Origin of the sequence: Phytohabitans sp. LJ34, assembly GCF_052068095.1 — a bacterium.
Classification (GTDB): Bacteria; Actinomycetota; Actinomycetes; order Mycobacteriales; family Micromonosporaceae; genus Phytohabitans.
This window is the reverse complement of record NZ_JBQHDG010000028.1, coordinates 112401-154627: the sequence shown is the minus strand read 5'-3', so window position 1 is coordinate 154627 and position 42227 is coordinate 112401. Positions and strand designations below refer to the sequence as shown.

Sequence of the window (42227 nt, the reverse complement as noted above, 5' to 3'; positions counted from 1 at the left end):
GCCTTGGTGGTGACCTCACCGGCCACATGCACCTGACCGGTCGTGATCAGCGTCTCGACCGCGACCCGGCTACGCGGGTCCTGGGCGAGCAACGCGTCGAGAATGCCGTCACTGATCTGGTCAGCGATCTTGTCCGGGTGGCCCTCCGTGACCGACTCGGACGTAAACAGACGACGCGCCATCGACCTCTCCCTGGTGAGTTCGGCTCACCACATCGTCGCGGGTCCGGGCGGCGAGCGGGAGTGGACGGTTGAGGACGGTCCGGCGAGTGTCCGCATCGGACCAGCATGTTGACGTGTGGCCGGTGTCATCGGCCGTACGTCAGGCGCCTGAGTAGCCACTCAGCCGGTCCGCGTCGCCGACGCGACTCCATGGCGCTCGCGACCAGCACCGACGTGAACCACACCACGACGGCGGCGGCGAACGCGGTGTACGTGGAGCCGCCGAGGTCGAGGGTGAACGGGACGAAGAGCACGGTCCAGGCCACCGACTGGAACAGGTATCCGCTCAAGGATCGCCGTCCGAGCGTGGCGACCGCGTCGACCGCGGGCCGCCGCCGGCTGTCCGAGAACCGCAGTGCCAGCAGACCGAACAGGGCGACGTAGCCCGGGCCACCGGACATGCCGCTGGCCGTGTGTAGGTAGGTCATGGCATCGAGTGTGGCGGTGTCGACGTGAATGGTGCCGGCGGCGGCCAGCGCGTATGGCAGCCCACCGAGGAACGTGATGGCGAGAGCGCCGACCGCGACGCGGCGCAGCAGGACCCGGTGCGCCGCCGGTTCCTCCAGGATGTGGCGGCGGCCGGCCCACATGCCCAGCCAGACGATCACGATGAACGGCAGCACAGAGGCGGTGTGCGCCGGCCACTCCTGTATCCGGTCCACAATGGAGCTGTCGTAGGAGTTGGCGGCCAAGGACGGGTTAGGGGAGTTGGTGACGATCGCGTCACCGCTTCGGGCGCTGGCGGTCAGCCTGGCGGCGATCACCACGACGGAGGCGAGTTGCAGGCCCCACAGAAACAAAACGATGTGGTGGAACCGGTCGCCGCGGCGCAGCAGCAGGACCGTCGCCACGACCCCGACGATGCCGTACGCGCCGAGGTAGTCGCCGTAGTAGAGCAGTGTGGCGTGGGCGGCGCCGAAGCCGACGAGCAAAGCGTTGCGGCGCAACAGGACCGCGCGCGTGGCGGTGCCGGCGGCATCGCTTCGGCGAGCCAACTGCACCACGCCGTAGCCGAACATGATCGCGAACACCGGGTACGCGCGACTGTCCACAAAGGTTGCCAAGAAGAAGTTGAGGACCCGTTGGAGCCCATGCGGCGTACCGTCGAGACCGGGTTGGCCGGCGAAGGCGAAGTTTGCCGCGTTCGCGAGCGCGATGAACAACAGCATCCCGCCGCGGGCCAGGTCCGGCGCGAGCGCGCGGGCGGCGCGGGGTACCGGCCCCGCCGTCGCCGCCCGTAATGGCGAGGTGACTGTCGATTGTGTCATGGGCCCACGCTAGGCCGTTAGAGGCCCACCGTCGCTTGGGCAGAACATGCCACGTAGGGCACAGGGCTAGCGCAGGCCGGCGAAGAGGTCGTCCTCGCCACCGGATGGGTGGACGTCGCCGTGCTGAAGGATGAAGTATTCCTTCGCGAAAACCAGGTGCTGGATCTCGCGCGGCAGGAACAGGAAGAACATGTTCTCGCCCTGACTTGTGTGCGCCTCGAGTGCCTTGCACTTGCCCTCCGCGTAGGGAGACACGTCCACTCTCGTGCTGACCTCGTCGTCCGGGATGCCGAAGTCCTCCGGCGGCTCGAAGCCGAGCTCGATGCCGGCATCCCGCATGTGCTCGAACAGCTCTCGGAGCGCGCCACGGGGGATGGCGGTGTGGTAGAACTTGCGCGGAATACCGGTCGTTCTTGACGCTTCCACGGCGATGCGGTGGGCCTGGATGTGGTCGGGATGGCCATACCCGCCGTTCTCGTCGTACGTCACGACGACGTCGGGCCGGTACCGCCGCATCAGCGCCGCGAGGGGAGCGGCGGCGTCGGCCACGGGGATGTTGCTGAACGCCTCGGGGTGGTTGTTCGCCTCCCAGCCCGGCATCCCCGAGTCCCGGTAGCCCAGCAGCTCCACATGGTCGATGCCCAGGTGGCCGGCCGACGTCTGGAGCTCCTCCAGCCGAAGCCGGACGACCTCAGCCTCGTCGTGCCCGTCCTGGTCCGGCTTGATGCCGCCGGGGCCGTCGCCCTGCTCACCGTTGGTGCACGTCACCAGCACCGTTCGCACGCCCTCGGCGGCGTAGCGGGCGAGGATCCCTCCTGTGCTGATCACTTCGTCGTCGGGGTGCGCGTGCACCGCCATCAGTGTCAGTCCCATGCTCGCACCCTAGATGGCAATCTCAGCGGACCACAGAGAGCTGAACGAGAGGAGGCCGACAGGTTGGGGACACCGTACGCCCTGGCACGAACAGACCACTTCCGGGACGAGAAGGGGGCGCAAAAGATAGCCAGCGTAGGCGGTTGATGCCCCGTCCTCGGAAGGAGCCGTGCGGATGGCCCTCAATACCTCCACCGAAAAGTCCGGTGTCGGCAGACACGCGAGCGAGGTCCGCAGGCTACTGAGCCCCGTCGAGCGCTGGCTGTGGATCTCGCATCAGATTTCGCCGATGAACGGGTTCGCGTGGGTGCAGGTGCGCGGCCGGCTTGTTCCGGAGCAGCTGGCCTGGGCGGCGGCCGCGGTGGTCGCCGAGCAGCCCCTGTTACGGGTCTCGATCCACGCCAAGCCGGATGGCACCGATCCACGGTTCGAGCCCGCCACCGGCCCGGTCATGCCGATCCGGATCGTGCACGCCGATGCCGACGACGAGCAGGCGGCCGAACGGGAGCTCGACACCCGCGAGATGAGGGAGCCGGTGGACACCACCACCGCCCCGATGGCCCGGCTGGTCGACGTGGTGCGGGGCGCCGGCACCGACGCGGAGACCCACGACCTGATCCTGACGATGTCGCACACCATCGTCGACGCCACCGCCCGGGTCGGCATGCTCGCCCAACTGCTGCGCTACGCCGCGGAGTGGGATCCGAACAGTGACGAGCCACGCCGTGTCGTCTCCCGAGAGCCGGTGCCCCCGATCGGCTACGCGCTGCCGCGCGGCGTCCGCGGTCTCGGCCGCGCCATTGCGACGGTGTTCACCGAGCACATGGCGTCGCTTCGGGCGCACACGAAGCCCATGGCACCGGAGCGACACGTACCACCGGCGGACAAACGCACCCGACTGCTGCTCCGCAAGCTGTCCGGCGACCAGCTCGATGCGTTGCTGTCCACCTGCCGGCGCAGAGGCGTGACCGTCCACGCTGCGCTGTCGACAGCCACCGCCCGAGCGGTCGGCCGCGAGATCGGCATCACGAACGGCAAAGTCACCATCCGCACGCCCGTCCAAGCCCGCGCGGAGCTGTCCCCGCCACTGACAAAGAGCGACGTCGGAAACTACATGTGCGTCACGCAGACGTACGTGAACGTGGACCCGAACGCCGACTTCTGGGCCGTCGCCCGCCAGTTCAACAAGGACCTCAGGAAGCGATTGCGGCTGCGGGCACACCTGTCCTCCATCGCTCTCATGCGCAAGTTCGCGCCGAAGTCCCTCGCGACCAGCACGCGCTTCGTCGACGGGATCGACGACCGGGCGGCCGGGGCCGTGCTGGTCTCCAACCTGGGCCGGGTCGACTTCCCCGACCGAGTCGGGGACTGGGAGCTGTCGGCGGTTCAGTTCTTCTCCACCATGTCGGTCACCGGCCAGATGGCCATCTGCGCGGTGACGAGCAACGGCGTGCTCCACCTCAACACCTGCTATGTCGAGGGGCAGAGCTCGGCCGAGCGCGCGGCCCGTGTCACGGACGACACGCTGGCGATCCTGATGGCCGCGGTCGGTAGGGGATAGCCGATGATCAAGACCGACGCCTGGGTGCTGTACGCGCATCCGGCGCATGCGGAGCGACCGACCTTCGTCGAGGACGTGCTACGCCGGGAAACCTTCTCGTTCCCCGAGCCCGACGAGGACGAGGTGCTTGTCGAACCGCTGTTCGGGTCCTACGAGGCCAACATGGACCACGCGTTGACCCGCGACCCGATCGACGTGTGCCGGCAGCGCGGCGAAGAGTCGACGGTCATCGGCAACCTCGGCATCGTCCGAGTGCTGCGACCCGGATCCCTTGCCCGGACCACGTTGCGCGAGGGCGACGTGTGCATGGTCATGCCGTTCGGCAAACAAGACCGCCACGGCTACGCCGAACTCGTCTACGCCTTCGACATGCCGGGGACCGTCGGCCTGATGGCCAAACGCACCAAGGTGCGGGCCGAAAACCTGCTTCCCGTTCCCCAGGACAGCGCCTACTCACTGCCGCAGTGGGCCGCCTACGCGCGCTACTTCACCGCCTGGGACAACTGGAAAGTCGCCCTCCGCTGCTGGAAGGCGCAGCTGGACAACGTCGACCCGGGCGACCATCTGGTGTTCGGCTGGGGCGGCGGCGTCTCCGTCGCCCAACTGGAGCTGGCCCGGCGTGCCGGCTTTCGGGTGGCGATGACGGCGAGCAGCGACGACCGGCTCGCCTATGTGCGGAGCAAAGGAATCGAGCCGGTCGACCGCAGACTCTTTCCGGATCTGGCGAGAAACGGGCCCAGCGGGCAGTTCGACGCGATCGCGGAACGCCGCTACCGCGCCTCCGAACGGGAGTTCCTGCGGGTGATCTCCGACCTCAGCGACGACGCGGGCGTCGCGATATTCGTCGACTACATCGGCGCACCGGTGTACAAGGCAACGCTGAAGTCGCTGGCCCGGGAGGGCGTGGTGACGACCGCGGGCTGGAAAGGCGGGATGGACCTGCTCAACCGTCGAGCCACCGAATGCATCAAGCGCCACCTGCATGTGCACACGCATGTCTGGCGTTTCCAGGATTCGCCGGTGATGCGGGACTACCAGGAGGAGACCGGCTGGATCGCCGACATCGATCCGGACGCGATCTACGGCTTTGACGAGATCCCCGTGCTCGCCCAGGACTACCGGATGGAAAAGCTGAGCACGTACTTCCCGATGTACCAGGTCAATCCAGTGTAGGAGCGGTATCGATGACCGAGTCCATCCTCGCCAGCGCTGCCGAAGAGCAGTCGCTTGCGTTTCCCATGGCCCGAGGGTGCCCCATGCACCCGCCCGCCGAGTACGCGATGCTGCGCCCGGATCGGCCGGTCGCCAAAGTCACCCTGCCGTCCGGCCTGACCGCCTGGCTGGTCACCCGGCACGAAGAGGTGAAGCAGCTGATGGTCGACCCGCGGCTAAGCTCGGACCGCACCGCACCGGGGTTTCCGCTCATGCTGCCGGTGCCGCCGGGCATGCTCAAGCAGCTGAACCTCTCGCTGATCTCGATGGACCCGCCGGAGCACCCGGCGCACCGGCGCATGCTGATTCCCGAGTTCACGATGAAGCGGATGCAGGTCCTGCGTGCGCGCATCCAGCAGATCGTGGACGAACGCGTCGACGCGCTTCTCGCCGCGGACCGCCCAGCCGACCTGGTCGCCGAGCTAGCGATGCCGGTGCCCTCCCTGGTGATCTCGGAACTGCTCGGCATCCCCTACCCCGATCGTGACTTCTTCCAACCGCTCGCCATGCGGATCGTCAGCCGCGACAACAGCCCGCAGGTCCGGGCCGCGGCGGGCCAGGAGCTCGCCACCTACCTGCACGAGCTGGTCATCGCCAAGGAGAAGGACCCGACCGACGACCTGCTCGGGCGCCTGATCGTGAAGAACCGCGAAGAAGCCGTGATGACTCGTGAGGACATCACGAACCTGGCCCGGCTGATGCTGATCGCCGGACACATCACCACGACGGACATGATCTCGCTCGGCACCATCGTGCTGCTGGAGAACCCCGACCAGCTGGCCCTGATGCGCGAGAACCCCGAACTCGTCGGCAACGCGGTCGAGGAATCCCTGCGCTACTTCGGCATCGCGGACATGTCGCGTGCGGTGCTCGAGGACGTCGAGATCGGCGGTGTCGTGATGCGCAAGGGCGACGGCGTCATCTGCGCCGCCGTGGCGGCCAACTGGGACGACGAGGTCTACGAGCACCCGGAGCGGTTCGACGTCCGGCGCGGCGCCAAGAACCACCTCGGGTTTGGTCACGGCGCACACCAGTGCCTCGGCGGCAATCTCGCCCGGCTGGAGCTGGAGATCGTGTTCAAGACGCTGTTTTCCCGGATACCGACCCTGCGGCTGGCCGCCCCGGTGGAGGAGATGCCGTTCAAGTCCGACGCCACGCTCTACGGGGTCTACAGCGTGCCGGTCACCTGGGACGCGGACGCGAGCTAGGGGAGCCGACCGCGCAGGAGGCATCCCTTGCGTAGCGCGCCGCAGAGTGCCATATCGATATCAGGGCTGGTCAAGAACTTCGGACGCACGCGTGCGCTGGACGGTCTCGACCTTTCCGTGAACACCGGGGAGGTGCACGGGTTTCTCGGGCCGAACGGTGCGGGCAAGTCGACGACGCTTCGCGTCCTGTTGGGTCTGATCCGTCCGGACAGCGGCACGGTACGCGTGCTCGGCGGCGACCCGTGGCGCGACGCCGTCTCACTGCACCGCCGCCTCGCGTACGTTCCCGGCGACGTGACACTCTGGCCGACACTGTCCGGCGGCGAGATCATCGATCTGCTCGGCAGGCTGCGCGGCGGACTGAACCCGGCCCGCCGCGCGAGGCTGATCGACCGCTTCGAGTTCGACCCCCGCAAGCTAGGGCGCGCCTACTCGAAGGGAAACCGGCAAAAGGTGGCGCTGATCGCCGCGCTCGCGTCCGATGTGGAGCTGCTCGTGCTCGACGAGCCGACATCGGGCCTGGACCCGTTGATGGAGGCGGTCTTCCGCGACTGCGTCGCCGAGGAGAAGCAGCGTGGCCGCACCGTCCTGCTGTCCAGCCACATTCTGGCCGAAGTGGAGACGCTGTGCGAACGGGTCAGCATCATCCGCGCCGGCCGCACAGTGGAGACCGGCGCCCTCGCCGAGCTGCGCCACCTGAGCCGTACGTCGATCAGCGCCGAGCTGACCCGGCCTCTGGTCGGATTGGACGAGCTGCCGGGGGTGCACAGCGTGTGGATCGACGGCCGGCGGGTCAGCTGCCAGGTCGAGGCCGAAGCCCTGGACCTGGTGTTGAGCCATCTGGTCGCGGCCGGTGTACGCGGTCTGGTCAGCCGACCGCCCACACTTGAGGAGCTGTTCATGCGCCACTACACCAGGGGCCGGGCGGATCAGGTGGTGGGCACGTGACCGGTCTCGTCGGCACCGGCATGCTGGCCCGGCTGGTGCTGCGACGCGAGCGGGTGGTGACCGCGGTCTGGGTGCCGCTCCTCGCGGTCGTCCTGATCGGCTTCGCGGCTGGAGTGCAGTGGCTGTACCCGACAGCGGCGAGCCGGCAGGAGTTCACCGCGTCCGTGGCGGACAACCCGTCGCTGGTCGCCATGTACGGCCCGGTGTTCAGCTCCTCGATCGGCGGCCTCGCCGCGTGGCGCAGCGTGTTCGTCCTGCTCGGTGCGGCGATCGCCGCCCTGCTCACGGTCGTCCGGCACACCCGCGCTGACGAAGAGGTGGGGCGCCGGGAGCTCCTCGGCTCCACTGCCGTGGGGCGCCACGCGTCCGCCGCCGCGGCGCTGGTCGTCACGTTCGGCAGCACCGCCGCGCTCGCCACCCTCATCGTGCTCGGCCTGATCGGGCGTGGACTGCCGGTCGCGGGATCGGTCGCGGAAGGACTCGCGGTGGCCGCTGTCGGCATGGTGTTCGGCGCGGTGGCCGTCCTCTGCGCCCAGTTGACCGAGAGCGCCCGGTCCGCGCGCGGGATCGCCGCCGCGGTGCTGGGCGGCGCGTTCCTGCTGCGGGTCATCGGCGATCTGAACTCCGACAACGGCCTGTCCTGGCTGTCGTGGACCTCGCCGTTCGGCCTCGTGCAGCGGGTCAGGCCATTCGCCGACGAGCGCTGGTGGCTGTTCGCGCCGATCGCCGCGCTCGTCGCGCTCCTCGTCGGCCTGGCCTTCGCGGTCGAGTCGCGCCGAGACCTCGGTGCCGGCCTGCTGCCGGCGCGGCTCGGCCCGGCCGCCGGCGGGCCGAGACTCAGCAGCCCCTATGCGCTGGCGTGGCGGCTGCACCGCGGCGCCCTGTTCGCCTGGACGGCCGCGTTCGCCGTGGGTGGTCTGGTCGTCGGCGGCGCGGCGCAGGGAGCGGTGCGGATGCTCGACGACAACCCACGGCTGCGGGTGATGTTCGAACGGCTCGGTGGCAGCGGTGCGGCCGCCGACACATTCCTGGCGGTGGTGCTCGTGTACATCGGCACAGTCGCCGCCCTGTACGCGATCCAGGCGGTGCTGCGGCTGCGAGGCGAAGAGCTCGAGCACCGGGCCGAGCCGCTGCTGGCCACACCGGTGTCCCGGCTCGAGTGGACAGTGAGTCACCTGGGTTTCGCCTTCGGCGGGCCGGTACTGCTCATGGCGGCGGCCGGTGCCGGCGCCGGCGTGGTCCGGGGGGCGGCGAACGGCGACGTCGCGCACCACGTCGCCCAGCTGCTCGGTGCGGCGCTGGCGCAGCTACCCGCCGTGTGGGTGCTGCCGGGTCTGGCGATCGCGGCGTTCGGGCTGGTGCCGCGATGGGCGCCGCTCGTCTGGGCCGCCGTGGCGTTCTTCGCGCTGCTGGGAGAGTTCGGCGCGATGCTCGACCTCAACGGCTGGCTGCTGGACGTGTCGCCGTTCCACCACGTGCCGCGGCTGCCCGGTGGCACCTTCGCGGCCACTCCGCTGATCTGGCTGACGGTCATCAGCGGATCGCTCGTGCTCGTCGGCCTGATCGGCGTCCGCCGGCGCGACATCGGCTAGTCCGAGACGAACCAGAAGGGCGGAAGCATGCCGCACGACTCCGATCCGCGCCGGTGGTGGGTGCTGGGCTTTCTCGCGGTGCCGTTGCTCGCGATCGGCCTGGACGGCGCGATTCTCAACGTCGCCCAGCCCACGCTCGCCGCGGACCTGGGCGCCTCGATCACCGAGCTTCAGTGGTTCAACAACGCCTACACCTTGGTGCTCGCCGCAGGCATGCTGCCGGCCGGCCTGCTGGGCGACCGCTTCGGCCAGAAGCGCCTGCTGGTCGCGGCCGTCATGCTCTTCACCCTGGCCTCCGTCGCCTGCGCGTACAGCACCTCGCCTGAGATGCTGATCGCGGCCCGCGTCTTACTCGGCATCGCCGCCGCGTTCATGCTGCCGCTGTCCTTTTCGATACTCACTGTGGTATTCCCGCCCGAGGAACGCCGCAAGGCGCTGTCCATCTGGGCGACCGCCACCGCCGCCGGCATACCGCTCGGCCCCGTGCTCGGCGGCTGGCTGCTCGAGCAGTACTGGTGGGGTTCGGCCTTCCTGATCAACGTGCCGCTGCTGGTCGTGACGGCGATCGCGCTGGTGCTGCTGATCCCGCCCGCGCCCGGCTCCCGCGAGGTGCACATCGACCTGACCGGTATCGCGCTGTCCAGCCTCGGCCTCACCGCGCTGACGTTCGGCATGATCGACGCCGGACGGCACGGCATGCGGTCCGGGGTGGCACCCGCGGCGATGACCCTGGGCCTGGCCCTGCTGGTCGCGTTCGTCATCTGGTCGCGCCGGGCGAAGAGTCCACTGGTCGACCTGGGCCTGTTTCGCAACAGCGACTTCTCCTGGGGCGCGGCGCTGGGCACACTCGCGTCCTTCGGACTGATGGGCGCGCTGTTCATGCTTCCGCTCTACTTCCAGGCCATCGACGGCACCAGCGCACTGGAAACGGGTTTGCGCCTGCTTCCGGTCGTGGCCGGGATGCTCGTCGGAGTCCCGGTCGCCGAGCGGATCCAAGGCAGGTACGGTCCTCGTTCCGTCATCCCGCTCGGCTTCGCCCTCATGACCGCAGGCCTGGTGGTCGGCACCGCGACGCGGGTCGGCAGCGGGTACTGGCTGACCGCCGTGTGGCTGGCGATCCTCGGGCTCGGCCTGGGGTTCGCCCTGCCGATGTCGCTCAACCTCGCCCTCGGATCACTGCCCGTGGCGCGCAGCGGCGTGGGTTCCGGGCTCGTCCAGGTGCTGCGGCAGTTCGGCAGCACGGTCGGCGTGGGCCTCCTCGGCACGGTGCTCAACCTCACGTACCGCGCCGGCGTCGACGTGTCCGGACTGAGTGACGACGAGGCGCGGACCGTGCGGCGCAGCGCGACGGCCGGCGTCGACGAGGCACGCGATCTGGACCTGCCCCACCTGGAGGCGTCGGTGCGTGAGGCGTTCCTCCACGCCATGCACACCACCCTCTGGGTGGCCGCGGCGGCCATGCTCGCCGGGACCGGACTCGCCTACGTGTTCTTGCGCAAGCCAGTGCGGGAGCCGGCCGCGCCGGCCGTGTTACAGGCCGTCGACAAGTAGGCCCGTCCCGAACGCCGCGATGGCGACGGGGCTCGCCGCCGCTCCGGTGCCGCCGGCGAAAGCGACGTCGGTGGCACCTTCGCGGATCAGCCAGGCCCCTCGCCGATGGCATGCGCGCCTGAGGCGCGCGCCGTCGTCACGCTCATATTCGACCGCGCCAACCCAAGCGGATCGCGAGGACCGTGGCCGGCCCGTGCGGCCTGGACCGTCGGTACCGGCCCCGGGTGAGGCTAGACGTCAGCCGCGGTTCGAGAGAGCTGCGACTCGGTTTGCGTCCTTTCCCGGGCGACCTCCTCGGCGCCGTATACCTTTCCGCGCCGGTCGCGCCCGAACAGGCCACGTACGCCGTGGATCGCGCGGCGCACCGCGGTGTCAGCGACGTCGTAACCCAGCGCCCACGCGGTGATGACGAGGAGGAAAACCCCGAACGTCTTGGTAACGGCGGGTGGCCTGGAGCCGACCTTGAGGTCGATGAACGAAGGCTCCTTGATGGCCTTCATGGTCAGGTCCGCGCGCCGCCTGAACCGCAGGAACGGCAGCCGCCACAGCGCCGGCATCGGCGCGTCCGCCCGCATGGCGCCGGTGGTCGCGCGCAGGTTGACGCCGTGGTCCATCCGCCAGATGGCGCGCCGCGCGGCCCGCTCGTGCAGCCGTTCGACAAAACGCGCGACCCGTGCGGGATGCACCGAGCTGAACGGCACCACCGACTGGGACAGGAAAAGCCGTCGGCTCAGGCGCGTCCGTAGCTTGGCCAGGTCGGGCGTCTCGTTGCTGGTGTAGCCGTCGGTCTGGGACAGCCAGCGCGAGATCCCCCACCTGATGCCGGTGGCCGAGCCGAAGACGAGGTAGTCGATCCAGTGATCGAGGATGAAGAACCGGCTGTCCGCGATGGCCCGGCCGTACTTCGACTGGACCATGCTGCGCATGATCCGCCAGTCGGCGAGTACAGCGTCGTTCACCCGCTTGATGTACTTGGTGTCGAGGACACCCTCGCGCAGGTCGCGTTCGACGATGTTGGCGCCGTGCCACGAGGTGGCCAGCGACAGTGAGATGCCCTGGCTGTAGTAGGCGTCGATGATGGACGACGCGTCGCCGACGATGACGTACCGCTCGGGCGAGACGTAGGTGTCGCTGATGTACTGGAGATCGCGGTAGGCCGAGAAGTCCAGGACGTTCTCCGGCTGGAGCCAGTCGAGCATCGGGTAGCGGCGGATGATCTGCCAGAACGCCGTGCGGAGGTTGCGGTCCAGGTCGGTCCGGGTCTTGTGCAGGCTGACGCCCACGCTGATCCGGTCGTCGGTGAGCCGGATGAGCCAGATCCAGTAGCCGTCACCCCACAGGTGGACGGTGTCCAGGTCGCGCCGCACCACGTCGCCGTCGGGAAACTGGAAGTTCCACCGCTCGTCGAAGAACTCGTCGGTGCAGCCGGAGAACTGTCCCCAGACCGATGAGCTGACGAAGTCGTCGTCGAGGGGGACGTCGTGCCCAAAACGCTTGACGAGCAGCCGAGCCCGGCCCGAGCAGTCGACAAGCCAGCGGGCATGGACCGTGCCCTCGGCGCTGTTGTCCTTGGACCGCCAGGTCACGACGTGGTCGGCGTCCGATCCGCGTGAGCCGCCCAGTTCCAGGTCGCGGACGAGGCCGCGGTCGATCAGGGTGATGCTTTCGAACTGCTTGAGGCGGTCGCGGAGCACGGCCTCGATCTCCGGCCGGACGATCTGGCAGTCGCCGAACATGGTCCGCTGGAACTTCTTGTCGGTGAACGCGTCCTTCCAGCGCTCCGGGATGGCGTGCTGGAAGCCCCATTCCGAGACGTTGCCTTCGAAGCTGGTCTTGCCTTCCAGGCCGTAGCTGAACCAGACACCTCGCTTCTCGAAGGATTCGGAGAGCTCCTTGTCGAGCTCGCCGATCGTGCGCAGGAACGCGTTCGAGAAGATGAGCAGGGACTCGCCGACCTTGTAGGCGCTCTTGCTGCGTTCGGTCAGCTCGTCGACGACCACGACGCTGAATCCGCGTCGCGCGTACTGTAAGGCGTTGTGTAGACCGACGATACCGGCGCCGATGACGCAAACGTCAGCGCGCACTGTTTCGGACATCACCCGGCTCCCTTCACGACGCCCGACGACCGGTGATCTTGGCCGGGAACACCCCGGCCCTCGCCATGCCGGTGACGGAGTCGCCGTCGAAAGTCAGCTCCATCTTGGCGATGACCTTGATCGGCCGGGTGATCTTCGACGTCCAGCTCAGCGTGTTGCCCTCCAGTTGCGGATTCGTCAGCTCCTGCGCCTCTTCCTGCTCGTACCTGCTCTGGCCGGAGATCTGGTCGGGCCCGTGTTGCACCAGGTCGAGCTCGAACTTCCGGTCACCCACCGGAGTGGCGATCGAGAGCTGCCAGGTACCGGTCAACGACATGTTGGTCCTTTCCTTAGTCCTGGATGAGCGACAAGGCTTCGGTGGGGCACCCTTCGACCGCCGCCGTGACGGTGTCCAGTTGGTCCGGGGCGACGTGTTCGGCGAGGACGAGCACCGCGCCGTCGTCACCAACCTCGAAGACGCCTGGCGCCGTGACCTCGCAGAGGCCCATCCCCAAGCACGTGATGCGATCAGCAGCGACCTTCATGGCCCAACTCCCAGCTGGAGTCAGTCGCGGGTGGACACAGTTCCTTTCAGACCATGCTCACCGGCGCGGGCGCCGATCGGGAGTGGACGCTTCATGACGGTTGGCCACCTGTCCGCAATGGACCACCTGGGAAAACGTCAGGCGCCGTCGGTGAATCGCCTGACGATGCGCCGGCGCAGCGTGACGGCGACGGCGAGAGCGGTAGTGGCTCCGACGCAGCATCCGATCACGACGTCCGCGGCGCTGTGCGGGCGCCACTGCACGAGGGTGACCGCGCCCGGCGGCGTCAGCAGACCGAGCCAGCGCAGCGGTGAGGGCAACCACCAGGGCGCGACGGCCAACAGCAGGAGCAGTCCACTGAGGACCTTCAGGATCCCGACGCCCTGCGTCCGGTCACCGGCGAAGGCGGCGGCCGTTAACATGATCAGCGGCGCCTGCGCGGCACCTAGCACGATCGCCGGCAGCAGTGCGGGCAAGGCGTTGGGCACGAGGCCGCAGAGCGGCACGGCGACCAACAGGCTGGCCAGCGCCAGCAGGCCGGTGAACGCCATCCGGTACCCGAGGTAGCGCTCCAGCGTCACCGGCGTCACCCGCAACAGCTGGAGCCGGCGCTCGGCCACGTCGTCGAGCGTCAACAGCGCGCCCACCATGCCCATGATGAGCGGCACGTGGATGACCACACCGACGGTGAGCAGCAGTTGCCGGTACGGTTCGAGGTCGAATCCGGCGCGGTCCCGCACCAGGTCGGCCAGCCACGGGTACCCAAACCGGATGCCAACGGCCAGCGCGACCGGCACCACCGTCAGGAAGGTGGGGAGGAGGTCCAGGCGAGCGGTGCGCATGTCGGCCCGCGCGAACGTCACCACCCAGCCGCCCCGCCACTGGATCCGCCGTGTCCTGTCCACCCGGGCGGGCCGGGTGGCCGGGGCTTGCACCGCGTGCCGGTGGAAGCGCCGCCGCGCCAGGACGTACGCGCCGCCGATCCACAGCAGCAGGTAGCCGGTCGCCGCGGCGCCCGCTGCCGGCGTGAGCGCCCCGCCGGTGAGCCCGGCGGCGATGAGGTCGGCACCGCCAGTGGTGGGCAGCGCGTACAGCAGGGGATGGTCGGCGACACCCGCGATGTGCGCCAGCGGCGCGGCCAGCAGCGGAGCGATCACCATCGGCGCGGTCGTGAGGTACCCGACCAGGGTGCGGTGCGGCTGCACCAGCGCGAACGCCAGCAGCAGCGTGAGGATCGCGACCAGACCCACGCCCAGCAGTGCGAGTGCCGGCTGAGGCGGGCGCAGCCGGGCCGCCGCCAGCCCGACCGGCACCGCGGCGGCGAGCGACAGGCCGGTCAGCACGGCAAGCCGCACGCCGAGGTACTCCGCGAAGCGCAGCGGGCTGACAAGCAGCGCGGCGAGCGCGCCGTCGGTGCGCTCGCCAAGAAACAGCGCGGGAAGGAAGAACCCGCCGAACGTGGCGGTGTCCAGCACGAGAACGGCCGTGCCCAGCCGCCCCGCCACGGACGCGGGTACCACCGCCAGTGCGACCGTCCACATAACGCAGACCGCCGCCGCGACGGTGGGGATCTGCGCGTGCAGCTCAAGCCGCCACTCCAGGCGGGTCAGCGCCGCGATGCGCCGCACCGCTGGTGCGGTCACAGCCGCCCACCCGTGATCCGCACGAACACGTCGTCGAGCGAGGCCTCCGTGGTGTGGATGGTCTCCACCCGGCCGGCGCGCAGGAGCTCCAGGAAGTCGGGATCGGTTGGCAGCTCGGCGAGCCGGAACTCCCTGCGGGCGGGCGCGTCTCCGTCCCGGTACTCGACGGTCACGCCGTGGTGCCCGTACCGCAGCCGGAAGCCCCGTGGCGAGTCGATGTCGGCGATCGTGCCGGAGACCACGAAGGCCACCCGGTCGCACATCTGGTCCGCGGTGGCCATGTCGTGGGTGGTGAGGAAGATCGTGCGTCCCTGGTCGACCTGCTCCCGGATCAGCGCCCGGACCGCGGCCGTGTGCACCGGGTCGAGACCGGAGGTCGGCTCGTCCAGGAACACCAGGTCGGGAAGGTTGACGAAGGCCCGGGCGAGACCGAGGCGCACCTGCATGCCTTTGGAGAAGGTGGCCACCGGACGATCGGCCGCGTCCGCGAGGTCGACCCGTTCCAGCAGCCGGCGCGCGTCGGCGACCGGCGGCTCGAACAGCGAGGCGAACGCCTCGAGGTTTTGCGCGGCGGTGAGCTTCGCGAAGTGGGCCGGCAGCTCGAAGCCGACGCCGATGCGCTGGTAGTAGTCCGGCCCCCAGGCGTGGACCGGACGGCCGAGCACCTCCGCCCGCCCCTCGTAGCCGCGCAGCAGCCGGGTCAGCACCTTTTGCGTGGTGGACTTGCCGGCGCCGTTGGGCCCGAGAAATCCAAACACCTCACCGCGAGCCACGTGGAAGGACATGCCGTCGACGGCGTACCGGTCGGCGCCGCGGTAGCGGACCCGCAGGTCCTCTACCTCGATCACCGGACCGCCGTCACCTGGGTGGCTCATCGATCGATCGTAAGCAGTCCACCAAGGGCGTCCCGATGCTGGGCGGCCGTGCCCAGCGCGATCGAGTCCGCCTTGGCCCGCTTGAGGTACAGGTGCGCCGGGTGCTCCCAGGTGAACCCGATCGCGCCGTGCAGTTGCACGCACTGCTCCGCGGCGTGTACCGCCACCGGCCCGCAGTGCGCCTGTGCCAGTGCCGCCGCTACCGGCGTGTCTGGGTCTCCCTCGGCGAGGCAGCCGGCCGCGTAGCGGGCCACCGCGCGGGCCTGGGTGACCTCCACCCACAGCTCGGCCAGCCGGTGTTTGACTGCCTGGAAGGAACCGACCGGCCGGCCGAACTGGTGCCGCTGTTTGACGTAGGCAAGGGTGGTGTCCAGGCACCACTCGGCGACACCGAGCTGCTCGCTGGCCAGCAGCACCCGGCCGGCGAGCAGCGCCGCCGCCACCGCGGGTCCGGCGTTCGCCACCCAGGTGGCTGGTGCGCCGGCCAGCGTGAGGTCGGCCAGTGGCCGGGTCAGGTCCAGCGAGGTGACCGCGGATACCTCGACCACCTCCCGTGGCACCGCCCACAGCCGGCCGCTGGCGGGCACCAGCAACAGGTCCGCGGCCGCCGCGTCGGCCACGCCGCCGACCGTGCCGGTGAGCCGTTCGCCGTCGGCGGTGACGGTCGCGGGCGGGCCGACGCCGGGGTGGGTGGACAGCGGCAGCGCGAGGACCGCGACGACGGCACCGGTGGCCACCTTGGTCAGCAGTCCGCAGTCGTGGCCGGTCAGCAGTGCGGCGGTGGCCATCGCCGCGCCCAGGTACGGCACCGGCGCGACCGCCCGGCCCATCTCCTCGGCGACCACCGCGGCCTCCCGGTAAGAGCCGCCCGCCCCTGCCCGATCCTCGGGGATGACGAGACCGGCGCAGCCCACGTCCGCCGACAGCGTCCGCCACAGGTCGGTGTCGTAGGGTTCGGAGCTTTCCACCCGGGCCAGTACCGCCTGCCACGGCGCCCGGTCGGTGAGCACCTTGCGTACACCGGCGCGCAGGTCGTCCTCGATCTCGGAGTACCGGAGGCTGATCACGCGGTCACCTCGCGGGGCAGGCCGAGCACCCGCTCGGCGATGATGTTGCACAAGATCTCCGAGGTGCCACCCTCGATGGAGTTCGCTCTTGCGTACAGGTATCGGTAGGCCGGCACGCGCCCCTGCCAGTCCCTGATGGACGGTCGGCGCATCGTCCAGTCGTCGTAGCGCAGCGCCTCGTCGCCGAGCAGTTCCAGCTCGAACCCGGAGATCTCCTGGTTGAGCCGCGCGTGAGCGTGCTTGACCGCGGAGCCGTCCGGGCCGGGCTGCCCGGCGGCCAGTTGCTCGCGCAGCCGCTGTGCGGTCAACCGGCTCGCCTCGGCCGCGACCCACAACCGCAGCAGCGCGTCGCGCGCGGCCGGCGTGCGCACCTCGGGCCGCTCACGCCACTGCCGGGCGACCACACCGATCATCCCGTGCTCGCGCGGCACCAGGTCGCCGCCGAGCACCACCCGCTCGTTCATCAGCGTGGTACGGGCGACCCGCCAGCCCTGCCCAACCTCGCCGACCCGGTCCGCGTCCGGGATACGTACCCCGGTCAGGAACACCTCGTTGAACTCCGCCTCGCCGGTGATCTGCCGCAGCGGCCGTACCTCGACGCCGGGGGCGGTCATGTCGCAGGCGAAGAAGGTCAACCCATCGTGCTTGGACGCGGACGGGTCGGTGCGCGCCAGCAAAAGCGCCCAGCGGGCCTCGTGCGCCGTGGACGTCCACACCTTCTGCCCGTCGACGACCCAGCCACCATCCTGCTCACGCACCGCCCGGGTGGAGACGGCGGCCAGGTCCGAGCCGGCGGCCGGCTCGCTGAACAGCTGGCACCACACGTCCCGCTGGATCCATAGTGGACGCAGCCAGCGCCGGTGCTGCTCCTTGGTGCCGTGCCGCAGTATGGTCGGCGCCGCCATGCCCAGCCCGATGCCGATCCGTGGCTGGACATCGGGCGCCCCGGCCGCAGCGAACTCGGCATCGGCCAACGGTTGCAGATCCCACGGCAGGTCGAGCCCGCCCAGCCCGACCGGAAAGCTCACCCAGGCGAGCCCGGCGTCGAACCGGGCGCACAGAAACGGCAGCCGCTCGCTGGTGGCCGGGTCGTGCTCGGCGAGAAACGCCCGAACCCGCCGGACCAGTTCGTCACTTCGCATTCGAACCCTCGACCGCGTTAGTCCACAATGGTGACCCGAGAATTGTGCTCACTACTCGAACGGGTAAACAAGCAACTGCCCCATACGACCTTGTGGCCGCTTCCGGGAGCCTGGTCCGGGCTGGCAGCAACTGTCCACTACCGCCATAGGTGTGGCCGGGGAAGCATGACTGGGACGGCCGGGTCATACCGGCGCCGCCGAGTCACTCACTCCGGGGGCCGCAACGCCATGTCCGCAAAGAACGTCTTCCTGTTCGCCGGCCAGGGATCGCAGTACTACGGAATGGGGCGCGACCTGTTGTCCGGCCATCCGGTTTTCGCTGCGTCCATGCGCGCCTGGAGTACGGTATTCGCGGACCTCGGCATCCCCGGCATATTCGACGAGATCTATCGCACCGACCGCACGGCGGCCGACGCGTTCGACGAAATCCGGTTCACCCACCCGGCGATTCTCATGGTCGAGCTCGCCATGGCGGAGACGCTGCGCGCCGAAGGCGTCGAACCCGACTACGTGCTCGGCGCGAGCCTTGGCGAGTTCGCGGCGGCGGCGGCGACCGGCGTGCTCAGCGCGGAGGACCTGGCCAGCTCGATCGTGGAACAGGTCGGCATGCTCAAGGCGCACCGGGTGCCCGGAGCGATGCTCGCGGTGCTCGGCGACGTCGCGCTGTACCACGACGACGCGTCGCTACGCGCCGACGTCGAGCTGGCCGGCGTCAACTCGGACCGCAACTTCGTGGTCTCCGGCGACCCCGCCGGCGTGGCCCGCGCCGAGCGCCGCCTGCGGGAGCTGCGCGTGCTGTACCAGCGGCTGCCGGTCAACTACGCCTTCCACTCCTCAGGGCTGGACGCGGTCGCCGAGCCGTACCTGACCTCGCTGGCACGGCTGACACTGCGACCTCCCGCGGTGCCGTTCGTGTCGTGCGAGTCGGCCGGCTACGTCACCCGGTTCGAGCCCGAGCACTTCTGGCGACTCGTGCGGTCACCCATCCGATTTCGTGACGCGATCCAGTTCCTGGACCGGCAGGACCCCGATCTGGTGTACCTGGACCTCGGTCCGTCCGCCACGATGGCGAACTTCGTGGCGAGCATCGTGCGCGGCGACGGCCGGGCCCGCGCGGTACCCATCCTGGATCCTTTCGCGCCGCGCGGACGGTCCCTGGAAGCCATCAAGGCCCAAGCCATCCGGTCACGGCGCGGTCCCACCACAGCCCAAGGCCAGCGGGGGAGTCAGATGAGAGCGGTTGTATTTCCGGGTCAGGGTTCACAGGCGCGCGGCATGGGCGGTGACCTGTTCGCCCGCTTCCCCGAACTGACCGCCATCGCCGACGAGATCCTCGGCTACTCCGTCGCCACGCTGTGCCGCGAGGACCCACGCGGCCAGCTCGACCAGACGCAGTTCACCCAGCCGGCGCTGTTCGTGGTCAACGCCCTCACCTACCTGGCCCGCGGGCAGGACGGCGAGCCGGCGCCCGACTACTTCGCCGGGCACAGCCTCGGCGAGTACAACGCGTTGTGCGCGGCGGGAGCCTTCGACTTCGCGACCGGGCTGCGCCTGGTGCGCGAGCGCGGCCGGCTCATGGCGGCCGCCACCGGAGGCGGCATGGCAGCGGCGGTCGGGCTGAGCGAGGGCGCGGTGCGCGAGATCCTGTCGCACGGCGGGCTGTCCGGCGTCGACCTGGCCAACCACAACGCGCCGGACCAGTTCATCCTGTCCGGACCGCGGGAGGCGGTCGAATCCGCGCGCGAGCCGATGCTCGCCGGCGGCGCGCGGGCGTACCTGATGCTCCGGGTCAGTGGCGCCTTCCACTCCCGATACATGGCACCGGCGTGGCGAGAGTTCCAGCAGGTGCTCGCGGACTGCGAGTTCCAACCCCCGCGGGTTCCGGTGATGGCCAACGTGACCGGCCGCCCGTACGAGCCGGGGTCGGTACGGGAGATCCTCGCCGAGCAACTGGTCCGGCCGGTGCTGTGGGAGCAGACCGTGCGTCATCTGCTCGCCGCTGGTGTGACCACCTTCGACGAAGTCGGGCCGGGGCAGGTGCTGACCGGCCTGGTCAAGAAGATCCGGCAGTCCCCGCCGCCCCAGCCGGCAAAGGCTCCCGCGCCACCGGCGGCGGTGTCGCCCCTGTCACCGGCCGGCGCCGCGCGGTTGCGGCCGGAGGATCTGGGCAGTGCGGAGTTCCGACGCACCTACGGCACCCGGTACGCGTACGTGTGCGGCGCGATGTACCGCGGCATCGCCTCCGAAGACCTGGTCATTCGGGCGGCCGGTGCCGGCATCCTGGCGTTCTTCGGCACCGGCGGCCTCGACCAGTCCCGCATCGCGGCGGCCATCGACCGGCTGGCCGCCGAGCTGGGCGACGGCCGCCCGTACGGCATGAACCTGGTGCACAACCCGGCACAGCCCGACGTGGAGGACGCCACCGTCGGGCTGCTGCTCGACCGCGGGGTGCGCAACGTCGAAGCCTCCGCCTTCATGAAGATCACGCCGGCCCTGGTCCGCTACCGGCTCGCCGGGCTCAGCAAGGACACCGACGGCGAGGCGGTCGCCGCCAACCGCATTATCGCCAAGGTGTCCCGGCCCGAGGTGGCCGAAAGCTTCCTCTCTCCCGCCCCCCAGCGACTTGTCAGCCAGCTGGAGCAGGCCGGGCTGATCACCGCCGAACAGGCCGCGCTCGGCGCCGGCGTACCGATGGCGGACGACCTATGTGTCGAGGCGGACTCCGGTGGCCACACCGACCGGGGCGACCCGATCGTGCTGCTGCCCACGATGCTGCGGCTGCGCGACCGGATGGTCGCCGACCACGGGTACCACGCGCGGGTACGGGTTGGCGCGGCCGGCGGCATCGGCACTCCCGAGGCGGCGGCCGCCGCGTTCGTGCTCGGCGCCGACTTCGTGGTTACCGGCTCGATCAACCTGTGCACGGCCGAGTCCGGTATGAGCCCGGCCGCCAAGGACATGCTCGAACAGATCAACATCCAGGACACCGACTACGCACCAGCCGGCGACATGTTCGAGCTGGGGGCGCAGGTGCAGGTGCTCAAGCGGGGCGTGTTCTTCCCGGCCCGGGCACGCAAGCTCTACGAGCTGTACCGGCGGCACGAGTCGCTTGAGGAGATCGACGCCGAGACCCGGTCGGTCATCGAGACGCGATACTTCCGCAAGAGCTTCGACGAGGTGTGGCAGGACACGCGCGCGTTCTTCACGGCCCGGGACCCGCGCGAGATCGAAAAGGCCGAGCAGAACCCGAAACACAAGATGGCACTGGTGTTCCGCTGGTACTTCGGGCACAGCCAACGCGCCGCGATGGAAGGCCGGGAGGAGTACCGGGTGGACTTCCAGGTGCATTGCGGCCCGGCCCTCGGCGCGTTCAACCAGTGGGTCCGCGGCACCGCCCGGCAGAGCTGGCGCAACCGGCACGTCGACGAGATCGGCGAGCTGATGATGCGCGAGACCGCGGCCTGCCTGGAGGAGCGGCTCGAGCAGCTGGTGAATGCGGAGGGCCGATGATGGAGCAGACCGCGGTGGCGGTGACCGGCATCGGCTGCCGCGCGCCCGGCGCCCGCGACCACCGCGAGTTCTTCGACAACCTGCGCCGGGGAGTCAGCTCGATCCGCGAGGTCGACCGGCAGCGGTGGAACCCGGCCGAGTTCTACTCGCCGGACATCTCGATACCGAACAAGACCGTCAGCAAGTGGTGCGGCCAGATCGCCGACCCGTACGGCTTCGACGACAGCTTCTTCCGGGTCTCACCCAAGACGGCCAAGCTGATGGACCCCCAGCAACGGCTGCTGCTGGAGGAGACCTGGCACTGCATCGAAGACTCCGCCACGCCGCTGCGCGCGCTCCAGCAGTCTCGCACCCTGGTCTTCGTCGGCGTCGCCTCGCGCGACCACCTTCAGCAGGGTACCGAGCCCGGCACCACCGTGGAGGCACACACCACGTTCGGCGGCTCCGACTACATGCTCGCCAACCGGGTATCGCACGCGTTCGGCCTGCGCGGTCACAGCATGGCCATCGACGCGGCCTGCGCCTCGTCCGCGGTCGCGATCCACCTCGGCATGCGCGCGCTGCTGGACGGCGACGCCGACTTCGTCCTCGCCGGCGGCGTGCTGCTCAACCTCCATCCGTGGAAGTACATCTCGTACTCCAAGGCGCGGATGCTCAGCCCGTCCGGGCTGTGCCGGACCTTCGACAAGGACGCCGACGGCTTCGTCCCGGGCGACGGGGTCGGGATGGTGATGCTGCGCCGGCTGGACGACGCGGTGCGCGACCGCGACCACGTCTACGGGGTGCTGATGGGCAGTGCCGTCAACCACAACGGCGCCGGTCGTACCATCACCGCCCCCTCGGTGGCGGCGCAGCGCGACGTCATCACCGCGGCCCTGGAGCGTGCCGGCTTCGACCAGTCCACGGTCTCCTATGTGGAGGCGCACGGCACCGGCACGCCGCTCGGCGACCCCATCGAGGTCGAGGCGCTGCACAAGGTGATGTCCGCCGTGCCGCGCGAGGACGGCGGCTGCTGGATCGGCTCGGTCAAGCCCAACATCGGACACCTGGAGGCGGCAGCCGGGGTCGCCGGGCTGGTCAAGGTGCTGATGATGATGGCGCACCGGCGGGTCCCGCCGAGCATCCACCTGCGCACGGTCAACCCACTGATCAAAGTGGACGACGGCGTGCTCCGCCTGGCCCGCGAGGAGAGCACGTGGGAACCGGCCGGCGATCGGCCGCTGCGCGCGGGAGTGAGCTCGTTCGGCGGCGGCGGCGTCAACGCGCACCTGTGCGTCGAGGAGTACCGCCCGGCACCGGACAGCGGCGCCGACCCCACGGCGGGCACCGCCCAGCCGTTCCTGCTCTCCGCGCCGTCCGCCCGTTCGCTGGAGCTGCTGCTGGACCGCTGGCGGGCCGGCCTGACCGGAGACGGCTGGATCCGCGGCCAGGTCACCGACATCTGCGCCACCCTGGCCACTGGCCGCGAGCACTTCGCCGTGCGCACCGGCGGCCTCGTGTCCACTGTAGACGACATTGTGTCCCTCCTGGCCGATCCGCCGTCCCCGACCACCGCAGAGCCCGCACGGGACTGGGCGCTACGGGTGGGCGAGCTGACCATGCCACCGCTCGGGCAGCTGCGCGCCCTCCTCGACGCGCCGCCCGTCGCGGACGTCCTCGCCGCGATGGCGGCCGAGGCGCCCGAGGCCGGCGCGGAGCTTGCCGGGCTGCGCCGCGGCGGCGATGGGCCGGAGGAGCGTTTCCTGCTCACCTACCTGGTGGTGCGGGTGCTGCGACAGCTGGGATTCCGGCCAGCGACGGTGACCGGGCACGGGGCCGGCGTGCTGGCCGCGCTCGCCGCCACCGGCGCGCTCGACTGGCCGGCGGCGCTGCCGATCGCCCGGGGCGGTTCCGCGGACGTCGCGCTGCGCGCCCCGGACGTGCCGCTGATGCACGCCGCCACCGGCCGGACCGCCTACCCGTACCTGGTCTTCGGCGGCTACTTCAGCGATCTGCTGGACGGGCTCACGGTGGAGCCGGAAGTGGCCGCCGCGGTTGGCGCCCGGGCCGCCCCGATCATCGGCGGCCAGCGGGTGCTGCGCCGCGCGGTCGACGAGTGGAACAGGGTGCTCGGCCTGCGCGGGCTGGGCAACTGGCGCGTCCCGACCGACGAGGCCGGCCTCGCGGTGGGCGCCGGCGCCGACCCTCGTGCCGTCCTGGTCCGCGTCCTCGCTCTGGAGAACGCGTTCGACCAACTCAACCGGGAGTGGAAGCTGTCGCTGGACCGGCTGGTGCCGGACGCCCGGGTCACCGAGTTGCTGGACCTGCTCGCCGACGGCCTGGTGTCGCCGGACGGGCTGCTCGGCCTGCTGAGCGGCGAGTCGGCGGAGCGGGCCGCCACCGTGGACCAGGTGCAGCGCGGTGCTGCCGGACTCGTGATTTCCGGGGACAGCCGGTACCCCGTGCTGCGCGGCCGGGCGCGGATGCCCGCCGGACTCGACACGGCCGCGGCGTGGATGCGGGACGCCGCTGCCGGTGATGCCGGCACCTCCGAGGACGCGGCGGCGACCGTCTCCGTCGGCACGGTGCCCGGCATCCCGGAACGCAGCGACCACGTAGCGATCGCCGATCCGCGGGCGCTGGCCAACCAGCTCGCGACGCCGCTGATCGCGCTGTGGCGGCGCGGCGTGGACGTCGACTGGCTCCGGTTCTACGCCGGCCGTGGTGCGCGCAAGCTGCCGCTGCCGACCACCGAGTACGTGCGGACCGTGCACCGGCAGGCGCCGGCCGCACCGGCGGACCAACCGCACGGGCCCGACGTGCGGCTGGTCGAGCTGGAGGCCGGTTGGGTACCCGACGACGGCTCCGCGAACCCGGTGCGGGACAAGACGGCCCTGGTGGTGGCACCTGCTGTGCTGCTCGACGACGTCCGTGCCGCGGCGGCCGCCGCGCTGCCCGGGTACCGCATCGCCTTCGCCGGCATCGGTACGCGGTACAGCCACGAGGCCGTGGAGGTGTGGACGGTCCGTGCCGAGGAGGACGACTGGGACCGGCTGTTCGCGGAGCTCGCCGAGCAGGGTCTGCGACCCGGCTACGTGGTGCGGCTGGCCGGGCCGGACGGCACCGACCTGGCCCGGCGGGTCGAGGACAGCGCGCTGGTGCCGTTTCTGCTCGCGCAACGACTGCTCCGGCGCCGCGACGGGACACCGACCCTCATCCTCGACGTGGCCGTACCCGGCGCGCCGGAACCCGACGCGGCGGCGGCCCTCGGCCGCTGCGTGCGCTGGGAGAGCGGTTCGGTGCGGCTACGACCGATCACAGTGGACAGCGCACACGCGGCAGCGGAGACCTGGCGCCGGATCGCCGAGGAGTTCGGCGTCGCCGGCGACGACCCGGTCCGCTACAGCGGCGATGTCCGGTACGCCCGGCGCTTCACCGCTCGGGAGCCCGAACCGCCTACGACCGCGCCGGATTCCGTGGTCCGGCCGGGCGGCGTCTACCTGGTCACCGGCGGCCGGGGCGGCCTGGGCCAGGCGGTCGCGGCCCACCTGCTGTCGGTGCCCGGGGTCCGGGTGGCGCTGGCCGGCCGCAGCCTGATGAACACCGAACTCGCCCGCGACCTTGCGACCGTGGCCGAGGCCGCCGGCGACCGGATCGCGTACTTCCCGGCTGACGTGTCCGACCTGGAGTCCACCCGCAGGCTCGTGGCGGACGTACGGCACCGGTTCGGTCCGGTCAACGGCGTGGTGCACGCGGCCGGCGTACTGCGTGACCGGTACCTGGTGAACAAGTCCGTCGCCGACCTGCGCGCGGTTCTGGCTCCGAAGGTGCGCGGCGCGGCGAACCTGGACGTGGCCCTGGCCGACGAACCACTCGACTTCTTCGCGCTGTTCTCGTCGCTGGCCGCCGTCACCGGAAACCCCGGCCAGGCGGACTACGCGGTTGCCAACGCCCTCATGGAGACTTTCGCCGTCGATCGGGAGAGCCGGCGCGCGGCGGGCACCTGCCGGGGGCGCACCGTGGCGATCGGATGGCCGTGGTGGGACGCGGGCGGCATGACGGTGCCGGACGGAGCCGGCGCCGTGTTCTGCGTCGAGAACGGCTTCGCGCCGATGCCGGTGCCGGTCGGCCTCGCCGCCCTGGACTCCGCGCTGCGCGGCGCCTCCGCCCGCCGGCTGTTCGTCTTCGGCGACTCGGAGCGGGTGCTGCCGCTATGTCACGGCGGGGCCGGCGCGCCCGCACCCGCGCAGCCGTCCGCGGCCGGTGACAAGCCCGACGTGCCGTGGGCCTCCCAATACATCACGTCGCTGTTCTCGGATCTGCTGGACGTGCCGGAGCACGACATCGACCCTGGGCGTGGGCTGGACAGCTACGGCGTCGACTCGATCCTGGTGCGCAACTTCAACACCCGGGTGGAGCGCGACCTGGGCGCGATTCCGCACACGCTGCTGTTCGAATGCCGCACCCTGGCCCAGGTCGCCGCGGTACTCGCGAGCCACTTCCCGGACGTCGCCACCGCGCCGCGCGCGGACACCACGTCCGCGGCGGATCGTCCCGGACCGGCACCGCGGCGACCGGTCGAGCCGGCCGCCGCGCCGCCGCCAGCGGTTGGTGAGCGGGCACCGATAGCCATCATCGGCGTCTCGGGTCGGTATCCGCAGGCGCCGGACATCGACGCGTTCTGGCGCAACCTGGTCGCGGGCCGCGACTGCGTGACCGAGATTCCGGCCTCCCGGTGGGACTTCCGCGAGCGGTTCACCGAAGACCGGGAGGACGGGACGTACTGCAAGTGGGGCGGCTTCCTGGACGGCGTCGACATGTTCGACCCGCTGTTCTTCAACATCTCGCCCCGCGACGCGGAGCTGATCGACCCGCAGGAGCGCCTGTTCTTGCAGACGGCGTGGAACGCCTTCGAGGACTCGGGCTATCCGCCCTACCGGCTCGGCAGCCCGGACGCCGCCGGGGAGCGCGCGGTCGGCGTGTTCGTCGGCGTGACCACCCAGTCGTACCTGTTGTGGGGGCCGGAGCAGTGGCGCCTGGGCAATATGGTGACACCCACCTCCACGCTGTGGTCCATCCCCAACCGGGTCTCCTACTGCCTCGACTTGCACGGTCCGAGCATGCCGGTCGACACCGCGTGCGCGTCCTCGCTCACCGCACTGCACCTCGCGTGCGAGAGCCTGGCCGCGGGGGAGTGCCGCATGGCGCTGGTCGGCGCGGTCAACCTGTACCTGCACCCGAGCAAGTACGACTGGCTCTGCCAGATGCAGATGGTCTCGCACACCGGGCGCTGCCACACGTTCGGCGCGCGGGCGGACGGCTTCGTACCCGGCGAAGGCGTCGGCGCGGTCGTGCTCAAGCCGCTGTCCGACGCGGTGCGGGACGGCGACCGGGTCCTCGCGGTCATTCGCGGCACCGCCGTCAACCACGGCGGCCGGACCAGCGGGTTCACCGTTCCCAACCCCAACGCCCAGGCCGATCTCGTCGTCCGCGCGATCAGTGCCGCCGGGCTGGACGGCGCTGCGATCGGCTACCTGGAGGCGCACGGCACCGGCACGTCGCTCGGCGACCCGATCGAGATCGCCGGGCTGGGCAAGGCGTTCGACCAGTTGGGCCAGCGGGAGACCTGCGCGATCGGCTCCGTGAAGACCAACATCGGCCACCTGGAAGCCGCCGCCGGCCTGGCCGGGCTGACGAAGGTGTTGTTGCAGATGCGGCACCGGCAGCTCGTGCCGTCGCTGCACGCCGAACCGGCCAACCCGAGCATCGACTTCGCCGCCACCCCACTACGGGTTCAGCGCACGCTGGAGCCTTGGGTGCGTCACCGCTCACCGGACGGCACCGAACTGCCGCTGCGCGCCGGGATCAGCGCGTTCGGCGCGGGCGGCGCTAACGCCCACGTGGTGGTCGAGGAGTACCTCGGACCGCAGCCCGTACCCGACGCGACCCCCGGCGAGCACCTGGTCGTGGTATCGGCGAAGAACGGCGACCGGCTGCGCGCGCACTGCGCGAACCTGGCCCGGAGCATCCAGGAGCAGGACGAGCAGGTCAGCCTCGCCGAGGTGGCGTACCAGTTGCAGGTACGCCGTGAGCCGCTGGCCGAACGCGCCGCCCTGCTCGTGTCCACAGTGGACGAGCTGGTCGATGCGCTGGACGCGCTGGCCGCGCACCGGGCACCGGAGGTGCCGCACTGGTCACGTGCCGGGCGCTCAGGACCCACGCGACCCGACGGTGAACTGGGGCAGCTCGCCCAGCGGTGGGTCTCCGGCGCCGAGGTGCGGTGGGACGAGCGGTATCCGCGCCCGCTGCGACCGGTCGCCCTGCCCGGTTACCCGTTCGCCCAGGAGCGGTACTGGATCCCCGAGGTCGAGTCCGGCGAACCGCACCCCTTCCTCACCGGCTCCGGATCTACCCACTTCACCGGCGACGAGTTCTTCCTCGACGACCACCGCGTGCACGGCGAGCGCATCTTCCCCGCGGTGGGCTACCTCGAGATGGCCCGCGAGGCCGCCTCCGCCGCCGGGTACTCGGCGCGCCGCCTCTCCGGCAACGTCTGGGCACACCCGATCACCGTCTCCGAACCTCGAACCGTCCACGTCGAACTGACCGCCGATCAGCGCGGCGCCCGCTACGTGGTCTACAGCGACGGCGCAGCCGGCGAGCGGGTCGTGCATGGCCAGGGCCGGACCGACAACGCCGGCGACGCCGGCACGCCCGAGCGGCTGGACCTCGCCCGCATCCGCGGCCGTTGCACACAGAGCATGCCCGGCGGCGACTACTACCCCTGGCTGCACCGCCTGGGCCTTCAGCTGGGCCCGGCATACCAAGGGGTGCGGGAGCTGCACTGGGGGGACGGGGAGCTGCTGTCGGAGTACCGGCTGCCCGACCGGGTCGCGGACGGCGCCGCCCGGTTCACGCTGCATCCCTCCACCTTGGACTCGGCGCTTCAGGGCGCGCTCTGGCTGCTAGGCCAGCACGGCGGCCTGGACCACCTGCACCTGCCGTTCACGATGGGCTCGGTCGAGGTCTTCGGCCCGACCCCGCGACACGGCTTCGCGCACGTCGTCGTCCGCGCGTCCAGCGACACCGGCAAGAAGGTCGACATCGACGTCACCGACCCGGCCGGCGACGTGGTCGTGCGTATCCGGGACTTCTGGCTGCGACGCTGGAACACCGGCGGGCCCGAGCAGCCGGCGAGTGCTGGCACCTTCCTGCGACCCGACTGGGTAGCCGCTCCCCGTGCGGCTGCCGTGGCGGCTCCGGCGGCTCCCCCCGCCGCCGGAGCCATGCCAACCCTCGTCCTGGCGCCGTCGGCGGCCGCCGGGGACCTGCTCGTCGCGGCGCTGGAACGCTCCGGTGCAGGAGCGGTGCGGGTGGTGACGCCCGGCGCCGACGTGGCGGCGGCGGTCGCCGCCCTGCCGGCGGGCGGCGATGTCCGCCGCGTGGTGTACGCCTGGCCGCGCACGATGTTCACCGGAACGGCCTCGGGCGCCGCCCGGCAGGTCGACGACGGGTTCATGCCGCTGTTCCACTTGGTGGCCGCGCTGCTGCGGGCGGGCGGCAGGGAGCCCGTGCACCTGCTCGGCGCGTACCCCGCGACGGCGGCGGGTACGCCCGGATACGAGGCGCTCGGCGGCTTCCTGCGCACCGCCCGGCGGGAGAGCCCCCGGCTGGCGCACCGTCTGGTCGAACTTCCCGAGGGCGAGTTCGCGGAGCTCGTCGAAGGCCGCGGCCCGGCCGCCGACCGGCTGGCCGGCGAACTGGCCGACTTGCCGGGCGCACCCGAACACGTGCGGTACCGGCCCGGCGGACGCGAGGCCCACCGCTGGACGCGCCTGTCGCCGCCTACCGCGGCCCGCCCCGGCGCGCTGCGTACCGGCGGCACCTACCTGGTGACCGGCGGAGCCGGCGGGCTCGGCGCGCTGGTGGCCCGGTGGCTGGCCGAGACCGCTTCGGCGCGCGTGGTGCTCACCGGTCGCTCACCGCTGGGACCAGCCGCAGAGGCGGTGCTGGCCAGCGTGCGCGAGGCGGGCGGCGACGGCCGGTACCTGCCCGCCGACGTGTCCACAGCGCAGGGATGCGAGGCGGTGGTACGGGCGGCCCGCGCGGCGTACGGCGAGCTGCACGGCGTGTTCCACGCGGCGGGCGTACTGCGCGACGAGTACCTGGTGAATCTGGACGCCGGCCAGGTCGCGGACGTGCTCGCCCCCAAGGTCGCCGGCACCATGCACCTCGACGCGGCGACCCAGCGCGAACCACTCGACTTCTTCTGCCTGTTCGCCTCGCTCGCCGGCCCGATCGGCAGCGTGGCGCAGGCCGGATACGCCTACGCCAACAGCTTCCTGGACGCCTTCGCCGGCTGGCGGGAACGGCAGCGGGCCACCGGAGCCCGCCCCGGCCGGAGCATCTCCATCGACTGGCCACTGTGGATGGGCGGCGGGATGGCCGTCGACGACGAGGTGCGGGAGTCGATGTGGCGGCAGTTCGGGATGCGCCCACTGGAAACCGTGGAGGGCCTCAGCGCGCTCGCCACCATCCTCGACAACGTCACCGGCCAGGTCGCATACATCGCCGGCGACGGCAGCCGGCTCACCGCTGAGTTGGCCGGGAAGACCGCGCCGCCGCCGCAAGCGGCCGCCACCGGGGTACCGGAGCTTGAAGGGCTGATCACACGCATCGTCGCGGAGATCGTGAAGCTGGATCCGGCACGGGTCGACCCGGCCGAACCCATCGGGAGCTACGGCTTCGACTCGCTCGCCTTCAACCGGCTGGCGAACGAGGTCAACAAGGCGCTGGACCTCGACCTCACACCGGCCACGTTCTTCGAGTACACCACCGTCGCCGACCTCGCCGCGCACCTGCTGGACCGGTACCCGGCCCAGCTGGCCGCCCAGGTCACCACGCCGGCGCCTGAAGCACCCCCGGCAAGCCCCGTCTCGGCGGCTCCGGTGCGCGAGCCGATCGCCATCGTCGGCATGTACGGCCTGATGCCCGGATCCCGCGACCTGGCCGAGTTCTGGTCGCACCTCGACCGCGGCGACGACCTGGTGACCGACGTACCGCCGGACCGGTGGGACTGGCGCGACTACTACAGCGCGACCGCCGGCACGCCGGACAAGACCAATAGCAAGTGGGGCGCGTTCTTGTCCGAGGTGGACACGTTCGACGCCCGCTTCTTCGGCATCTCGCCGCGCGAGGCCGACCTGATGGACCCGCAGCAGCGGCTGTTCCTGCAAACCGTCTACCGCACGATCGAGGAGGCCGGTTATGCGCCGTCGGACCTCGGCAAGGGCCGCACCGGGCTGTTCGTGGGCGTCGCCAGCCACGACTACTACGACTTGCAGCGCGAGGCCGGTCTCCCGGTGGAGGCGTACACCACCACCGGCTACTTCCACTCGATCCTCGCCAACCGGATCTCGTACCTGCTGGGTCTCCGGGGTCCGAGCGTGCCGATCGACGCAGCCTGCTCCAGCTCCCTGGTGGCCATCCGCTCGGCTATCGAGTCCATCTGGGCGGGCAGCTCGGACGTCGCCATCGCGGGCGGGATCAACCTGCTGATCTCTCCGATGATCTACATCTCGTTCTCCCGTGCCGGGATGCTCAGCCCGACCGGCCGTTGCCGCACCTTCGACGCGGGCGCCGATGGGTACGTGCGCGGTGAGGGCGCCGGCGCCCTGCTGCTCAAACCGCTGTCCCGCGCGCTGGCCGACGGCGACCACATTCACGCGGTGATCCGCGGCAGCGCGGTCAACCACGGCGGCAAGGTCAACACGCTGACCACCCCGAACCCGAACGCCCAGGCCGAGCTCATCGTCAGCGCCTTCGAAGAAGCAGGCGTCGACCCGGAGACCGTCGGCTACATGGAGATGCACGGCACCGGCACCGCGCTCGGCGACCCCATCGAGGTCAACGGGTTGAAGAAGGCTTTCCGCGAGCTGCGCCGCCGGGCCGGAAAGCCCGAACCTATCGCTGCGGAAACGCTGATCGGCTCGGTCAAGTCCAACATCGGGCACCTGGAGGCCGCCGCTGGCATGGCCGGCGTGTTCAAGGTGATCCTCGCGATGCGCCACGGCCGGATTCCCGGAAACCTCCACATCGTCGACGTGAACCCGCACATCCAGCTGGACGGCAGCCCGCTTCGCATCGCCCGCACCACCGAGGCGTGGCCCCGGCTTGGTGACGTGCGGACCGGGGCCGAGCTGCCCCGCCGCGCCGGCGTCAGCTCGTTCGGGTTCGGCGGGATCAACGGCCACCTGCTCATCGAGGAGCACATCCCGACCACTCCCGCCGCCGCGCCGGAGCCGGCCGCACACGTGCTGGTGCTCTCCGCGCGTACTCCCGAGCAGCTCGCCGAGCGCGCTCTCGAGCTGGCCGCGCACCTGGAGCACCAACCCGGCCGGGCCGGCGCCGGTGTCGAGGCTGAGCTGTCCGACGTCGCGGCCGGCCTCCTGGACATGCCCGCGGCGGACCTACCGACCGGCGAGACGTTGGAGGACCTCGGCTTCGGCCTGGCACGGCTGCGCCAGCTCCACGACTGGATCACCGATCGGTACCCGGCGGCGGCCGGCGTAGCGGTCCTGCCGACCGACACCCTGGACGGCGTCGCGGCGCGGATCGGGACGTGGCGGCCGGCAGCCACCGCGACCGGATCGCTGCGCGACATCGCCTACACGTTGCAGGTCGGGCGGGAGCCGATGGCGCATCGCCTCGCCCTGGTGGTGGACTCCGCGCACGTCGCGGCCGCCGCGCTGCGCCGCTTCGCGGAGACGGGCGACCTGCCGGCGCGCGGATACATCGGACCGGCCGACCCGGCGCTGCGCGGTACACCCGCCACCCCGGCGGCGGACCTGCCGGAGCTGGCCCGGCACTGGGCGGCCGGCGGCGAGGTCGACTGGACGAGCGGTTACGGCGGGGACCGGCCGCGGCGGGTGTCGTTGCCGACCTACCCGTTCGCGCGGGTGCGGCACTGGATCGCGGCACCCGTACGGGAGCAGAGCGCGCCACCGCCGTCAGCATCCTGGATCACGTTCGACCAGCCGACCGGCGACCTGTCCACCGGGCTGGTGTACCGGACCCGGCTCGCCGCCACCGACCCGGTGGTACGCGAGCACCGGGTGCGCGGCGCGGCGGTCCTGCCCGGCGTCGGCCACCTCGAGATCGTCCAGGCGGCCGTGGCGCGGGTGGTACCGGAGGCCACTCGGCTGACCCGCGTGGTGTGGCTGCGCCCGCTGGCGGTACCCGAGGCCGGCCTGGACGTCCAGGTGCGCCTGGTCCGCACCGAAACCGGTGTCGAGTATCAGGTGCGGGCGCTCGACGGCGCCGAGCCGGTCACCTTCTCCCAGGGAGCCTGGGACGTGCCGGCCGCGGCGCAGCGGCCGGTGCCACCGCGCTCGCCGGCCCAGCTGCGCGACCGGTGCCCGCGGGTGTTGGACACCGACGAGCTGTACGCGCGCTTCCAGAGCCAGGGCATCGACTACGGCCCGTTCTTCCGTGGCCTGCGGGACGTACGGGTGGGCGACGGCGAGGTCGTCGCCAGCGCGCGGATGGCCGCGGCGGACCCGGCCCGGCCGTTGCATCCCACGCTGATGGACGCGGCCCTCCAGGCGGTCGCCGCGCTCGACCCGGACGGGCCCGCCCTGGCTCGGCTGCCGTTCGCGCTGGAGGAGATGCGGCAGTACGGTCCGCTCGGCGCGGCCTGCCACATCCACGTGCGGGCGCGCGGCGGCGACGGGTACGACGTGGACCTGCTCGACGACGCCGGCCGGGTGCTCGTCGCGCTGCGCGAGCTTTCAGTGCGCGAGGTGGCGGCCCGCGAGGCGGCCGAGCCGTTCTTCTACGCGCCGTACTGGGAGCGGCTGCCGGCACCGGCCGCCACGCCGCCGGCCGGGCATGGCAGCTGTCTCGTGGTGCATCCGGCTGGCGGCTTCGGGTTGGCCGGCGACCTCGCCGCCGCCTGGTCGGGCGGGCAGGTGCGCACGCTCCGGATGGACGCCTCCGCCGGCGGTGTGGCGCTCGCCGGCCAGCTGCGCGAGCTGGGCCCGATCCGGCATGTGTGGTTCCTCGGCGGGCTACGCGAGTCGGCGAGCGATTCGTCCGAGCCGGCGCCGGCACTCTTCGGTCTGGTGAAGGCGCTGGCCGAGGCCGACCGGATCCAGGACGTCGAAACCCTGCGGGTGCTGGTCAACGGCGTGCACGACGCGGCCGGCCGGCGCACCACGAACGCCGCCGCGGGCGCGCTCGTCGGCTTCGTCAAGACCTTCGGCAAGGAGTACCCGCGCATCGCCACGAGCTGCCTGGACATCGGCCTACCGGTGGGCGGCGTTCTCGCCGATCCGGATCGTGCCGCGCTGGTGCGTGCCGTGCTCGCCGCGCCACTCGACGGGAACGACGAGGTCGCGCTCGTCGACGGCCACCGGTACGTGAGGCGGCTGCGACCCGTCGCGCTGCCGGCGCCGGCCCGTCCGGTGTTCCGCGAGCGCGGCACGTACGTGCTCGTGGGCGGTGCCGGTGGCATCGGCCGTGCGCTCGCCCGACACCTCGCCACTACCCGGCGGGCCCGGCTGGTCCTGGTGGGGCGGCGGCCGGCGGACGCGGAGATCGAAGCCGAACTCGCCACGCTGGCACGGCTGGGCGGCGAGGCGATGTACCGCGACGCCGACGTCACCGACGAGATGCGGCTCGCGGCCGTCCTCGCCGAGGCGCGGGAGCGGTTCGGTCGCATCCACGGTGTCGTGCATGCCGCGATGGTGCTGCGCGACGGGATTCTGGAGCGGATGGACGCCGCCGCGTTCGAGGCGGCGCTCGCGCCCAAGGCACGCGGCACCGAGGTGCTCGGCGAGCTGTTGCGCGGGGACCGCTTGGACTTCCTACTGCACATGTCGTCGGTGCAGTCCTTCACCGGCGCCGCCGGGCAGGCCAACTACGCCGCCGCCTCGACCGCGCAGGACGCGCACGCCCGCCGGCTGGCCGGCCGGGGCGCCTACCCGGTGAGGGTGGTCAACTGGGGCTACTGGGGTGCGGTGGGCCGGGTCGCCTCGGAGAGCTACCGGCGCGGCATCACCGCACGCGGCTTCCACCCGATCGGTACGGCCGAGGGCATGGACGCGCTCGAGCGGGTACTCGCCTGCGACGAGTCGCAGGTCGTGGCGATTCCCGCCGAGCCCGAGGTGCTGGCCGCCATCGGGGTCCGGCAGCCTGACCCGGCGCAGCCCCGCCCGCCGGTACCCGACGCGGCGCCGTTGCCGGTTACGGGCGCCGACGAGGACGAGCGAGCGGCCGGCGAGGACTACACCGCCCGCGCCCTCCTGCGATCCCTGCGCCGTGCCGGACTCTTCCCGCGCCCGGACGCCGAGCACGCCGATCCGCACGCCGACCTGGGCGCGCTGCCCAGGTACCGGCGGCTGGTCGACGCGCTCACCGCCATCCTCGTCCGGCACGGGCTGATCGCCCACCGGGCCGGGCGCTACGTGCTGCTCGACCCGGCCGCCGCGGTGACCGACGGCGCCGCGCTGCGCGCCCGGTTCCCCGACCTGGCCGCCCGGCTGGAACTCGTCGATGCGTGCCTCGCCGGGCTGCCCGAGGTGCTGCGCGGCAGTGTGTCCGCGACCGAGGTGCTGTTTCCGGGCGGATCCACCGAACTGCTGGCCCGCGTGTACCGGGGCGAGCGGCTGGCCGGGTACTGCAACCGGATCGTGGCCGAGCAGGTAGCCGAGGCGGTGCGGCAACACCCGGCCGCCGAGGTACGGGTGCTGGAGATCGGCGCCGGCACTGGCAGCACCACAGAGGTGGTACTGGACGCGCTGCGTGCCGTCGGAACCCGGGTCAGCTACACGTTCACCGACGTCTCCGACGCCTTCCTACGCCAGGCCCAGCGCACCTTCGCCGGCGGCGGGCCGGTGCCGGTCACCGTCGGCCGGCTGGACATCGCCCGGCCGCCCGCCGCGCAGAGCTGGGGGCCGGGCGGCTACGACATCGTGCTGGCCGGCAACGTCATGCACGCGGTCACCGACGTGGGCGCCGCCCTCGCCCACGCCCGCGAGCTGCTCGCCCCTGGTGGTCGCCTGGTGCTGACCGAGGTCACTCAGGTGCAGGCTTTCCACACGGTCACCTTCGGGCTGCTAGATGGCTGGTGGCACTTCGCGGACGAGGCCATCCGGCTGGAGTCCGCGCCCCTTCTCGACGTTCCCATGTGGAGGCGCAGCTTGGAACACGCCGGGTTTCACGCCGTGCGGGCACTGGGCAGCGCCACCGTGCCGGCGGACCTGTCCCAGCGGGTCATCGTGGCGCACGCGCCAGCCGCCCCGCCGCAGCCGCCGGCCGCCACAGGCGCCGGTGGCGAGCCGCCGGAGCGGTGGCTGCGCCGGCTGATCTCCGAACTGACCGCGCAGACCCTCAACATGGCGGTCGCCGAGGTGACGCCGGACGAGTCGCTGGCCTCGCTGGGCGTCGACTCGATCGTCGGTGTGGAATTGATCAACCGGCTCAACACCGCACTGGGCATCACGCTCAAGACGATCGTCATCTTCGACCATCCGACGGTGGCCGACCTGACCGCGTTCGTCCTCGATCGGCACGGCGAGCAGGTCGCGGCGTGCGCGGCCGCCGCCTCGCCCGTGCCGCCTTCCGCCCCGCCCGTGGCGCCTTCCACCTCGCCGGTGCCGCCTTCCTCACCGGCCCCGCCGGCGCCGATGCCTACGGCCGCCGTACCCGCCCTGGTCGCGCCGGCCGGGTTCCAGGCCGTGCGGTTCACCCGGCCCGGCAGCCCGCGCGAGCTCAGCATCGCGCCGATCGAGCCGGCCGCTCCCGGACCCGGCGAGGTCGAGATCCAGGTCAAGGCGTTCCCGATCAACTTCTCGGATCTGCTGCTGGCCAAGGGCCTGTACCCGATCATGCCGGACTACCCGTTCACCCCGGGCGTCGAGGTGTCCGGGGTAGTCCGCCGAGTCGGCCCCGGAGTGACCACGCTCCGCCCGGGCGACGAGGTGATCGCGCTGACCCGCCCGGAGATGGGCGGCCAGGCCTCGGTCGTGCTCACCGACGAGAACTTCGCGGTACCCAAACCGCCGAACGTCTCGCACGAGGAAGCCTGCGGGTTCCCGGCCGCGTTCCTCGCCATGTACCTCGCCTTCGAATGGGCGCAGGTGCGCCCTGGCGAGCGGGTGCTGATACCGGCGGCCACCGGCACCAACACGCTGATCGCTGTGCAGCTCGCCCAGCTCGCCGGCGCCGAGATCGTGGCGACCGCCGGCTCGGCGGCGAAGGTGGACTTCCTGGCCGGGATCGGCGTGCCGGACGCCATCGACCACGGACGGGCCGACGTGGTCGCGGAGGTACTGGCACGCACCGGCGGGCGTGGCGTCGACGTGGTCGTCAACACGCTCGGCGGCCGGGCCATCCAGCAAGGGCTCAGCGTGCTGGCCCCGGAGGGCCGGTACGTGGAGATCGCGGTCTTCGGCCTACAGTCCTCGGGGCCGCTGGACCTGTCGCGGCTGGTGGACAACCAGCGGTTCTACAGCCTCAACGCGAAGAAGTACTTCCTGGCGCATCCGGAGCGGCGCACCGAGTACCTGCGCACCATGGCGGACCACCTGGCGTCGGGGAAGGTGAAGCCGCTCGTCAGCCATGTGCTGCCGTTCGACCGGATCCTCGACGCGTACGCGCTGAAGGAGGACCGCGCGACCGTCGGGCGGATCGTGGTGATGGCACCCGATCCGGCGCCGGCCGCGACGGAACCGGCCCGGGTCGTGGCGCCGCCGCGCGAGACGCCGCCGCGTGCCACGGACATCGCGGTCATCGGGATGGCCGCTCGGCTGCCCGGCGCGCGCGACGTCGACGAGCTGTGGGCCAATCTGGCCGCCGGGGTCAGCGCGATCCGGGAGATCCCGGCGGGCCGGTGGTCCAACGCCCGTTTCTACGACCCCGACCCGACCAACCTGGACACCACCTACTGCCGCTGGGGCGGGTTCCTCGACGACGTGGACCGCTTCGACGCACCGTTCTTCACCATCTCCGGCAAGGAGGCCGAGCAGACCGACCCGCAGCAGCGCGTCTTCCTCGAGGAGGCGTGGCGGGCGCTGGAGGACGCCGGCTACACCGGAGACAAGCTGGCCGGCAAGCCCTGCGGCGTCTTCGTCGGCGCCGGCGCCAGCGAGTACCTCACCCGGATGAACAAGGCCGGCGCGGTCAAGCAGGCACAGGCGTTCTGGGGCAACGAGGCGTCCATCCTGGCGGCACGCATCTCGTACTTCCTCAACCTCAAGGGCCCCAGCATCGCGGTGAACACCGCCTGCTCATCCTCGCTGGTCGCGCTGCACCTGGCGTGCCAGAGCCTGCTCGCCGGAGAGAGTGAGATGGCCCTGGCCGGTGGCGCCTTCATCACGCTCGCGCCGGACTACTTCGTCGTGGCCAGCAACGGAAACATGCTCTCGCCCGAGGGGCGGTGCAAGACCTTCGACGCCTCGGCCAACGGGTTCGGGCCGGGCGAGGGCGTCGGCGTGCTGGTGCTCAAGCCGCTGGACCGGGCGCTGCGCGACGGCGACCAGATCCACGGGGTGATCAAGGCGACCGCCATCAACCAGGACGGCCGGACCAACGGCATCACCGCGCCGAGCGGACTGGCCCAGACCGAGGTGGAGCTCGCCGCGTACCGGCGCGCCGGCATCGACCCGGCGACCATCGGCTACGTCGAGGCGCACGGCACCGGCACCCCGCTGGGCGACCCGATCGAGGTCGAAGCGCTGACCAATGCCTTCCGTACGTATACCGACCGCACCGGGTTCTGCGCGATCGGGTCCATCAAGACCAACATCGGGCACACCGCCGCCACCGCGGGTGTAGCCGGGATCATCAAGGTACTGCTGTCCTTCCGGCACCGGCAGATCCCGCCATCGCTCCACTTCGAACACCCCAACCCGCTGATCGACTTCGCCAGCTCGCCGTTCTACGTCAACACCGAACTGCGCGACTGGACGGCCGACCCGGCGCGGCCCCGACGTGCGGCGGTCAGCGGTTTCGGTTTCAGCGGCACCAACGCACACGTGGTGCTCGAGGAGCCGCCGTCGCGGGCGTCGGCGGTGCCGCCGGCCCAGCCGCCGTTCGCGGTACCGGTCTCCGCGCACACCGACACCGCCCTGAGCACCCGCCTGGACCGGCTCGCCGCCTGGCTGGCCGGACCGGGCGAGGCCTTCACCCTCGCGCAGATCGCGTACAACTTCCAGGTCTTCCGGGAACACCGCCCGGTGCGCGCGGTCTTCCTGGCCCGTGACCACGCCGACCTGGCCCGCCAGATCCGCGACCGGGCAACCCCTGGGCCGGCGACCGGGACGCTCGGCGACCTGGCCGGTCGGTACCTGGCCGGTGAGGACGTGGACTGGCGGTCCTGGTGGGCCGGTGCCAGCTGCGAGCGGATCCCGTTGCCGGGCTATGCGTTCGACCGCCATCGGTACTGGTTCGCCGACGTCGACACGGTCTACGCCGACGGCGCCGAGCCGGTAGGCACCGCACCCGCGGTGCGGTTCGAGCCGGCGGGCGGCGGGTCCGTGCGCACCACCCTGACCGGGCGGGAGTTCTACCTGCGCGACCACCTGGTGAACGGCCGGCGGGTACTGCCCGGCGTGGCGTACGTCGAGTTCGCCCGGCGCGCCGCCGAGGCCGCCGGTCTGCCCGCCGGCCCGGTACGCGACCTGCGGTGGCTGCGCCCGCTGGAGGTCAACGGTTCACCCGTCGACGTGACCGTCCACTTCAGAGACGAGGACGGTGGGCTCGGATTCGACCTACGCTCGGCTCCGGACGTGGTGCACGCACGCGGAAGGCTGCTGCCGCCCGACGAGGCCGGCACCGCGGGACGGGTGGATCTGAGCGCGGTCGCGGCGACCTGCCCGCGGACCGTACCGGTGGCCGACCACTACCGCAAGCTGCGCGCCCTCGGCCTGGCACACGGGCCGGCCCTCACCTCCATCCAGGAGATCCGCGTCGGTGACGGCGTCCTGCTGGCCCGGCTGCGGCTACCCGCGGCAACCGACACCGAGCCGGACGCCTTCGACCTGCATCCGTCCCTGTTGGACGGTGCACTCCAGACACTCGGCGCCTTCGACGGCCCGGACCACCTCCAGCTCCCGATGTCGGTTTCGACGGTGACACAGTCGCAAGCCCTGCCGGCGGAGTGCCTCGTGTACGTGACGGCGGCGCCGACACGGCCGGGGGACGCGGTGCGCGCCTTCGACATACGGCTTCTCGACGACGACGGTCACGAGCTGGCCGCCCTGCACCACCTCACCGTCAAGCGACCGGCCGGCGGCCAACCGGCCCCGGCCGACCAGGTGCGTGCGTTGCTGCACCGCCTGCGCACCGGTGAGATCAGCGAGGACGAAGCGGAAACGGCGATGGAGGCATCCCTTGCGAACTGACGCGCACGGCCGCCGAGCCGTCCTGAGCAGGGTCAGGTCCGGTGAGCTCGACGTGGAGGAGGCCGCCCGGCTTCTCTTGACGCCACCGATCGCGGAGTCGGCACCGCGAGACCTCGTGCTGGCGTGGCTGGCCGGGCTCGTCTCGGAAGAGGCGAAGATACCGGCGGAGCGGATCGTGCCCGAGGAGCGGCTGGACCGCCACGGCTTCGACTCGGTGATGGCGCTCAACCTGGTCCGCGCCCTGGAGCGGGACCTGGGCAAACTGCCCGCCACGCTGCTGTTCGAGTACCAGACGCTCGCCGCGCTCGCGGACTACCTGCTGGAGCGGCACGGTCACGCGCTCGCCGAGCGTTTCGGCGCACCGCACGAGGTCGCCGCGCCGGCCGCCGCCGCGGCGCCGGACGGACCCCGGGGGACCGGCGAGCCCATCGCGATCGTCGGGCTCAGTGGTCGCTTCCCGCTCGCCGACGACCTCGACGAGTTCTGGGACAACCTCGTCGCCGGGCGCGACTGCATCACCGAGGTGCCCGCCGGCCGGTGGGACGTCAACCGCCACTTCGACCCGACACCCGGTACGCCGGGCAAGACCTACAGCAGGTGGGGCGGCTTCATCCGCGACGTCGACGCCTTCGACAACGCCTTCTTCAGCATCTCGCCGCGCGAGGCGGAGCGGATGGACCCGCAGGAACGCCTGTTTCTGCAAGAGGTCTGGCACGCCCTCGAAGACGCCGGCCTGACCCGCGCCGGCCTGTCCGGCACCGCCGTCGGCGTCTACGTCGGCGTCATGTACTCGCAGTACCAGCTGTACCAGGCCGAACAGGCGCTGCACGGAAACGCGCTGTACCTCGGCTCCTCGTACGCCTCGATCGCCAACCGGGTCTCGCACTACTTCGACTTCCGCGGGCCGAGCCTGGCGCTGGACTCGATGTGTTCCTCCTCGCTGACCGCACTGCACCTCGCCGGCGAGGCGCTGCGCCGGGGCGACATCACCACGGCCGTCGTCGGCGGTGTGAACCTCACCATCCATCCCGCGAAGCACGTCGACCTCAGCCAGGGCCGGTTCGCCTCCACCGACGGCAGGTGCCGAAGCTTCGGCGCCGGCGGCGACGGGTACGTGCCCGGCGAGGGAGTCGGAGTCGCCGTGCTCAAGCCGCTGGCCGCCGCGATCGCGGCCGGGGATCGGGTGCACGCGGTCATCCTGGGCAGCGCGATCGGCCACGGTGGACGGACCAACGGCTACAGCGTGCCGAACCCCGCCGAGCAGACCCGGCTGATCCGGGCGGCGCTGGACGACGCGGGCGTGGACCCGGCCGACATCGGGTACGTCGAGGCGCACGGCACCGGCACCGCGCTTGGCGACCCGATCGAGGTGCGCGCGCTTGCCCAGGCGCTCGGCGAACGGGAGCCCGGTGCACCGGCGCGTGCGATCGGCTCGGTCAAGTCGAACGTCGGCCACCTGGAGGCCGCCGCCGGCATCGCCGGACTCGTGAAGATCGTGCTACAGATGCGGCACCGCACCCTCGTCCCGTCGCTGCACGCCGACCCGCCCAACCCACACCTCGACCTCGCCACCGCCGGGCTGCGGGTGCCGCGCTCGGCCGAGGAATGGGCGGCGCCGGAGGGCGGGCTGCGGACCGCCGGGCTCAGCTCGTTCGGCGCCGGGGGCGCCAACGCCCACGTGGTCGTCCGCGAGTTCCGGCCCGCGCCCGCGCCCACACCGGCAGCCGGCCCGCAGCTGATCCTGCTCTCCGCGCAGACGCCCGAGCGGCTGCGCGCGGTCGCCGCCAGCCTGGCCGCCGAAACGGACAGCCACACCGGCACCAGCGCCGCGGAATGGCTCGCCAGGGCGGCCCACACGCTGCGGGTCGGGCGGGAGCACTTCGAACACCGGCTGGCGCTGGTCGCCGCCGACACCGACGACCTCGGCCGCCGGCTGCGCGCGTTCGCCGGCACCGGCACCCACGGCGACGGACTTGTCCTCGGCAGCGTCGACAGCGCGACCCGGGCTGCGGACGCGGACCGGGCCCGGATCGCCGACCTGCTCACCCGCGGCGCCCTGGCCGAGCTCGGCGAGCTGTGGGTGCGTGGCATCGAGATCGACTGGTCCACACCGGACGGCGAACGTCCACTCAGGACAGCGCTGCCCGGCTACCCGTTCCTGCGCGAGCGGCACTGGCCGCGACTGATCGACGCGGCGGACGCGCCGGCGCCACCGCTGTCCTCGCCGCATCCGCTGCTGCACCGCAACGAGTCCACCTTCGACCGGCAGCGCTTCGTTACGTCGTTCGACGGATCGGCTCCGCTGGTGCGTGACCACACCGTCGGCGGCCGGGCCCTGCTGCCCGCCGCCGCCGCGGTCGAGATGGTGCTCGCCGCTGGCCGCGCCTCCGGGCTGACCGGGCCGTTGAGCGTACGGGAGACGGTACTGGAGGCGCCGATCGAGGTACCGGCGGGCGCGCGCCTTGAGGTCGCCGTCGAGCTGCACCGGCTGGAGTCCGGCGTCGCGTACACGCTGTCAGATCTGGACGGCGGCAAGGTGTACGCGCGGGGCCG

Annotated in this window: 19 protein-coding genes (1 of these 19 only partly in view); 9 read left to right on the top strand and 10 right to left on the bottom strand. The window is 71.5% G+C overall.

Annotated features, from left to right (window positions below):
- The 3 genes from ACTMTJ_RS38680 to ACTMTJ_RS38670 all read right to left on the bottom strand — a co-directional run.
- Positions 1 to 182 (bottom strand): S-adenosylmethionine synthetase N-terminal domain-containing protein (locus ACTMTJ_RS38680; protein WP_441223715.1); only part of this gene is annotated, 182 nt, incomplete at its 3' end.
- Between the two features lie 125 nt (positions 183 to 307).
- Positions 308 to 1489, bottom strand: a complete 1182-nt coding sequence (locus ACTMTJ_RS38675) for a DUF418 domain-containing protein (protein WP_441223714.1) — start codon at positions 1487 to 1489, stop codon at positions 308 to 310.
- 66 nt (positions 1490 to 1555) lie between these two features.
- The gene (locus tag ACTMTJ_RS38670) at positions 1556 to 2362 is read right to left on the bottom strand and encodes a PIG-L family deacetylase (protein ID WP_441223713.1); all 807 of its coding nucleotides are present in this window, start codon (positions 2360 to 2362) and stop codon (positions 1556 to 1558) included.
- Between the two features lie 289 nt (positions 2363 to 2651).
- Here ACTMTJ_RS38670 and ACTMTJ_RS38665 point away from each other — a divergent pair, with 289 nt between their 5' ends.
- Genes ACTMTJ_RS38665 through ACTMTJ_RS38640 form a run of 6 tightly spaced genes read left to right on the top strand, consistent with a single transcriptional unit; the run spans position 2652 to position 10434 of the window.
- The gene (locus ACTMTJ_RS38665) at positions 2652 to 3923 is read left to right on the top strand and encodes a phthiocerol/phthiodiolone dimycocerosyl transferase family protein (RefSeq protein WP_441223712.1); all 1272 of its coding nucleotides are present in this window, start codon (positions 2652 to 2654) and stop codon (positions 3921 to 3923) included.
- A 3-nt stretch (positions 3924 to 3926) separates the two neighbouring features.
- Complete coding sequence (locus tag ACTMTJ_RS38660; RefSeq protein ID WP_441223711.1) at positions 3927 to 5096, top strand: hypothetical protein; 1170 nt, start codon at positions 3927 to 3929, stop codon at positions 5094 to 5096.
- An 11-nt stretch (positions 5097 to 5107) separates the two neighbouring features.
- A complete protein-coding gene (locus ACTMTJ_RS38655) occupies positions 5108 to 6343 on the top strand; it encodes a cytochrome P450 (RefSeq protein ID WP_441223710.1) in 1236 nt (411 codons plus the stop codon).
- Between the two features lie 27 nt (positions 6344 to 6370).
- Complete coding sequence (locus ACTMTJ_RS38650) at positions 6371 to 7291, top strand: ATP-binding cassette domain-containing protein (protein ID WP_441223709.1); 921 nt, start codon at positions 6371 to 6373, stop codon at positions 7289 to 7291.
- A complete protein-coding gene (locus tag ACTMTJ_RS38645) occupies positions 7288 to 8883 on the top strand; it encodes an ABC transporter permease (RefSeq protein ID WP_441223708.1) in 1596 nt (531 codons plus the stop codon). The genes ACTMTJ_RS38650 and ACTMTJ_RS38645 overlap by 4 nt, the downstream gene beginning before the upstream one ends.
- A gap of 27 nt (positions 8884 to 8910) precedes the next feature.
- A complete protein-coding gene (locus ACTMTJ_RS38640; RefSeq protein WP_441223707.1) occupies positions 8911 to 10434 on the top strand; it encodes a DHA2 family efflux MFS transporter permease subunit in 1524 nt (507 codons plus the stop codon).
- A 230-nt stretch (positions 10435 to 10664) separates the two neighbouring features.
- On the opposite strand, the gene ACTMTJ_RS38635 is transcribed toward ACTMTJ_RS38640, so the two are convergent.
- The 7 genes from ACTMTJ_RS38635 to ACTMTJ_RS38605 form a co-directional block, all read right to left on the bottom strand.
- Positions 10665 to 12530, bottom strand: coding sequence for an NAD(P)/FAD-dependent oxidoreductase (locus tag ACTMTJ_RS38635; protein ID WP_441223706.1), 1866 nt, complete (start codon positions 12528 to 12530; stop codon positions 10665 to 10667).
- Positions 12531 to 12543: 13 nt separating this feature from the next.
- Positions 12544 to 12846 carry a hypothetical protein gene (locus tag ACTMTJ_RS38630; protein ID WP_441223705.1) on the bottom strand — a complete coding sequence of 101 codons (303 nt, stop codon included), beginning with the start codon at positions 12844 to 12846 and terminating at the stop codon, positions 12544 to 12546.
- Between the two features lie 13 nt (positions 12847 to 12859).
- On the bottom strand, positions 12860 to 13054 hold the full coding sequence (locus tag ACTMTJ_RS38625) for a ferredoxin (protein ID WP_441223704.1): 195 nt from the start codon (positions 13052 to 13054) through the stop codon (positions 12860 to 12862).
- A gap of 137 nt (positions 13055 to 13191) precedes the next feature.
- Complete coding sequence (locus tag ACTMTJ_RS38620) at positions 13192 to 14697, bottom strand: fluoroquinolone export ABC transporter permease subunit (RefSeq protein ID WP_441223703.1); 1506 nt, start codon at positions 14695 to 14697, stop codon at positions 13192 to 13194.
- Positions 14694 to 15572 (bottom strand): ATP-binding cassette domain-containing protein, encoded by an 879-nt coding sequence (locus ACTMTJ_RS38615; protein ID WP_441223702.1) that lies wholly within the window; start codon positions 15570 to 15572, stop codon positions 14694 to 14696. The genes ACTMTJ_RS38620 and ACTMTJ_RS38615 overlap by 4 nt, the downstream gene beginning before the upstream one ends.
- Positions 15569 to 16639, bottom strand: a complete 1071-nt coding sequence (locus tag ACTMTJ_RS38610; RefSeq protein WP_441223701.1) for an acyl-CoA dehydrogenase family protein — start codon at positions 16637 to 16639, stop codon at positions 15569 to 15571. Before ACTMTJ_RS38610 ends, ACTMTJ_RS38615 begins: the two co-directional genes overlap by 4 nt.
- A complete protein-coding gene (locus ACTMTJ_RS38605; protein ID WP_441223700.1) occupies positions 16636 to 17781 on the bottom strand; it encodes an acyl-CoA dehydrogenase family protein in 1146 nt (381 codons plus the stop codon). The genes ACTMTJ_RS38610 and ACTMTJ_RS38605 overlap by 4 nt, the downstream gene beginning before the upstream one ends.
- A 27-nt stretch (positions 17782 to 17808) precedes the next feature.
- Between ACTMTJ_RS38605 and fabD the strand changes: the two genes are divergently transcribed.
- The 3 genes in view from fabD to ACTMTJ_RS38590 are tightly spaced (each overlapping or abutting the next) and all read left to right on the top strand, a layout consistent with a single transcriptional unit that may run on beyond the window.
- Positions 17809 to 21291, top strand: coding sequence for an ACP S-malonyltransferase (gene fabD, locus ACTMTJ_RS38600; RefSeq protein ID WP_441223699.1), 3483 nt, complete (start codon positions 17809 to 17811; stop codon positions 21289 to 21291).
- The gene (locus ACTMTJ_RS38595; RefSeq protein WP_441223698.1) at positions 21288 to 39674 is read left to right on the top strand and encodes an SDR family NAD(P)-dependent oxidoreductase; all 18387 of its coding nucleotides are present in this window, start codon (positions 21288 to 21290) and stop codon (positions 39672 to 39674) included. Before fabD ends, ACTMTJ_RS38595 begins: the two co-directional genes overlap by 4 nt.
- Positions 39664 to 42227, top strand: the 5' portion of a protein-coding gene (locus ACTMTJ_RS38590) for an SDR family NAD(P)-dependent oxidoreductase (protein WP_441223697.1). 10324 nt of this gene lie beyond the right edge of the window; the window shows 2564 of its 12888 coding nt (coding positions 1–2564); it begins with the start codon at positions 39664 to 39666; its stop codon lies off the right edge, out of view. The genes ACTMTJ_RS38595 and ACTMTJ_RS38590 overlap by 11 nt, the downstream gene beginning before the upstream one ends.

Excerpts from the sequence above, each read along its gene's own strand:
- ACTMTJ_RS38625 (WP_441223704.1), bottom strand. The coding sequence starts at position 13,054 with ATGAAGGTCGCTGCTGATCGCATCACGTGCTTGGGGATGGGCCTCTGC.
- ACTMTJ_RS38595 (WP_441223698.1), top strand. The coding sequence starts at position 21,288 with ATGATGGAGCAGACCGCGGTGGCGGTGACCGGCATCGGCTGCCGCGCG.
- ACTMTJ_RS38675 (WP_441223714.1), bottom strand. The coding sequence starts at position 1,489 with ATGACACAATCGACAGTCACCTCGCCATTACGGGCGGCGACGGCGGGG.
- ACTMTJ_RS38660 (WP_441223711.1), top strand. The coding sequence starts at position 3,927 with ATGATCAAGACCGACGCCTGGGTGCTGTACGCGCATCCGGCGCATGCG.
- ACTMTJ_RS38630 (WP_441223705.1), bottom strand. The coding sequence starts at position 12,846 with ATGTCGTTGACCGGTACCTGGCAGCTCTCGATCGCCACTCCGGTGGGT.
- ACTMTJ_RS38635 (WP_441223706.1), bottom strand. The coding sequence starts at position 12,530 with ATGTCCGAAACAGTGCGCGCTGACGTTTGCGTCATCGGCGCCGGTATC.
- ACTMTJ_RS38670 (WP_441223713.1), bottom strand. The coding sequence starts at position 2,362 with ATGGGACTGACACTGATGGCGGTGCACGCGCACCCCGACGACGAAGTG.
- fabD (WP_441223699.1), top strand. The coding sequence starts at position 17,809 with ATGGTGACCCGAGAATTGTGCTCACTACTCGAACGGGTAAACAAGCAA.
- ACTMTJ_RS38605 (WP_441223700.1), bottom strand. The coding sequence starts at position 17,781 with ATGCGAAGTGACGAACTGGTCCGGCGGGTTCGGGCGTTTCTCGCCGAG.
- ACTMTJ_RS38615 (WP_441223702.1), bottom strand. The coding sequence starts at position 15,572 with ATGAGCCACCCAGGTGACGGCGGTCCGGTGATCGAGGTAGAGGACCTG.
- ACTMTJ_RS38655 (WP_441223710.1), top strand. The coding sequence starts at position 5,108 with ATGACCGAGTCCATCCTCGCCAGCGCTGCCGAAGAGCAGTCGCTTGCG.
- ACTMTJ_RS38665 (WP_441223712.1), top strand. The coding sequence starts at position 2,652 with ATGAACGGGTTCGCGTGGGTGCAGGTGCGCGGCCGGCTTGTTCCGGAG.
- ACTMTJ_RS38640 (WP_441223707.1), top strand. The coding sequence starts at position 8,911 with ATGCCGCACGACTCCGATCCGCGCCGGTGGTGGGTGCTGGGCTTTCTC.